A 55,935-nucleotide genomic window follows, 5' to 3' on the forward strand; every position below is an offset into this window, starting at 1 on the left:
TCAACGAAGAAGCCCCGGAGACATCTCCGGGGCTTCTTTTTTGTCAGCGATCGTGTTTGTCAGCGATCGTGCGCCTCAGGTGCGGGTGCGCATCCGCATCATGAAGCTGTCGTAGCTCAATTCAGCGACCTGATTCCAGGCCAGCGATTCGTTACGGAAGGCCGCCAGGCTCGTATACATCTTGTTGAAGTGCGGGTTGCTCTTGGACAGATCCGCGTAGATGCCGTTGGCGGCATTGTAGCAGGCTTCGAGCACTTCCTGCGGGAACGGCCGCAGGATGGCACCCGCCGCCAGCAACCGCTTCAGCGCCGGCGGATTGACATAGTCGTATTTGCCGGTGACCCAGGTGAACGTATCGTAGGAAGCGGTCTCGATCGCGGCCTGATAGTGCTTCGGCAGCGCGTTGAACTTCTCGAGGTTCATGATGTTGTGGCCCTGGCCGGTGCCTTCCCACCAACCCGGATAGTAGTAGTACTTCGCGACCTTCACGAAGCCGAGCTTCTCGTCGTCGTAGGGGCCGACCCATTCGGCCGCGTCGATGGTGCCCTTTTCCAGCGCCGGATAGATGTCGCCGCCCGCGATCTGCTGCGGCACGCCGCCAACCTTGGCGATGATGGTGCCCGCGAACCCGCCGACGCGGAATTTCAGGCCCCTGAAATCATCCATCGACTTGATCTCTTTTCGGAACCAGCCGCCCATCTGGGCGCCAGTGCTTCCCGTCGGCACGCCTACGCAGCCATATTCCTTCAGCAGGTCGTTGAGCATGTCCATGCCGCCGCCGAAACGCAGCCAGGAAATATGCGAGCGCGTGTTGAGGCCGAACGGCAGCGACGTGCCGAAGGTGAAGGCCGGGTTCTTGCCCCAATAGTAATAGAGCGCGGTGTTGCCCATCTCGACGGTGCCGTTCGAAACGGCGTCGAGCACCTGCAGGCCGGGTACGATTTCGCCGGCGGCGAACGCCTGGATCTGGAATTTGTTGTCGGTGATTTCAGCGACGCGCTTGGCGAAATATTCGCAGCCGCCATACAGCGTATCGAGCGCCTTCGGCCAGCTCGCCGTGTATCGCCACTTTATCTCCGGGTTCGATTGCGCAATCGCAGGCGCTGCAACCGCACTCGCGGCAAGGCCGACGCCGCCCACTTTCAAGAAATCACGACGCTTCATTTGCTTCCCCTCTATGTTTTTGCCGATACCGACCAAGGGACAACGATCTGGTGTCGTCTTCTCTGGTTTGCCGATGGCCGGTGCTGGACTGTTGTTTAGGAATGTGGGCCCTGAAACCAAGGCTCTTGGTTTTTCGAATGCAATCAATTTCCCGGCTTTATGGACCTGCAGGCAGGATGACGAATTGGTGATTGATAATCAAGGGTTCTGGTTCGGCCGCAGCTGCGAAGAGCTGCCTGAATATCGAGCGACTGAGGCGCTTCGTCCGACGAAAGGCTAAGACGCCGGCCGAGGAAGTGGATGCACGGAGGGGCAATCGGAAATGCCGCATTGCAGTAATTCCGCGGCGCAGGCGCGGCGCCCGCCATTTGACCTGAACATGCGTTGCGCAGGGTGGCGGAATCCCGCCTGCAGCCCGGCCACGAATACGCATCGCGATCATCGTCGCGCAGAGAATGCCGCTTCCATCGCCCGGCGCGTCTTGATGGTATCGCTGTTTTCGTCGACCTCGACATCGCTCCAGCGCACCACCGCGCCATGGGCGATGTCGCTCTTCAGCTTGACGCGATGGGCAAGTCCGATCGGCAGCGCACCGGCGGTGAGACTTTTCGATGCCGGCATCAACTTGCCCCACACCGTATAGCCGCCTTCGCCGTCGAGCATTTCGCCAGCGCGCAGATCGCGCTTGGCGACCGCTGCGACGTCGCCACGAAAATCATGCGGCTGCCCGGTCGGCTCGTTGCGCAGCGCGGCCGACAGGATCGAGATGTTCAGCTCGAGACCGATCAGATGATACGGCTTGTACATCGCCGCATACCGGCCCGAGGCGTCGGTCTTCAGCCCATACTGCTTGAAGCAATCGGCGGCATAATCGTTCGGCGCTTCCAGCACGACATAGACACCCCAGCGCAGATCGCGAAAGACAGGACGGCCGTCGCGCTCGAGCGACGACACGACCTCCGCAAGGCCGGCCTTCTCCAGCACGCCGCCCGCATCACGCGGCCGCATCACATGCGGCAGATCGTCGACGCCGCAGGGCGGAAACAGCAGGCCGTCCGACGGCACGTCGAGCCCGCAGGCGTTCGCGATCGCCGCCATTTCGATCGCGGATTTGGTGCCGTCCAGAAACGAGTTGAACATCTGCGGGTTCATGCCGGCCGATTGCGCTTCGCCGGCCGTCAGTCCGTAATGGCTCCAGACGCCATCCGGTGTCACGTCGTGATAGGCCGGCAGATATTTGGTGCCCTTGCCGGCGGCGACGACGCGAAAGCCCGTCGCGCGCGCCCAGTCCACCATCTCGGCGGTGAGCGCCGGCTGGTCGCCATAGGCCAGCGAATAGACCACGCCGGCCTTGCGTGCTTCCTCGGCTAGCAGCGGGCCGGCCAGCACGTCGGCCTCGACATTGACCATGACGACATGCTTGCCCGCCGCAATCGCCGCGCGGGCATGCCTGATGCCGACGGCGGGGTTGCCGGTCGCTTCCACCACGACGTCCATTGCGCCGCCGGCAATCGCGCGCGCAGCGTCATCGGTGAAAGCCGTTCGTGCGATTCGCTCTGCATCCCAGCCGACGGTGCGGCACGCTTCGCGGGCGCGATCGCGATCGAGGTCGACGATGACGGATACTTCGAGTCCTGGCGTATGCGGCACCTGCGACAGGAACATCGAGCCGAATTTTCCGGCGCCGATCAGCGCGACGCGAACCGGCTTGCCGGCCGCAAGGCGAGCGTTGAGGAGACGATGAAGGTTCATGGAAGGACTCCGATCGGGCCGTCATTCCGGGCTGCGCCACTTGGCGCAGACCCGGAATCCAGAGATGAAAGGCAAATCGAGATTCTCAGATGTGCAATAGCACATCATAGTTCGACGCTATCGCGTCGCCCCGGAATGACGGTGTGAAAACTACTCCGCCGCCTGGCGATGTGCTCGCGCCAGCCGCAGCAACGCATCGTCCTCCACCGTCTGGATCGGCGTAAAATCGCGGTGCGCGATGTATTCCGGCCGCGTCGGGGTGCGGATGTAGTTCGAAACCGCATTCAGCGTCAGGTAGACGATCTTGCGCGGATAGGGCGTGATGTTGCCGCTCGATCCGTGCACCAGATTGCCGTGAAACATCAGCATGCCGCCGGCCTTGCCGGTGGGGGCTACGATGCCGCCTTCCTTCACCAGCCGGGTGACGGTCGCCTCGTCGAGCGTCCACAGCGGATAGGAAGTGGTCTCCAGGTCGTGCGAGGCCTTGAGGTCGCCGGCGTGCTGGCTCTTCGGCACCAGCATCAAGGGGCCGTTGATCGGCATCACCTCGTCGAGGAAGATCGCGATGTTCATCGCGCGCGGCTCGGGCATGCCGTCGTCGCGCTTCCAGGTGCCGTAATCCTGGTGCCATTGCCAGACGTCTCCCGTGAAGGCGGCTTTGGCGTTGATCTTGAACTGATGCATGTAGACCTTCTCGCCGAAGATCTGCTCGATCGGCTCGATCATGCGGGGATGGGCGCCGAGCGCGCCGAAGGCTTCGTTATAGAGATGCGCGGCAAAGGCGGTGCGCGGCGCGCCGCTCTTCTCGCGCCAAACCTCGGGCCGGTCGGCGTCGTAGATGCTGACCGCCTCGCGCGCGAGATAATCCACTTCCTCCTGGCTGAACAGCTCCGGCAGAAACAGCCAGCCCTCGCGGTTGAAGAATTCGATCTGCTGCGGCGTCAGTTTCATGGCGTTTCCTCCTGTTGTTTTTTGACTGTCATTTCGGGGCGGTGCGAAGCACCGAACCCGGAATCTCGAGGTTCCGGGTTCACGCTTCGCGTGCCCCGGAACGACGGCGTTCAATCATGCGGCCCTATCAGTCGCCCTCAGTCTCTCCTCCGTCATCCGTCCGGCGGTCTGCGCATGCGCCAGCGCTGCGGCTTCCGCCGCCTTGGCGTTTCCCGCAAAGATTTGTGCGGCGATCGCCTCGTGCTCAGTCCAGGCGCTTTCGCGGTAATCGAGCTCGGCGAGCACGGTCGCCATCGAGCGGCGCATGTGCGGCCATTGCGGCGCGATCATTTCCTCGATCGCGGGATTGCCCGCGAGGCGATAGACCGCACTGTGAAAATCGACGTCGAGCGCGATCAACCGCGCCAGCGGCGTGTTCTTATCGATGGTCCGTCCCGCCTGAAGCGCGGTCTCGAGCTGCGCGCGTCCCAATGCATCGGACCTGGCCCGTCCGGCCGCAAGCCGCGCGGCCAGCGCGTCGATGGCGCCGCGTACCTCGTAGAGCTGGCGGATGCGCTCCGGGTCGAGCCGGGTGATCTCAAAGCCGCGGCGGCCGCTTTCGGCGACGAGCCCCTGCCGGTGCAGCAGATGCAGCGCGTGGGACACCGGCTGGCGCGAGACGCCGAGCTTTTCGGCCAACTCGTTCTGCCGGATGCGATGCCCAGGGGGCAGCGTACGATCGGTGATCGCCTCGAGAATCCGGGCATAGACCTGGTCGATCAGGTTCGGGAGCGGATCCAATGGGATCATGCCGGTCGTCCATTTTGGAATACGGAATTCCGAATTCAGAAGCTAGCGGCAGAGGCGGCCTCGGTCAAGACGCTTCAATCGGTGCTTCAATCGGGATGTTGCGGCGGCTACGCCGGGCTATGCTCCGGACTGGGGCGATCGGAGATCCGTGATGGGCAGCGATGCAACCGGCTTCACTGGCAATATTCCGCAACACTATGATCAAGGCCTCGGCCCGATCATCTTCGCCGAGTATGCCACTGATATCGCCCGGCGTGCCGCTGCTGGCAGTCCGGCGCGGGTGCTCGAAACCGCGGCCGGCACCGGCATTGTCACGCGGAAACTGCGCGACGCATTGCCTGACGGCGCGCAGCTGACCGCGACCGATTTCAATCCGCCGATGCTCGATATCGCCCGCACCAAGTTTCGGCCTGGCGAACAGGTCGGCTTCCAGCAAGCCGACGCGGTCGCGCTTCCCTTTGCCGATGCAAGCTTCGACGCCATCGTCTGTCAGTTCGGCGTGATGTTTTTTCCGGACAAGGCAAAATCCTTTTCCGAGGCCTATCGTGTGCTCGCCCCGGGCGGCCGCTATGTGCTCAGCGTCTGGGACTCCCATCGATACAATCCGTTCGGCCGCATCGCGCACGAGGTGGCGGGGCGCTTCTTCCCCGCCGATCCGCCGCAGTTCTACAGCGTGCCGTTCTCCTGCCACCAGATCGATCCGATCAAGGAGCTTCTGATCGCAGCCGGCTTCGACGACATCGGCATCGCCGTGATCAGACAGCAGCGCGAGCTCCCCGACACCGCGAACTTCGCGCGCGCGGCGGTCTATGGTAACCCGCTGATCGACCAGGTGCGGGCGCGAGGCGGTGTCGATCCGGAACGCATCGTCGAGGCGCTGACGCGGGAATTTCGCCGGGAATTCGGCGATGGTCCGGGCAGGATGCCGATTCAGGCGATCGTGTTCTCCGCGGCGAAGAAATGACCCCGCTTATGTGAGCGGGATTACGTCGAACTCGCCGATCTGTTCGGCGTCCGCCACGGCATCGATCGCCGATATCCGCTCGCCGCTGATGGTCAGGCGCACCACGATGCGCAATTGGCCGCCGAAGATAACGGCGAGCGCCAGAGATCCGTCGACCAGCGCCGGTTTGGCGGCCTGCGCGCGGCCCTTGAAGAACTCTGCAACCGCGGTGGCGCCGCGGATTTCCGCGAGCGAACCGAGCCGCTGCGCCGCCTGATCGGCGCGCACCACCACGTCGGGATCCAGCACCGCGAGCAGCCCTTCGAAATCGCCGTCGCGGGAGGCCTTGAGGAAAGCGTCGACGATGTTTTTTTGCCGGCCGAAATCAGCGTCGGGCGGTGGCTTGCCCTGCACACGGCGACGCGCGCGGCTGGCCAACTGCCGTGCCGCGGCAGGCGTGCGGCCGACGATCGGGGCGATCTCCTCGAAGGGGACGGCAAACATGTCATGCAGCACGAAGGCAAGCCGCTCGGCCGGCGCCAGGGTTTCCAGCACCACCAGCAGCGCGGCGCCGACGGAATCGGCCATTTCCACATCGCGCCCAAGCACATCGTCAGCGACAGGTTCCGGAACATGCGGCCCCATCGGCTCCTCGCGCCGCGATTTGCGCGAGCGTAGCAGGTCGAGGCAGACGCGGGCGACGACCGTGGTCAGCCAGCCGCCGAGGTTTTCGACCGCGCTCGTATCGGAACGGCTCAGCCGCAGCCAGGTCTCCTGCACGGCATCGTCGACCTCGCCGGTCGAGCCCAGCATGCGGTAGGCCACCGCCCGCAGGCGGGCCCGGTTGGCCTCGAACTGCTCAGCCAGAAATTTTTTCTCGTCCATTCGGTCACATTCCCATGTCGCGTTCCGTCATGGCTATGACGAACGAAACCGCGCCGATGTGACAGCAAATCGGCGCGGCGGCGTCAGAACGGAACAACTCATGGAGAGTAGAAATGATGCACGCCCGTATGAATCACCCGGTCATGGTCGTTCCCGACGCCATGAAGGCGCTGCAGGCGCTGGGCGAATTGACCAAGAACAGTCTGCCGGAAAAGCTGCTCGAGCTGGTGCATCTGCGCGCCAGCCAGATCAACGGCTGCAGCGTTTGCGTCGACATGCACCCAAAGCTCGCCAAGAAGGCTGGCGAGACCGATGAGCGCCTGTTCGCGGTGGCCGCCTGGCGAGATACGCCCTACTTCACCGAAAGTGAGCGTGCGGCGCTGGCGTTGACGGAGGCCCTGACCCGGATCTGCGACCGCGCCGACCCGGTGCCGGATAAGGTCTGGAGCGAGGCCGACAGGCATTTCGACGAGGCCGAGCTCGCGGCGCTCGTTCTGGCGATTGCCAATATCAATGTCTGGAACAGGCTCAACGTCGCCGTGCGCCAGCCGGCGGGCGTCTGGAAGGCGTAGCAGGGGGCAGCATCCCCAAATTAGGGTCAATTTTAACGCGCCGGAACGTGCTTAATTCAACGGCGCGCGCTAAACAGCAAGCCCGGCCCGATCTGGCCGGGCTTTCACTTTTGTTGCTTACATCCTGTTGATCATGGCCGTCATCTCAGACCAAACATCCGTGCTGCGCCCGACCATCCGGAAGCGAATTCTCGGTATTGCCATCGGGCTGATCTTCCTGATGGCGATCACGTCGGTGCTGTCGACCGTGATGACGCGAAAGATCGCCCATCAGCTCGACGAATTCAGCTCCAAATATGTCGAAGCTTACGGACATCTGGCGCGAATGCACATCCGTTCGCTGGAGCAGGCGCTCGCGCTGCGCCGAATGGTGATCGCCAAGATGCAGTCGCCGCCTGACGAGGCCGGCTTTATGGACCGCCAAAAGGCCTATGAGGCCATGGCGAAGGAAATCGAGCAGGAGGCGCAAGCCGCGCGAACGCTGATCAATGCGATCATCGACGATCCATCGACTGAATCCGATAACGCAAGGCTCGGCCGGATCGACGATCGGATCGAGAACGTCACCAGCGATCTCGGCCGCTATCTGGGCGAAGAGTACAAGCGGTTGCTGCCGCTGCTCGAAGCCCGGAATTTCGCGGAAGCCAGGGCCAGTCTGGCTCGCTCCGACACCTTGCGCGACGAGTTCAACAGGAAGGTCGACGAAATCGGCACCGACATGCTGACGCAAGTCCGTGCCGACGCCAGGATAACGATGCGCGATCAGCAGACAGCGATCGTCATTTCCGTCATCCTGACCGTGCTGGCATCCGTCCTGGGTCTGCTGTTTTCGTTCTTCGTCTCGACCGGTATTACCCGGCCGGTCCGGCGGCTCCTGGAAGGCACCCGCGCGGTCGAAGCCGGCCGCCTCGACGGCTCGATCGACGTCACCACGCGCGATGAAATCGGCCAGCTCACGACCGCCTTCAACAACATGGTCGAGCAATTGCGTCACAAGGAGCGGCTGCGCGAAACGTTCGGCCGCTATGTCGATCCGCGCGTCGTCGAAGGGTTGATCGCCCGGCAGTCGCAGACCGCGAGCGACGGCGAGCGGCGGGTGATGACGGTGCTGTTCTGCGACATGAAGGGCTTTACCAGCCTCAGCGAAGGCATGACGCCGCAGGGTCTCGTCAAGGTGATGAACCATTATCTGTCGACGATGTCGGGACCGATCCGCGGCCATCGCGGCATCATCGACAAATATATCGGCGACGCGATCATGGCCTATTGGGGACCTCCGTTTACCGAGCATGACGAACAGGCGCGGCTGGCCTGTCTTGCTGCGGTCGAAATGGCCGATCGTGGTACGGCGCTGCGCACCGAACTGCCCGAGCTGCTCGGCGTACGCACGGTGCCGAGCGATTGCGAGGTCCGCATCGGCATTGCGACCGGCGAGGTGCTGGTCGGCAGCATCGGCTCGGAATTCATGATGAGCTACACGGTGATGGGCGATGCGGTGAATCTGGCGTCACGGCTGGAGAACGCCAACAAGATCTACGGCAGCCACTCGCTCGCTTCGGAAGCAGCGATCATTGCGGCCGGCGATGCCGTGGAGTCGCGCGAGATCGACCGGTTGATTGTTGTTGGCCAGACCCATCCCGAAGCGGTATTCGAAATCATCGGCCGCGCGGGTGAGTTGACCGAGAAACAACTTGATCTGCTGGCGCGGTACGCCGAGGGGCTGGCCGCCTATCGCGCGCGCAGCTGGGATGAGGCGCGTCGGGCGTTTCAGGCGGCGCTCGAGGCGGTCCCCGGCGATGGGCCATCGATGGCGATGGCGCAACGCGTCGAGAATTTTCAGGCAAACCCGCCGCCCGCCGATTGGGACGGCTCCTGGCGGCTGGATCAGAAGTAGCGGCTGACGGCGGATTTATGCCGCGAGGAACTCCAGCACCACGTCGCAAAATTTCTGCGGCGCGTCCCTGCCGACATCGAGATAGGCCATGTCGTAGCCGTTGATGCTCAACGTCTGCATGTCGATCAATCCTCTGCGAGATAGGCGAGCACGATCTCGCAATATTTCTGCGGCGCCTGTTCGAACATCGGGTGCGTGGTGCCCGGGATCATCGCGGTGCGCGCGCCCTTCACGTTGGCCGACAGCGCATCCAGCGCCTGCCGCAGCGTGCCCTTGGTATTGGCGCCGCCGATGAACAGTGTCGGCGTCTTGATGGACTCCGCGTCCGCCTTGGAGAACGGCGGGCGCTGGTCACGCATCTGCCCGATCAGCGTCGTGGCGTTGTCGCGCAGAAGCTGTTTGGCTGTCGCCGGCAGGCGCTTCCAGGCGCCGGGGCCTTCCAGCGCATCCATGAAGAGCTGCAGCCCGCCGTCGATATCGCCCTTCGCAATCAACTCTGCAGAAGCCGCGATCCGCGTGGCGAGCGGCGAGGGGCCGGGCTTGCAGGCGGGATCGAGCGTGGCGTCGAGCTCGCCGCCGGGCTCGGCCAGGATCAGCTTGCGCAACAGGTCAGGCCGGCGCTGCGCGACGCGAAAGCAGATGTGGCCGCCGCGGGAATGGCCCATCAGGTCGACCGGCCGGGTATCGAGCTTCTCGATGAAGCCGATGACGTCGTCGACGTGTTGCGCGATCGAATAGGTGTCGCCGACGCCGTCCCAATGGTCGGGGAAGAAATGCCGCAACGACGGCGCGATCACGCGGTGCTTGCGGGTCAGGGGACCCAGCACCGACGACCAGATCCGGAAATCGCACAGCGAGCCGTGGACGCAGACCAGCGGCGGGCCACCGCCTACGCCTTGGCCGATATCGAGGTAGGCCATGTCATAGCCGTTGACGTTTATGGTTTGCATGGGATCTCGTGAGGGTGGGATGGGGACCAAGGGCCATTGAAGGGCGCTGGCGAGAACCCCAGATCAGCGGAAGTTGTTCATGCCGTCAAGTTCCCTCAGGTTTCGGGTGGATAGCAATAATCTCCAAGCCTAGATTTGGGCCCAAGAGGAAGCTGGTGGCATTGAACAGGAGACTATGGAGCCAGTCATGACCGGGCACCATTTTACGATATTCGACACCGCGATCGGCCGCTGCGGCATCGTGTGGGGCGAGCGCGGCATCACCTCTGTGCAATTGCCGATGGGCGATGAAAAGAAGACCCGCACCCGCCTGCAGCAACGCCATGGCGACCTCGTCGAGGCGCCGCCGCCCGCGAAGGTGCAGGCCGCGATCGACGGGATCGTCGAGCTGCTCGAGGGCAAGCCGAACGACCTCGCCGACGTCGTGCTCGACCTCGACGGCGTTCCCGAATTCAACCGCGGCGTCTACGACATCGCGCGCACGATCCCGCCGGGCAAGACCATGACCTATGGCGATATCGCCAGGAAACTCGGTGGCGTCGAGCTGTCGCGCGACGTCGGCCAGGCGCTAGGTCGCAATCCCTGTCCGATCGTGGTGCCGTGTCACCGCGTGCTGGCGGCGGGCAACAAGCCTGGCGGCTTCTCCGCCAATGGCGGGGTGGTAACGAAATTGAAGATGCTGACGATCGAAGGCGCGGTCGTGAACCACACGCCGAACCTGTTCGATTGAGGGCTTCGGTTCTGATTCAATCAGAACCGAAGCCTGGATTCTTGTTTGACGCGTTTTCTTCACGCGAACCGGTATCCACTTCGCTCGAAAACGCTATCTTACCGTCCCTTGAAGTTCGGCGTCCGCTTCTCGTTGAAGGCCAGCACGCCCTCGCGGCGGTCCTCGGTCGGGACCATGCGGTTGTAGGCCTCGATTTCCAATGCGAGGCCGTCCCGCAGCGACAATTGCAGGCCGCGATGGATCGACAGCTTTGCCTGGCGGACGGAGATCGGGGCATTGCGGGCGACGCGCGAGGCGGTCGCCAAGGCCGCCGGCAATAGTTCGGGTAGCGGAAAGACTTCGTTCACAAGACCCCAGGCCTGGGCTTCGGCCGCGGTGAACGGCTTGCCGGTCAGGATCAACTCCTTGGCGCGGCGCTCGCCGACGGCGCGTGGCAGGGTCTGTGTGCCGCCGCCGCCGGGCATGATGCCGAGCGTCACTTCGGTCAGGGCGAAACGAGCGCTATCAGCGGCGTAGAGGAAATCGCAACATCCCGCGATCTCGCAGCCGCCGCCATAGGCCGCGCCGTTGACGGCGCCGATGATCGGGACCGGGCAGTCGAGCAGCGCCCGCACCATCCGCTCGAAAATGACGTGCTGGCGCGTCCATGCCTCGTCGGTCATGCCGCGCCGTTCCTTCAGGTCGCCGCCGGCGCAGAACGCCTTGTCGCCGGCGCCAATCAGGACGATGCAGCGCAGGCTCTTCGGATCGAGCGCCGTATCCTCGAAATAGCGCACGAGGTCGCGGCCCATCTGGGTGTTGAGCGCGTTGGACGCGTCCGGCCGGTTGAGCCGGACAATCGTCACATGCTCGTCGACCGGCTCGACCGAAAGCGTCTCAAAACGGGGCGGGTTCGAACTCATATCGCCTCGCAGGAGAATCCGTTGCCAGCGCGTCGAATTTTTCCGACTGACGGCGAGGGGAAATGCGCGGTGCAGCACAGCGTATCGGTGTCGCAGTAGCGCTCCAGGAAGCCGCGCCGCGTCGCCGCCGACTGCGCCGGATCGACGTCGGGTTTGAAGGAGAGTTCGGGATAGCGTGCCTGCAGCGGCGAGTGCATCAGGTCGCCCGACACGACGGCCGCATCCCTTCCGCGGCCGAAAGCGAACGCGACATGCCCGGGCGTGTGGCCGGGCGTTGGCAGAACGCGCATGTGATCGCCGATTTCATGGCCGTTGCCAACGAACTCGGATCGCCCGGCTTCGACCACGGGCAGCACGCTGTCGGCGAAGGTGGGCACCGAAGCCTTCGCGTGTTGCTCGGTCCAATAATCGAATTCGGTCTTGCCGAACACGTAACGCGCGTTCGGGAACGTCGGCACCCAATAGCCGTTTTGCAGCCGCGTGTTCCAGCCGACGTGATCGGCATGCAGATGCGTGCACATCACGAAATCAATATCGTCGGCGGATAATCCCGCCACGGCCAGCGCGCGCATGTAGGTATCGTCGGTCTTCATATTCCACTTCGGAAATCTTGGCCGCGGCTTGTCGTTGCCGATGCAGCTATCGATCAGGATGGTGTGATGCGGCGTCTTGACGACATAGGACTGGAAGCACAGGATCAGCACGTCCTTGTCGTCGAGCGCGCCGGCCTTTTGCATCCACGCCCTGTTCTCCGCCAGCACTTCCGGCGTCAGGCCGGGCAGCATCTCCAGCGCCGGCAGGAAGGTGGTTTCCTGTTCGATGATGCGGTGGATGGTGAGGTCGCCGACGGTGAATTTGAGGCTCATGCTATTTCCCGCTTGATTAGCGCGTGTTGTTGTCGCGAACGGATGGAAGGATGTAGTTCGCCATCATGTCGAGCGCGCCGTCGCCCTGATACGGCCGAAAATAGAGGCCCGATGTCGTCATCACCACAAGGTCGCGGTCGGGCACGATGAAAATGCGCTGGCCGCCCGAGCCCATCGCCGCAATCCACTTCACTTCCTTCTCCTGCGCAATCGAACGTCCCATCCACCATTGCTGGCCATAGAAAAATAGACCACTGAAATAGCCGATCGCCTGAAAACGAGGCCGGACCGATTGCTCGATCCATTTGGCCGAGACGATCTGTTTTCCACCCCAGGCGCCGCGAGTGAGCACGAGCTGGCCGATCTTGGCGGCGTCGCGCGGCCGGAGACGGAGGCCGACGGCGGAGGCGATCTTCCCGTTCATTGGATAATTCTTCCACTCGAGATCGGTAATCCCAATGGCTCGAACAGAATCTCTCGCGCGAACGCTTCCAGCGGCTTGCCTGAAACGCGTTCGAGGATGTTGCCGAGCAGATCGGTCCCGCCGCCGTTATAGGTCCACAACGAGTCCGGCGGTTTTGCGATCGGCTTTGACAGGATATAGCGAATCGGGTCGCTCTCGCTGCCCAAATGCGGTTCGTCATTACTGGGATCGTTCCAGGCGCGGTTCTCGTCCCATTGCATGCCTGAGGACATTGTCAGCAAATGGCGCAACGTAACCTGGTCCCAGCCCGGCGATTTGACCGCGGCATATTCCGGAAAGAATTTGATGACGGGCTCGTCCGCGCTGGCGATCAGCTTGCGATCGATTGCGATGCCCACGAGTAGCGAGATCACGCTCTTGGACGCCGACCGCATGTCGTGCTTGGTCGTCGCATCATAGTCGTACTGTCCCGCAACGTCCCAGCGCTCGTCGGGACCGGAAAAATACTGCTCGAATACCAGCTTGCCGTGGCGCACGACGACCACAGCGTGAACGTTGGCCTGAATTTCCTTCAGGCGCGCAGCGATGGTGCACAGGCGCGGACCATCGAGGCCGACGCTTTCCGGCGTTGCGGTGGGCCAGCCGTCGCCGATGGAGGCTGGGCTGCCGCAGGCGAGGTTCCGCTGGCCGGTGGAGAATGCCTGTAGCTGGGCGGATGCGCCGGATGCGGCGAGCATGAAAACGCCAGCGAAGCCGAGGTGCCGCAATTTTTTGCCAACCTCGCGCATGCTGCCGTCTCCGTTGCTGTGGTTACGCCGGCGGCGGCACCGAGATTTTCACTGACGGCCGTTCCAGCATCTTCTGGTGGAAGGCGTCCAGCTTCGGATAGGCCTTGCGCCAGCCGCAATCGGCAAAGCGGAAATCCGCATATCCGAGCACGCAGACAAGGCCGATCTGGACGATGTTGAACGGTCCGGACAACACGTCGGGCTTGTTCTCGAACCGCGCCATGCCGGCCCAGGCTCGCTTCCAGTGGTCGTCGGACCACGCCTGCCAGCGCAGCGGCTCCGGCCGCACCATGCCTTCGTAGCGGCACAGCAGCATGGAATCGAGCATGCCTTGCAGCAGCGAATGATCGCTCTTGACCTTCCATCGGTCGGGACCGGAGGCAGGGATCAGCTTGCCGCCACCGGCGAGTTCATCGAGGTATTCGACGATGACATAGGAATCGAGGATGACATCGCCATTGTCAAGGATCAGCACCGGCAGCTTCTTCAGCGGCGTGATCTTCGAATATTCCTCGTTGGGCTGACCCGGCGCGACGGTGGCGGGGGTGAACTCGATCTTGTCGATCAGGCCGGTCTCGATCGCGGCGATGCGCACTTTTCGGGCGAACGGCGAGGCGGGGGAGAAGGTGAGTTTCATTTTTATTATTCCCTTGGGTTGTTTCCTCCGTCATGCCCGGGCTTGTCCCGGGCATCCACGTTCTTGCTGTCGATAGAAGGACGTGGATGGCCGGGACAAGCCCGGCCATGACGAGCTAGTGCGAAGATCGCCCAACGCCTCACGCCGCGATGATTTCCTGGCGCTGCTCGCCGAGGCCTTCGATGCCGAGCGTGACAACGTCGCCGACGTTGAGGAAGGTCGGCGGCTTCATGCCGAGACCGACGCCGGGCGGGGTGCCTGTCGTGACGATGTCGCCGGGCAACAGCGTCATGAACTGCGAGACATAGGAAATGCACTTCGCCATCGAGAAGATCATGGTCGAGGTGTTGCCGGTCTGGCGGCGCTGGCCGTTGACGTCGAGCCACATGCCGAGCTTCTGCACGTCAGGGATTTCGTCCTTGGTCGCGAGCCACGGGCCAACCGGGCCGAAGGTGTCGTGCGACTTGCCCTTGGTCCACTGACCGCCGCGCTCCTGCTGGAAATTGCGCTCGGAGACGTCGTTGCAGACGCAATAGCCGGCGACGTGGTTGAGCGCGTCGGCTTCCGAGACATACTTGGCGCGGGCGCCGATGATGGCGGCGATCTCGACTTCCCAGTCAAGCTTGGTGGAGCCGCGCGGCTTTTCGACCGCGTCGTTCGGACCCGACAGCGAGGTGTTGGCTTTGATGAAGAAGATCGGCTCGGTCGGGATCGGCGATCCCGTCTCCTTGGCGTGGTCGCTGTAGTTCAGGCCGATGGCGACGAATTTCGAGATGCCGGTGACCGGCGCGCCGAAGCGCTGTTTGCCGTCGACGGCGGGAAGTTTTGAGGGATCCAGCGCGGCGAGCTTGGCGAGCCCGGCCGGCGAATAGGCCTCGCCGTCGAGATCCCTGACCTGCGCCGAAAGATCGCGCAACTGGCCGGATTTATCGATCAGGCCGGGCTTTTCCGCACCCTTGGCGCCGTAACGTACAAGCTTCATTTTATCGCTCCCTGCGGGGGTTTCTTGGGATTTGTCGGGGAATTTCTGCCCTTCAGACGCTTCTTGGAACAGCGGGCGCGGAAATTCAACTGCCTAAAGCGCAGGGGAGGGTGGGCAAAGGCGCCCTTGCGCTGTTGCCCGCCATCTATCACCAGGCGCAATGTCGAAGCGTGGGCACGCCGACCCTCGGGCGCGCGTTCGCGCGAGCCGGTGGCTTTGCCTACCTACAGCGCCGCGAACCGGAAGGCGTCGCCATTGCGCTTGATATGGCCGGCACTGAAGTGTCCGCCGATCACCAGCGTCGGCGTGTCGGCGAAGCGCGAGAACAGCTCGCGACGGGTCACCACGGACTGGGCGGGATCGGAATCGGCCGTGGACGACCAGTCGAGATGAGCCATTTGGCAGGGATGGTGGGCAACGTCCCCTGTCAGCAGGGCTTCCTCGCCGTCCGACCTGATGTGGACACTCAGATGGCCGGGGCTGTGGCCGGGGGTCGGGATCAGGGTAATCTCGTCCGCAAGCCTGGCGTCGCTGGCGATGAGATCGGCCTTGTCGGCCTCCGCAATCGGCTTCACGGAATCGTTGAATACGGCGATCCTGTCCGGCGCGTCGCTGTGGTCGCGCCAGTGCTCGTATTCGGTCTTGCCGAACACGTAGCGCGCATTGGCGAAAGTCGGCACCCATTTGCCGTCGACCAGCCTCGTATTCCAGCCGACATGATCGACATGCAGATGCGTGCACAGCACGGTGTCGATGCTATCAGGGGCGAAGCCTGCCGCCGTTAACTTGTCGAGGAACGGATCCTTCCGGTTGTTCCAGGTCGGCACGTTGCGGCCCTGCTTGTCGTTGCCGAGCCCGGTGTCGACGATGATCCGGCGCGTGGGCGTCTCGACTAGGAACGAATGGATCGACATTTTCAGCCGGCCTTCCCCGGTTGCAGAATGCGGGATGAGCCACGGCAGTTTCTGTATTTCCTCGTTGGTCGCGAGCGGAAGGATGAAGCGGGTGCTGCCGACCGTCTCCATTTCGACGGCCTTCGTGATCCTGACCCTGCCCACGGTCCAGTGCATCCGGCGCTTCCTTATTGATGTTGGCCGCGAAGATGCTGGTTTCGGCGGCCGGGCGCAATGGATCATCTGGCGCGATGGAACGTTATAGCGATGTCACATGAGGAGCGCGCGATGCCGGAACTGGCGATTTCGACGGAAAAAGTCGGGTTTTTGATCGACAAGGCCCGGCAATTCGACATGAAAGAGGCGGTGTCCGATCCGGATTCCGGATCGAACGCTTCCGATGACGACGTGATCGACGTGCTGCAGGATAATGGGCAGGATCCGGTCTTCCGCGAGATCACCGGCTTCATCAACGCGCTTTCCGAAGACGAGCGGGTCGACCTCGTTGCCTTGATGCGGCTGGGTCGCGGCGACGCCAGCATCGAAGAATGGGGAGATCTGCGCGCGGAAGCCGCCGGCCAGCGCGAGCGCCACACTGCTCGCTATCTGCTGGGCGAGCCGATGCTGGGCGACCTGCTGGCGCAAGGGCTCGACGAGTTCGGCCTTACATGGACTGAGGAGCGAACCACCGCCGATTCCGCTAGCGTCAGCCAGCGGGACGAAGACGAGCGCAATCCACGATGACGGTACCGAGCTTGTCGCCTTTCTCCACCGCAAGATGCGCTTGCGCGGTGTCCGAGAGCGCAAACTGCGCCGCGACGTTGTGAATGCGCGGGCCCGCCGCCAGCCACTTTGAAATGTCCGCTTGCGCCGCCGCCAATAGCGGCCGCGGCAGCGCGAACAACACCAGCGCGCGCAGCGCGATGCATTTTTCCATCAGTTCGCGCATCGGCACGACGGGCGTGCGGTTGCCGTTGGTGGCGTAGACCGCGATCGTCGAATTCATGCCCATCAGTTTCAGCGTGGTCTCGATATTGCCGCCGAAATCGACATCGACGACGCGGTCGACGCCCGCTGCCCGGTGAAGGCCATCGCTTTGGCGACGACGTCCTCGGTCCTGTAGTTGACGACGAGATCGGCGCCGGCAAGCCGGGCCTGCTCGGCTTTGGCCGCCGAACTGACGGTCGCGATCACCTTGGCGCCGCCCCATTTGGCGAGTTGCACGGCATAGTGACCGACGGCGCCCGCGCCGCCGGTGACGAGTACCGTCTGTCCCACGATCGGGCCATCGCAGAACAGGCAGGTCCACGCGGTCATGCCGGGAATGCCGAGGGTAGCGCCTTCCGCAAACGAAAGATTGTCCGGCAGCGGCGTCACCAACTGTTCGGCGAGCGCAATATATTCAGCCGCCGTGCCGAACGCGCGGCCATTGCGCTGGCCGTTGAACAGCCAGACGCGTTGGCCGGCCTTGAGCCGCGTGACGCCGTCGCCGACCTGGTCGATGATCCCCGCGCCGTCGCTGTTCGGAATGACGCGCGGATATTCCATCGGCCGATAGCCGCCGCCGCGGCGGCCGACATCGGCCGGATTGACGCCGGACGCCTCAAGGCGCACCCGGACTTCGCCCGGGCCGGCCATCGGAGTCGGCATCTCGCCATAGGTCAGCACCTCGGGCGCGGGGCCCGCTCGCTCGTACCCAACTGCCTTCATAGCGTGCCCGGAAACGCGCCGCCGTCGAGCAGGATGTTCTGCCCGGTGATGTAGCCGGCCTTGGCGCCGCACAGGAACGCACAGGCATAGCCGAACTCATCGGGCTCGCCGAACCGTCCGGCCGGATTTTGCTTGGCGCGCTCGGCAAACACCTGGTCCGCCGTGATGCCGCGCTTCTCGGCTTCCGCCTTGCCCACACCGCGGAGGCGGTCGGTGTCGAACGGTCCCGGCAGCAGCGCATTGATGGTGACGTTGCTGATCACGGTCTTGCGCGACAGCCCGGCGACGAAGCCGGTGAGGCCGGCACGCGCGCCGTTGGAAAGGCCGAGAATATCGATCGGCGCCTTCACCGCGGCGGAGGTGATGTTGACGATGCGGCCGAATTTCCGCGCCATCATGCCGTCGACCGTCGCCTTGATCAGTTCGATCGGCGTCAGCATGTTGGCGTCGATCGCCTTGATCCAATCGTCGCGGGTCCAGTTCCGGAAATCGCCGGGCGGCGGGCCGCCGGCATTGTTGATCAGGATATCCGGATCGGGACAGGCTTTCAGCGCGGCCTCGCGCCCGGCCGGCGTGGTGATGTCGCCGGCGACTTCCGTGACGGTGACGGTCGGATAGGCTTTGCGGATTTCGTCGGCGGTCTTTTTCAGTGCCTCGGCGCCGCGCGCAGTCAGCGTGACATGCACGCCTTCATTGGCCAGCGCCATGGCGCAGGCGCGGCCCAGGCCCTTGCTCGATGCGCAGACGATGGCGCGGCGGCCTTTGATCCCAAGATCCACTGTTTCTCTCCCGTTAGGTCAGGTGATTTTCTGAAAGTCGGATGGGACCACTCTAGCCAAGTCGAGCGGCCCTGATAAGAGAGCGGCTACCGCCGAAACGCATATCAGGGAGACCGCGCCGATTACACGCCGATTATATGTGCCGGTCTTTCTTCAGGCGGTCGATCGCAGCCACGAGATCCGGCGGAAGGGACTTGACGCCCAATTGCCCGGCGGCCGATAGCATAGGCCGCAACCGCGAACCGGTCATGAACGCCGGCTGCAGGTTTGTCGGCACAAGCTGGTCGAAAATCAGTACAACCGTGATCGCGATCAGGCCGACGCGCACTGCGCCAAGGGCGGCGCCGCCAAGGCGGTCTCCGATGCCGGTTTGCGGTCCAATGATGTCGTCGAGAGCCAAGCAGGTCAGCTTTCCGAGCACCATACCGATGACCAGAAAAGCTCCGAAGAACAGCGGCGAATTCTGCGCAAACGGCAAGGCATGCTGGCCGTCGAGCTGCGGCGATACCAGCGGCACCAGCCCTATCGCAATCGGCATCGCGGCGATATAGGCCAAAATCGCAATTGCGCTGCGCAATAGCCCGGTATTGAAACCGATGACCACGGCAATAATCAGTCCGAGATAGACGACGGTATCGAAACTGTTCATGGGGAAAACTCCACCCGGTTTCGATACCGATGCTTCGTCAATGAATCGGCGCCGCGATTGCTAAAATCGTCTGTATCAACCAAAGCGTGCCTGAACTCCGACGTCAGTCCGTAGCCCCGTTGGCTCCTCGCAATGACGGGTGCAAAAAATCAATTCGCCCGCAGCTCCGCTTTGATCATGTCGGCGGCCTTTTCGCCGATCATGATGGTCGGCGCATTGGTGTTGCCGCCGATCAGCGTCGGCATGATGCACGCATCGACTACGCGCAATCCTTCGACACCATACACTTTGAGCTTCGGATCGACCACGGCCATCGGATCGTTCACACCCATCATGCAGGTGCCGACCGGGTGATAGACGGTGTCGACACGGGCGCGCAGGAGGTCGCGGATGTCGTCATCGCTATGCACGCCTGCCGTGAACATCTCCTTCTTCTGCAACGCGCGCAGCGCCGGCGTCTCCATCAGCCGCCGCGTGGTCTTGAAGCCCGCAACCATGGTTTCCAGATCATCCGCCTCGCCGAAGAAGTTCGGGTCGATCACCGGCGCTGCGAACGCATCGGCACTTCCAAGCGAAACGCTGCCGCGGCTCTTCGGCCGCAGCAGGCAGACATGGCAGGTAAAGCCGGTGCCGCGATGGCGCTTGCGGCCGTGATCGTCGGCGAGCGCCATGCCGAAATGAAGCTGGATATCGGGGATGTCGAGATCGGGCCGGGTTTTCAGGAAGCCGCCGCATTCGGCGAAATTGGACGTCATCGGTCCGGTGCGTTCGCGGCGATACTGGCCGATGGCCCGCAACAGCCGCGGCAGGGCTTTAAGCGAAATGCCGTTGAAGTTGGGATTGTCGGACATGTAGCCGAACACGAAATCCGGATGGTCCTGCAGGTTCTGTCCGACGCCGGGCAGATGATGCACGGTGGCGATGCCGTGCTTGCCGAGCGCTGCGCAGTCGCCGATGCCCGAGAGCAAAAGCAACTGCGGGGTCTGGAACGCGCCGGAGGACACGATCACCTCGCGCCGCGCGCGAATTTGTTTGAGCTCCTTGCCCTGCCGGTATTCGACCCCGACCGCGCGCTTGCCTTCGAAGAGGATGCGGGTGGCGTGGGCATGCGTCTCGACGCGCAGATTGGCGCGGTTTGCCATGTGTGGGTGGATATAGGCGCGCGCGGCGCTGCAACGCTCGCCGTTCTTCTGCGTCAGTTGATAGATGCCGAGGCCCTCGTGCTCGTCGGCGTTGAAATCCTCGCGCAGGCGGAACTGCGCTTCCTGGGCGGCCTGCAGGAAGATCTGCTGCACCGGATTTCCGGTGCGCGACTTGTTGACGGCGAGCGGGCCGCCCTTGCCGTGATACTCGCCGTCGAAATCGGAATTGTCTTCGGCCCGCTTGAAGTAGGGCAGCACGTCGGCGAACGACCAGCCGGCATTGCCGAGCGAGGCCCATTGATCGTAGTCGGCGCGGTGGCCGCGGATATAGACCATCGCGTTGATGGCCGAAGAGCCGCCGAGCCCCTTGCCGCGCGGCTGATAGCCGATGCGCCCGTTGAGACCCTTCTGCGGCACGGTGTTGAAGGCCCAGTTGTTGACGTTGCCGGCGACCATCAGCACCAGCGCAAAGGGTGTCGTCACCACCCAATTGTCGTTCCTGCCACCGGCATCCAGCAGCGCCACCGAAATGTTCGGATCCTCCGACAGCCGCCCGGCCACCGTGCAGCCGCCGGAGCCGCCGCCCACCACCACGAAGTCGAATGTATCAGTCACGCGCATCCCCCCGATTTTTTGTTCTGGCGGGGCCTGCCTGGCCACGCTTTTGGGGGCCAAAACTCCGCTTTTGCGACGTTTAAGGCAAGGGTGGTTCCATGAGGCGGTTTTGGCCTCTCAAACCCTCGTTTTTGCTGTCATAAAATCCTCAAAAGCGGGACCTTGCCCCTTTCCAAAGCAGGGCGACGTTGATACATACCCCTCGCGCCCGATGGCTTCGGCCCGGGTCGCCTTCTCAGGAAGCCTCGGGACGGGATCGATCGGCGCCATCTGGCGTTCGCCGGGATCGTTTCGGCACCGGCTTTTCGAAGGCGTGCAACGGTTTAACGCGGGGTGGAGCAGCCCGGTAGCTCGTCAGGCTCATAACCTGAAGGTCATAGGTTCAAATCCTATCCCCGCAACCAAGAGTCGATTAAGCCCTTGAAATCATCGTGGTTTCGAGGGCTTATTTTTTTCTAGTGCTGCTTGAACCCGCAACCAATTGATCTGCGACGTTGCCACGTTCTGGTGTGCTGGATCGCATTTTGGCGTCGCGCGAACTTTGCGCGCTTCGGCTTGATTGGAAACTACTGCGTTATCAGATCATGCCAAGTTTGCGACATGGGTAGCGCGGTTCAACCCGGCTGGATGCATTACTTATTTAGATAGTTGTCGCACGTCGATCAGAGCCGGCTCCGGAAATCTGCACAGTGCGATAAGTGGAGTTTCTGCCTGACGGCGGGCAAGATTGTCCCGCGAATCAGGAGAGACGATGACGAGACGAGCGCGCCGGAACCACACACCGGCTTTCAAGGCGAAAGTGGCGCTGGCCGCGGTGAAGGGCGATCGAACACTGGCTCAATTGGCGGAGCAGTTCGACGTGCATCCCAATCAGATCACGTCGTGGAAAGCCCAGCTTGAGGGCGGGGCCGCCGATGTGTTCGGTCCAGGGGGCGGCAACGCCATGGCGCTACCGGCCGTCGATGTGAAGTCGCTGCATGCCAAGATCGGGGAGCTGACGCTGGAGAACGATTTTTTAGAAGGAGCGCTCACCAAGGCGGGATTGCTGAGCGCAAAACGATGATCGACCGTGAGCACGATCTTTCGATCACCAGGCAGGCGGAAGTTTTGAAGATCAGCCGTGGCAGTGTCTATTACCTGCCGCGTCCGGTGTCGCCCGACGACCTCGCGATCATGCTGCGGCTCGACCGGCTGCATCTGGAGTTTCCTTTCGCCGGTTCGCGGATGTTGAGAGGCCTGCTGGCTGCCGAGGGGTGCAAGATCGGCCGCCGGCATGTCAAGACGCTCATGCGGAAGATGGGGATAGAGGCGCTCTATCGCCGTCCGCGCACCACCAAGCCCGAACCTGGTCACAAGATCTATCCGTATCTGCTGCGGGGCATGGAGATCACGCGCCCGAACCAGGTCTGGGCAATGGACATAACGTATATCCCGATGGCGCGTGGCTTCGTGTATCTCACCGTCGTGCTGGACTGGGCGACCCGCCGGGTTCTGTCGTGGCGGCTGTCGATCACGATGGAGGCGGCATTCTGCGTCGAGACGCTGCATGACGCCATGGCTCGCCACGGCAAGCCGGAGATCTTCAACACGGATCAGGGCTCGCAGTTCACCGGCTCGGCCTTCACCGGCGCGCTCGCCAGCAACGGTATCGCCATCAGCATGGACGGCAAAGGAGCATGGCGGGACAACGTGTTCGTCGAGCGGCTGTGGCGCAGCGTCAAATACGAGGAGGTTTACTTGCGGGCCTACGATAGCGTGTCCGACGCCCGCGCCTCGATCGGCCGATACCTCGACTTCTACAATGGCCGGCGTCCACATTCGAGCCTTGACGGCAGTACACCGGATCAAGCCTACTTCAACTCGCTGCCGCTCCGCACGGCAGCCTAACCCCGGCAGAGGCTCCACTTATCGACGCGGAGATTCTGTTCAGACAATCGGGACCAGCTCAATCGTGCGTGCTGTCGCCTGGACCGTGATTTCGAAGTGGTCCGTCTGCACGATATCTACGATGTTGCGCGGTCTATGCGCGACGACGTTGATTCCGGTGCGACGCCGTAGGCTGTCGTAGAGCAGCCCCGCACCACCTGACGCGCGAATATGCTCGCCAAGCTCCTGCGAAGCATCATAACGCTCGCTCGCATACACATCGGGCCGTGCTGGTTGCTGCCCTGTGATGTCGAGATAATCCCCTAGCAGCGTAGCGGTGTATGCCCTGTAGGTCCGGCTCATCGTGGCCGCGTTGCGAGCAGCCGCTTCGCGCCGCAGGTGGTGACCGACCTCGGCAGCCGCCGTGCGAATATCATCGGTCGCATACCAGGCGCCAAGCTCCGGTCCGTTGAATCTCATTCCGCCGGGAGCGACGTGGAGAAAGGCAGCCATGACGATGCTGGAGTTGGGGGCGCCATATACCCATTCGCTCTGCGGTAGCCGATCGATACGTTCGGCCACGAGACGGTCGTTCGTCCAACCGACGAGCTCCATCACCGCTGAAAGATCGGCCGCCGTCGCGACCGTATCGAACAGCCCGATGGGAGGAAATTGTGAGGGGATCAGGCGATGGGCAGGCCGCGGCGAGGGTGCGAAAGCGTCCGTCACCGGAAGACGATCTCCGTGTCGTCGTAAGGCGTGAAGGCCTCGTCTATCGTGTTCGGCTGCATGTAGAGGCCGCCACGCGCGCCGTCGAGGAAACGACGCACCGAGAGCAACCCATCTTGAGAGCCATTAGTGATGAGGTCGAGCGGCGGATGTCCACCGAAGACGACCTCGTTATGTGGACTTCGCAGCCAGTCAACGCCGAGCCGTTCCTGGGCAAAGAGGATCCCCAGCGCTTGATGGATACCGAATACCGCTGAAATGCGCGTGAGAACGTCCACATCAAGGGTGAAAGCGCCGTGCTCACGCGCCTGCTTGCACCAGTTATGGTAAGTGGACCGGGATGGATACCCGAGGACCAGCAGGCGCTGCTCTTCCGTCAATCCCCACAGATCCGCAATGGCGAGAAAGGTCCGCAAAGCTGGGGCGCTGAGCCGCCTTCGGTTGGCGGGAGCAAATCGCGAGTTATCAAGACGCTGAGGGCCTTTTGCTGCCCCAGTTGGGGTCGGCTTGCGCTTCAACATAGACTGCTCCTTTGTCAAATTTGGATATAGTCCAAATCTGGACAAATGGCAACCCCCTTTTACCAGTTCCAGCACCCAGACTACGGATCTGAGGTCAGGAGTTCGAATCTCTTCGGGCGCGCCAAATCGGATACGCTATCGCCGCCGAAACCCGCCGTTCTCCCGATGCAAGCCGTCGAGTTGCATCCGCTGTCGCGCGTCTCACAATCGCAAATGAATTACGATGACGAAGAATAAGTGCACTGGCACCGTAATTCCGAAGCCCCGCGACGCGATGGTCTTCGGGAATCGCACGAACGGATTGCGAAATTGGTGGCATCTGATGCCCGCTGGCAACCAAGCTCTTCATTCGGGACGCTTGGCGAATTCCTCGCCGGCAATTTGCACCGCCTGTTGCACGACGGGATAGCCGCTATAGGGAGCGAGGTTGAGAAGGGTTTCGAGCACCTCCTTACGGCTCGCGCCCGCATTGAGTGCCGCATTGATGTGGACACGCAGCGGGGCTTCCGCAGTCTTGGTCGCGACCGCAGCCAGGGCCGCGCAGGCCGTCAGCTCGCGGGTCTTGGGATCGATGCCTGGTCTTGAGAAAACGTCGCCATACGAGTGCTCGACGATCATCCGACCGATATCCGGTGCAATGTCGTCGAAGCTACGGATGACCGCTTCACCGGATGCTCCGGAGGTCTGTGCAAGTGTCGCGAGCCCGCGCTCCCGGCGCAGCTCCCGGCTCTCGGACAACTGCGCCGCCGCAGATGGCGCCGTGATCGCTGTAGCGCCACGGTCTGCCGAAAAGGCCCGTTGGGCGAGACCGAAGGCGTTGAGTGCGGTAGGAAATCCGGCATAGACGCTGAGCTGCATCAGCGCCTCGGCAATCTCTACGGGCGACAGGCCCTGCTTGAGGGCGGCTTTGAGATGGAAATCGAGAGCTTCATCGCGGTTGCCGGTCGCCGCCAGCATCGAGATGATGGCGAGGTGCTTGGCCTTCGGTTCCAGCCCCTCGCGCGACAAGGCTTCGCCGAAGGCGAATTCAATCGACCAGCGTGCGAGGTCCGGCGAGACCGCCTCAAGAGGCCGCAGATAGCCTTCGCCGTTAACCGCCAAGAGGACTTCGAGGCCGCGCCGGTATCGCTGCGTTCCGTCGTCGCTTGCCGGTGGCGCGGCCTCGAAGGCGATGCGTCGCTCCTGGAAGATCTCGCGCGCCAGGACGATCGAGTCGATGGCGGAGGGGAAGCCGAGGATCGCCACGGATACGAACAGCAACTCCACCAAATCCTGCGGCTTCCCTCCGGCGTTGAGGAAACCCGTCATATGAAACTTGAGCCGCGGCTGGACGCTGCCCAACGCCATCAAACAAGAGACGGTGCAAATCTGCCGCAGCGGCAAATCCAGTCCCGGACGGGAGAGAATATCGCCATAAGGGTATTCGACCGTAAACCGCGCCAAGTCCGGCGACGCCTCTGCAAGGCGTTTGATCGGCAAGTCAAAACCCTCGCCGCCGATCTGCTGGAGAACCTCCATGCCGCGTTCGAAACGCTCGTCGTTCGCTTCTTGAGTCATGGTCTGTTGGATGCTCCCTAATTAAGCGCTTCATGAAGAGGTTTCGGGCGTTTCATGACTTCGGCCATGCGACGCGATAAATATTGCCGCTGCCCCATGTCCCGACCAGAAGATCGCCATTGGCGGCCCGGCCCAATGCGACGGCGCTGCCTGATTGGCCATCGACGACGACGCTCGACTGGCCGTCGAAGCTGACGCGGCGCACTACGCTCGCGCCGTTGTCGATGACCAGCACCGCATCATCTCCATCGGCGAGGATGCCGACGCCGGGGCGGTTGAAGCTCTGACCGAGTTCCTGGACCATGCCATCGGACAGGATGCGGGTGACACGGCCTCCATATTGCGAGGAGACGATGCTGCCGTCGGGCATCTCGACCACGCCGACTGGCAGCGAGAGTCCACGCGCCACCACGGTGCGGTTGCCTGTTTTTGTGTCCAAAGCAACGATCTCACCAGATGAGCGATTGGCGACCAGCAGCCGGCCGTCGCGTGCGAAGGCGATTCCGGTCGGGGTTGCGAGGCCGTCCGCGACCGTCTTGCGCTTCCCGTCCGGCCCGACGCGCACGATGATATCGCCAGAATAGGATGACACGAACACGGCGCCCGTCGCGTCGGTCGCAATGCCTGCCGGCGACACGATGTTGTCGAGGAAGACCGAGCGCCTGCCATCCGCCTGCACCCGCTCGACCGTTCCACCGCTCCAGTTCGACACCAATAGGCTCGTACCGCCGTAAGCATGAATGCCGACCGGCGCGCTAAACCCCTGAAGGAACGGTCCGATAGCGTACGCGCCTGCGGCGCTCATGAGGACAGTGGCGATTGCGACTGTGCCGAGCGCAATTTTCCGGAATGTATCGGCGTTACGTCCGAGCATGGCTGCCACCTCCTGCTTCGCGGCGTTTCGAATGGGACGATGAAGCTGATTCATCGCTGAACGATTGCGATAAATCCAATTCATTATCAATATCGCCGTCATGAAGGCAGTTCATCTTGCCAATATCGATCTGAATCTGCTGGTGGTGTTCGACGCCCTGGTTGCAGAAGGTCATGCCACGCGCGCTGCCGAGCGGATCGGGCTGACTCAGCCGGCCGTCAGCCACGCACTCAACCGGCTGCGTGCTTTGTTCGGCGATCCACTCTTCGTCCGCTCGCCGCGTGGCATGGTGCCGACTTCGCTGGCCCAGGATATCGCTCCGAGCGTGCGGTCTATCCTCGAACAGGTGGAAGGCGTATTGCGTGGCGGGCGTGCCTTCGACCCGGCCGCGAGCACACGGCAGTTCGTCCTCGGTCTCTCGGACTATGCCGCCTTCGTGCTTCTGCCTCGCCTGACCGTACGCCTCGACCAGGAGGCGCCGGGCGTGTCGCTCGTCGTCCGCAATACGAGCCGGAGCGTCGGCCTGCCGATGCTGGAGGATGGCACGGTCGAACTGATCGCCGGGAACTTTCCGGAGCCGCCGACACACATGCGGGAGGAACTGCTCTACGAAGAAGACTTCATCTGCGCCGGCCGCCGCGACCACCCCGATCTCGGTGAACCGCTCGATCTCGACCGCTATTTGGCCCTTCGACACCTTCAGGTCTCGACGAAGGGCAATCCGAGCGGCTACGTCGACGCCGTGCTGGCCGAAAAGGGGCTCAAGCGAAATGTGGCCGTGACCGTCGGACACTTCCTGATGGCCCCGATGCTGGTGGACGCCTCCGATCTCGTTGCGACGGAACCACGCCGCCTCTTCACGCCGCTTGCCGGCCGCCTACCGCTCCGGCTCTTCTCGCCGCCGATCGACATTCCTCTGTTCCGGGTGGTGCAGACATGGCACGCAAGGCACGATGCTGATCCGGGGCATCAATGGCTGCGACGCATTCTCCGGGAAATCGGTCAACAGGCATGAGTCACTAGTCTACGGGCGCGCGGACCCCGCAAGGACTCCGCTTAAGGGAGGGCTATGGCGTAGACATAGTTCTCATCATCGCCTGGGATGGCGCGCCATTCTACGCCGGAGCACGCTGCGTTGGCCGAGCGGCTTCGGTCTTGCGCTAAATCCACGCCAGGGCACGCCGTGAAGGCGCCGCAGTTACTTGCGCCGACTACCGGTATCCGGTACTATCCCCCTGTGCAATACGAACAATGGCAAAAGCGCTGAGAACCTTCGCAAGCACGGCGTAGACTTCGCGGACGCCATTGCTGCCCTCGAAGACCCGAACCGTCTGGAAGAAATCGACACACGGTTCGAGTAGGGCGAGGAGCGGATTCAGGCCATCGGAATGGCTCACAGCGACGTCTTATTCGTCATCGTGACGCTGCGCGATGAGGACATCTGCAGAATCATATCGGCCCGGAAGGCTACACGACATGAGCAAGACCGGTACTACGCGGGTAACCGTGAAGCCTGGTGAACCGCTGCCGCGGGGCGATACCGATTGGGCGCGTCTCGATGCCATGACTGATGAAGAGGTCGTGGCCGCAGCGCTGTCTGATCCGGATGCGCAACCTCTCACTCCCGAGCAACTGGCAGGGATGCGCCGAGTGTCACGCGTCAAGGTGCTGCGGCAGCGTCTCGGAATGACTCAGGTGGAATTTTCTGAAGCGTTCCACCTGCCCATTACGACTTTGCGCGATTGGGAGCAGCAACGAAGCACACCCGATGCGCCGGCGCGCGCGTTGTTGTTGGCAATTGAACGCGATCCCGAACTCATGCGGCGATTGCTCGCGGATAGGGCAGCGTAGTATCGGCAGATTCGACGAAGTGCAGCGCGCTTAATCATAGCGTCACGGCAAAGCAATAATGCCCATCTTCATCGGCCGTGGCGCGCCAAATCGGATACGCTATCGCCGCCGAAACCCGCCGTTCTCCCGATGCAAGCCGTCGAGTTGCATCCGCTGTTGCATCCGCTGTCGCGCGTCTCACAATCGCAAATGAATTACGATGACGAATAAGTGCACTGGCACCGCAATTCAAACAGGTTCGTCATCGAGGGGAGGCGTCGTGCAGGCTGGTTTCGAAAGCATCACCGCGAATGACCTGATCGAGGGCCTGCCTTCGCGGGTGCACGAAGTCTACGCCAGGTTCGCACAGGAAACGCCTGAACACCCGGCGTTCGTCGAAGTCGGACCTTCGTGGAGCTACAGGCAGTTCTCGGAGGCCGTTGAGGCCGCTGCCCATGATCTGCGCGCGCTGCAGGTCAGGCCCGGCGATCGGGTGGTGGTTGCCAGCGAGAACAGCGTTGCGCCAGGCGCGATCAAGCGGCCGAGCGAAATCCTGATCCTCGACGCGTTGCCCGCGGCGTCGACCGGCCTGAAAAAACAAGCTGCGGGAAATCGCGAACGAGAGCAGAATTGGTCCGGCGACCGCCGCCGGCTGAGGCATCGTCAGCCGCCGCAAAGGCCGGGCAGCAGCGAACAGGAGAGAAGCAGTGGCCAAGAGAAATGCGACCGCGGCGATCATCGGTGCGGGAGACTTTATCGGCGCCGAGATCGCCAAGAAATTCGCCGCCGAGGGTTTTATGATCTTCGCCGGGCGCCGCAACGGCGACAAGCTCGCCCCGCTGGTAAACGAAATTCAGGCCAGCGGCGGCAAGATCTTTGCGCGTTCGCTCGATGCCCGCAAGGAGGAGGAGATCACGGCGTTCCTTGGCGATGCCGACAAGGAAGCGCCGCTCGAGGTCTGCATCTTCAATGTCGGCGCCAACGTTAATTTCCCGATCCTCGATACCACCGAGCGGGTGTTCCGCAAGGTCTGGGAAATGGCCTGCTACTCGGGCTTCCTGGCCGGCCGCGAGGCCGCGCGCCTGATGCTGCCGCGCGGCCAGGGCAACATCTTCTTCACCGGCGCCACCGCCAGCCTGCGGGGCGGACGCGGCTATGCGGCCTTTGCCAGCGCCAAGTTCGGGCTGCGCGCGGTGGCGCAAGCCATGGCGCGCGAGCTCTGGCCGCAGAACATCCATGTCGGCCACCTGATCATCGATTCCGGCGTCGACACCGAATGGGTTCGCCAAAGGCGGATCGAGGCGCTCGGCCCGGACGCGCTGAAAGATCCCGACGCCCTCATGCCGCCTGCGTCGGTCGCGGACGCCTACTGGCGGCTCTACGAGCAGCCGCGCAGCGCCTGGACGTTCGAAATGGAGATCCGGCCTTTCAAGGAGACGTGGTGATCCGCGGCCGCTTCAGGTCGCGTATGTGAGGAAACAGGGGAGCCATGATAACTACATCACTTCCATCAACGAGCGTGGCGGCGTCAACGGCCGCAAGATCAATTACATCAGTTACGACGACGCCTAAGCTCGCCGAAGACCGTTGAGCAGACCAGGAAGCTGGTCGAGAGCGACGAGGTCGCGTTCCTGTTTGGTCAGCGCTGGACTGGAACTTCGTGGGAGCAGTTCGGCGACGTGCTGAGCGCGGACTGAGCGGCGAAGTTCCCACGCCGGAACCCGTGAGTCGATTTTTCAGCGCGCGAACACGCGCTGAAAAAAATCGTCGGCCACTACGTACAAACCCGCATCGATCTTAAGCTGAACGTTAATCCCTCGCGCTATCCGTCGAAAGAAGGCGGGGGGCGTGGCGGTGGCAAATATTTTCGACGTACAAGGCTTCGGCGCGTTGTCCGAATGGAATGGGCAATTCTCCAGCGCCTCGGGCAAACTGGCATTTCAAAAGATTGCGTCACTGGGATCGAACTCGATCGAGCTCACGGCCCGGATCTGGACACAAACCGGAACGTCCAACTCAGTCTTTGCCGAACCAACCAAGACCGAGAGCGACGCCAGCCTGCTGTCCGGCTTTCAGGCCGCGCATGACGCGGGCCTGTCGGTGCTCTTCAAGGCGGCGCTTTCGACGCTGAATGGAACCAGGGTATCCAGCTTGGCGCCGGCGGATGTCGCCAGCTTCTTCGCTTCCTACAAGGCCGAAATCGTCCATCTCGCCACCGTCGCACAGGCCGGCGGCGTCGAGATGTTTGCGATCGGAAACGAGATGAGCAGCCTGTCCGGCGAGCAATATCGCAGTTACTGGATCGATCTCATCGCGGCGGTCCGCGAGGTCTATCACGGCGAACTGACTTATGCGGCAGCAACAGACGAAGCCCTCCATGTCAGTTTTTGGGATCAGCTCGACACGATCGGCGTCAACACCTATCCGCCGTTGACGGCCAGCTACGCGCCGACGGTGCAGGACCTGGTCGACGCCTGGACCTCCGTTCCGGTCAATCCCTATTACGCAGCCGCCTTCGACCACAAATCGCCGGTCGACTTTCTCCATTCGCTTGCGACGACATACGACAAGCCGCTGCTGATGACGGAGGTCGGCTATCGCAGCATCGACGGCACCGCCATCGCGCCGGGCTCGTGGACGAGCAATGGCACACCCGACGTGATGGAGCAGGCGGACGCCTACAACGCCTTCTTCCAGGTCTGGTCCGCCCATGGCGGCAGTTGGCTGAAAGGCGTCGAACTCTGGCAATGGGATCTCAACAACCAGTATTCGAGCACGGGCTATTCCGTGATGGGAAAGCCGGCCGAGACAATCGTCTCGCAGTACTTTAACGGCAACGGTTTCGTATCCGGCCTCACCGCGTCGGGATCACCGGTCGCCGACATCATCGATCTCGGCCGCGGTAACGACGTCATCAACGCCGGCCTGGGCGACGACATCATTCGCGGCGGCGCCGGGGATGACGTCATTGTCGGCGGGCCCGCTGGCGCCAATCGATTGACCGTCACGACCGTTACCTTGGTGGGCTACGGCTCGGTGGTTGGGAACGTCGGCGCCCAGGCGCAGATCCTGGTCAACGGCAAGCCGGTATCCGGCTTGCTGGAATTCAAGCCGGCGGTGGATCCTGCGGGTTACCAGACTTTTACGGTCAGCTTCGAGAACCCCGACGCGATCACCAGCATCGACATCTCGCTGGCAAACGCCACGCCGGGACGCGCGCTGCACATCAAGGATTTTCTCATCAACGGCGTTGCCGTCACCCCCGCCGACGCCACCAATGCGAGTTCGCCCGGCTCGTTCGACCTTTACGTCCGCAACATCCATGTCGACGCGTCCAGTCACCAGGACTGGTTCCTTGGCGCGTCGACGGACAACGATGTGATGGATGGCGGCGCGGGCGATGATCTCCTCGCAGGCGGCGCTGGCAACGACGACATCGACGGTGGCGATGGAAGCGATGCGGCGGTATTCGCGGGCAGTGCCCGTGACTACGACATCACTATCGTCGGCGATCGGATCGTGGTGAGCGACCGGATCGCCAACCGCGACGGCAGTGATCATCTCGTGAACGTCGAGTTTCTCCAGTTCGCCGACGGCACCGTCGAAGCCGGCAATCTGCTCGCCAGTCTGTCGGGTCGTTCCAGCGATGCGCTTCAGGTGCTTGCGACCGACGGCGCCGGAAACATCGCCAGCCAGACGGTTCGCCATGCCGACGGCTCGCGCGACGTCTACATATCCGGTATCGCCGGCAAGGATTATGCGTCCGAGCATGACGTCATCAGCGCGAACGGCCATACGGTTCTTGTCGAACGCTTCTTTTCCGACGGCGAGCTTGCTTTTCGGCAAACCGTCAATGGCGATAGCTCGGTCGATAGCGCCTCCAACGATGCAGACGGTCATCTCCTCAATTTCCTGAGGCGCTTTGCCGACGGTTCGTTCGATCAGTTCACCTACGATGCGTCGGGATCGCAGACCGGCGAAACGATCCGGCATGCCGACGGCTCGCGCGACACCTATAGCTATGGCATCGCCGGCAAGGCGTACGCTTCACAGCACGTGGTCAGCGATCCTTCCGGCCACAGCGTGCTGATCGAGCAGTTCCATGCCGACGGCACGCTGGCCCTGAAGCAGACGGTCGACGCCAGCGGCGTCCGCACACTCGTTCAGTATGACCAATCCGGGCACATCGCCCAACAGACGGTCACGCAGGTGGATGGCTCCTACGTCCAGTCCAGTTACGCGGCGGATGGCGCCTTGACCGGCGAAACAGCGCGGCACGCCGACGGGTCCCGCGATATCTACAGCTACGGCATCGTTGGTAAGGACTATTCCTCGCAACACGTGGTCAACGATCCCGCAGGGCATAGCGTGCTGATCGAACGCTTTCATTCCGACGGAACGTTGGCGCTGAAGCAGACGGTCGATGTCGACGGGGCCAGGACGCTCGACAAGTATGACCAGGCCGGTCACCTCGTGCAGGAGACGGTGACACAAGGGAACGGGTCCTATCTTCAATCCAGCTACGCGCCAGACGGCGCCCTGATCTCCCAAACGACCCGCCATGCTGACGGCAGCCGGGACGTCGATACTTTTGGCATCGCGGGCCAGGCCTATTCGGCACGCCACGACGTTTTCGATGCGGCAGGGCACAGGCTTGCGACCACCTTCGACAACCATGATGGCTCGCATACCATGACGGCCTATGCGTCCGGCGTCACGCTGACCTCAACGGCCGCAAGCGACATCATGAACAGCGCGGGCGGCGACACGTTTGTCTTCAAGGAGGCGGCCGGACACGACGTGATCCACGGTTTCAACGCCGGGGTTTCCGCGGGTCACGACGTCATCCAGATCGACTCGACGATCGCTGCCGACATCGCGCATCTTTCCATCCATGTCGTCGGACACGACACGGTCATTGATCTCGGTCATGATGCATCCATCACGCTGACCGGCGTGACGTCCCTGACCGCGGGTCATCTGCTCTTCATCTGATGACGTGGGCGCGCCGGCTCACTCCCGTTCGGGACCGACGGTTACGACCATGACACCGTCGATCTTGATCAGGAACGTCATGGTAGGCTGGCCGGATGCCGGAGCGCGTTCGACCGCATGCCGGAACGCTGCGATCTCCTCTTGCGTTGCTGCCCGAAGGGAAAGCGTTGAATTCGGCGCGCAGACCGGGACGCCGTCCGATGTGAACGCGGCCAGATCGGCCCGCAGGTCTGCGTCGCCATAGATTTCCTGCGCGGCTGCAAGGCCGTGTGCTTCAAAGGCAAGCGTCGGCTTCCGGTCGATGTCGAGGACAAAAACCTGAAGCGAACCGGCTCCGTCCGCCGGCTCCGATGGTTCGCGGGCTGACACGCCAAACAACTCCTCGATTGCTCAAGTGGCAAGCCGCGCCGACAGATCAAGATTTTCGCGGTGTCGGGAATTGTCAAATCCGCAATCGTTGCGTCATGAATGCCGGGTTACTCCGGCTGAGGCTGATGTCGCCCGGTTGGCGGCGCCAGGCAGGCCGGGCTGGAAAGCGCTTCGAGAAATCCTGAAATTTTGTGCGAAACAACAGGGCGGGTTCATGCGTTGCGTTCCCGCAAGCCCTCCCGGTGGCGTCGGGCTGCAGCTTCCTGCGACATCCAGATTGTGACCATCCGAATTGTTCCCGGTCCCGCATTGTTGCGCTGTCAGTGCATTCGAAATAGCATCGATCGCGATCAGGCCCGGGCGGGGCAGAAGAAATGACATACGAGGCCCTCTTTGCAGCTTTCTGCCGTCGATCGCTCGGTAGCGAATACGGAACCAACGCACTGGAAAAAGCGTCTTTGCTGCCCCCGCTGTTCGTCGGCGCTGCGGAACGCGTGGTCACAGCCGTCCTGTTCCAACCGTGCCTGCGATTATAGCAAAGCCGGGTTTCCCATGGTCGGTGCGCAACCGGTGCTGATCGATTTTGCGGTCAGCATCTTTGAGCGTGGAACGTACGATGCCGAGAACGGCTCCGTGCTGCAGCGGGACGTCAGCCGCCGTTCCATCGGGTCGCGGCTGCATCGCATTACCTTCGGGGGTAATCCGGTTGCGGTTTCCAACAGCACGAAATTCGTCGATCTGCTGAAGCAGGAGTCGCGGCGGCCTGTCGTGCTCGTGGTCGGCGGCGGGACGATCGGTTTGGGCGCAGACGAACTTTACCAGGATGACTCCATCGAGCTCGTCGGCACCGACGTCTACGCGTCGCCGCACACCGTGCTGGTAGCCGATGCGCACAAATTGCCGTTCGAAGATGGCGTGTTCGACGGTGTCTGGGTGCAGGCGGTGCTGGAACACGTGCTGGAGCCCGCCACCGTCGTTGCCGAACTGCATCGCGTGCTCCGGCGCGAGGGTCTGGTCTATGCAGAGACGCCGTTCATGCAGCAGGTGCATGAGCGGGCCTACGATTTCTCGCGCTTCACGCAGAGTGGTCACCGCTGGCTGTTCAGGCGGTTTTCCGAGATCAGCGCCGGGCCGGTCGGCGGCGCCGGCGTGGCGCTGGCATGGTCGATCCGCTATTTCTCGCGTGCGCTCGGCGCGGGCAACAAGCTGTCACGCCTGATCGTGCTGCCGTTCTTCTGGATCAGGTATCTCGATGCCTTCGGTCGCGGCCGGGCTGCGGCGGATGCCGCCAGCGGCTTCTTCTTTCTCGGGCGCAGGGCCGAGCAGGCGATGGATCCGCACGCCATGCCGGAATACTACAACCGGCAAAAATAAGGTTTCGGTAGGCAGCGCGCGGGCCTTACGAAAGGCCCTTGATTTTCTTGCACGGCGTCGACGAGGTCGACGACATCCGTGCGACGTCGGCCACGGAGCGGATGGAAAGCTTTTCCTTAGCCGTGATGAAGCGCAACACGCCGTGCGGATGGGCGTCGCAGAACTGCGCAAGCGTGGCGGCCGTTGCCGAAACGCTGTCCTGTTTGGGAATCACGGCGATGCCGCCATCCCTCACGATGTACGCGTCCTTCACGTTGGGCATGGCTGACGTCGCGATGCAGATCTTGAACAGGTCGTTGTAGGCCTGGGGCGTCAGGGTCAGGTCACCGCCGGGAGTTGCCAGCAGATACTCACGGCTCTTGCGGCAGTTCTCGTTGTCCGCCCGCGCCGCACCGGTCGCCAGCGCCAACAGCATCGCGGTCGCGAGCAATAGCCTCATGCCGTTATTCCGATGCTGCGGTCCGCGGATGTCCGCTTGCCCGAATAGGCCAGGCCATAGGTTGTCGCCGCACAGCGTTCCCATGAAAGGGCGCGGGCATGGGCGGATGCGCCAGCCGCGAGGATGGCGCGCAGGCCGCGATCTGCGGCCATCTCCGCGATCGCCTGCGATATGCTCTCCACCGATGGCGGGACGAGAATTCCGGTTTCGTCGGCGAGCACGGCGTCAGGCACCCCGCCGATATCGGTCGCAATGCTCGGCAGGCCGGCGGCTCCGGCCTCGAGATAGACCAGTCCAAATCCCTCCACCCGGCCACTCGTGTCCGGCAATCCCGTCAGGCAGAAGAAATCCGAGGCCGCGTAGAGATCGCGGATTGCCTCGTTCGTCTGCGGGCCGAGGAACCGAATGTCGCAGGCTACCTGACTGGCGGCCTTCCGCAACTCGCCGACATAATCGGCTTCGCCGTCGGGGCCGATCACGAGCCACGTGATGCGCTGGCGCAGATTGTCCGGAAGCTGGGACAATGCGGCGAGCGTCAGATGATGTCCCTTGCGGCGCGTGATCCGCGCGACCGTCGCCATCACCAGCCGGTCTTCCGGCAGGCGATGGGCCAGGCGAATCTCTCGTCGTTTTCGTTGCGCGCCGAACCAGAATTCCGATACGCCGAGATTGATCGCGCTGATCCTGGCGGGATCGACGGCGAAGCGTTCGCGGAACAGCGTCTCGGTGAAGCGGCTGTTGGCGACGACCTCCGTGCGCGGCCCGAACACGCCGGCGCCGCGGATCGCCATGCGCTTCAGCGGCGTCTGCGTTTCGTTGATCTCGGTGCCATGCACCGTCATCAATACGCGCGCCGGCGTTCGCCATCTGGAGAGCGCGAGCGGAATGAAGAACGGCCAGTCGGCGGCATGGACCACATCGTATCGATCGCTGCGGACGCCGCGTCGCGTCAGCATGATCTTGCGCGGAAGGCCGCGCATCGAGTGGAGGCCGCCGCGAAACCGAACGACTTCGAAGGGCAGCGACCGGTCGTCGTGGGTCGGCCGCGCGTAGTCGGGCGCCACCACGGTGACTTTTGCGCCAAGCCGGCTGGCGGCTGCCGCGATTTCGCGGGCGTAGGTCCCGATGCCTCCCATCGCGGGAGCGAACTCGCTGGTCAACAGGAGGATGTTCAACCCGGCGCCCTCAATAGGTCGGCGCCGCGGCGGCAAGTCCGCGCGCATCCTGGATTTCCTGATGATAGCGGAACACCCGCGCGAGCTGGGTGCCCGGTGTGAACGCCCTGATGGACTCGGCGATGTGCACCGGATTCATCGCGCCCGCTTCGATGGCCGTCCGGATATCGACGAACCGTTGCGCGAGCGCCTCAGTCATGTCGTCGCGGCTGCCGCCCCGCGCCACGAGATAGCCGCTGACGCCGGCGTGGATCACGGGTTCGAGCTGTGGCAGGTGCATGGCGACGACGGGCCGGCCCACCGCCAGGGTTTCCAGCACGCAACGCGGCATGCCTTCGAACTCGGAGGTCAGGATGCCGGCATGTGCGCTCGCCAGCGTCTCCGCCATGCCGGCGGCATCCTTGAAGCCGTGGCGCACGGTGATGTCTTCGATGGCGGCGAATTCCTCGAACCGGTGCGGGTCGCTGGTGCCGATGTAGTGAAATCTCACATCGCCGTTCAATCGCTGCCGCAGGCGATCGATGGTGCGAAACATCAGCGGCGGATCCTTGAACTCATCGAGCCGGCCCGCGAACACGATCTGGAACGGCGAGGAGTTCAGCGGCCAGAGCTGCGGCTTGAAGATATCAGTGTTGACCCATGTCCAGAGCGTGTCGATCTTGTCCTTGCGGCGCGGATAGGTCTGCTGCAGCCGCTCGGTGATGAACGGATTGACGCAAAGGAACTTCTCGCTCATGGCGACGGCGAACCGCTCACCGGTATTGTGGACGAAGGCGTATTTCCGCAGCAGCGAATCCATCTGCAGTTTCGGCGCGCCCTCGCCGTGAAGCATCTGCACGAAGGGAAGCCGCAGGATTGCCGGCAGCCACGAAAATTCGACCCGCCGCAAATCGACCGAGCACCGCCTGGCGCGGATCAGTTTTGCGATCGGGCCGAAGTGGCGGAGCAGCGCCATGAAGAATTGCCCGGTGAGCGAGGTGCGGATACTGCGGGCCGCTTCGCGCGCCTGCTGATCCGAATAGTGCAGGATGGGCAGGAAGTCGAAGCCGCGGCCGCGGAACGTCAGCCGGTGCAACCGTCCGAGCTCCAGCTCGCCTGTGGAGTCGACGCCGATGAAGAGGATGTCGGTATCAACAGGATGGAAGGTAATGAAGTCGCGGATGTATGTTTCGAGGCCGCCGACCTTTTCACCGCGCGGATCGAACGGATGGATCAGGCAGATCTGGTAACGCGGCTTGATCCGGTTGGCATTTCGCGCCCGCAGCGCCAGGGTCAATGTTGAAGTCATGCGGCTTTCCTCATGCGTGCCTGGACGATTTGCGGAATGGTTCGCGCAACGAGACGCGGAACAACACTCATGCATCTGACATAGCGGGGACCGAGCCGCCGTGGCTCGCGCAGCATGCGCCACGCCCACTCCATGCCGGTTCTGCGCGCGATGGACGGCGCGCGGCTCTGCGTGCCGGCGATGAAATCAAGCGCGGCCCCGATGCATAACACGCCGGTTCCGTTCAATTCGTCGAGGCATCGCGCCGCGAACAGTTCCTGCCGTGGCGCGCCGAGTGCGACGAAGCAGAGCCTGGCGCCCGAGTCGCGAATGCGCTCGATCGCGATATCGGCTTCGCTGGAATAGGGATCGAACCCCGGTCCCGGCGCAAGACATCCCGCGATCTGCAATCCCCTGAAGCGTTCCGACAAACGGCGCGCCGTCACGTTCAGCGTGAGATCGTTCGCGCCCAACAGAAAGACCGAGAGGCCTTTCTTTCGCGCTTCCGCGCAGACCGGTTCGACGAGATCGGCGCCGGTCGTCCGCTCGATTCGCGTTCCCATGAGACGGCTCAGCACGACGATCGGGAACCCGTCGGCTGTGACAAATCGGGCGCGGCGATAGGCGGCGCGAAAGTTCGCGTGTTGCTGCAACTGGACAACGTGATCGAGATTGAGTGTGCAGACACTGAAGTTGTCGCCATGTTGCGCGGCCGACACGATCGACGAGACCGCCGCCGGAAGCGATGGAACATTGATGGCGATTCCGTCGACGGTGAGACTCGGCTGCAACGATATTGGCGGTTCCGACATGTCGATCCCCTGATGATGATTTGATCGAGACGCATTCACGCTGGACTATCGACATGCCTGTCGCTTCGCGACGGGAACTGTGTGTCGAAAATTGTCTCAACCGGCATCGTCACGAAATCGAACCAATGCGACGCAACGATGGCGATGTCGCGATGCGAAGGGCGAGACATGGTGACGAATCATTCACGTGATGGAGATCAGCTATGCAGCAGTGGTCGAGGCGAAATGCGCTCGCTCTTATCGCAGGAGCGAGTGTTGCGTCTTACGAGAAGCAAGTATTCGCCGCACAGCCCACGCAGAGTCTCGGCGCCATTGCGGCTCGTAACGGGATCGTGTTCGGCGCGGCGGCAGGTCCTGTCATCGACAAGGATCAAGCCTATCGCGAGCTCTATCAGACGCAGACGCGCATCGTCACGACTGATATTGCGATGAAGATGGGAACCATCGCGCCGCAGCCGGGTCCGAAGCGGTTCGAGAGCGCGGACCGTCTGCTGCAATTCTGTGCAGCCAACAACATTCCGATGCGCGGCCATTGCCTGATCTGGAACGAATGGGTTCCGCAATGGGTCAGGAACATGAGCGCCACTGAGCGCGAAAAATTCTTCGATTCCTATATCGAGGAAGTAGCTGCCCGTTATGTCGGCAAGCTGCATTCCTGGGATGTCGTCAACGAGCCGTTCTGGCCCGGGCACAAGGCGCCCGGTGGTTACCGGCTCGGTCCATGGTACGACACGTTCGGCACGGGATACGTCCGCCGCGCCTTTGAGCGCGTTGCGATGGTCGATCGGAAGACCAAACTGGTTCTCAACGAGGCGCAGAGCGAGCGCGACGATGAGGTCGGCCTCACGGTGCGCAAGGGATTGCTGCAATTGGTTGACGAATTGAAGCATGCCGGCGTGCCGCTGCATGCCGTCGGCCTGCAAAGTCACCTGCAGCCTCGTTACCCGCACGACCCCGGACGCTTCTCTGAGTTCCTTCACGCGCTCGCCGAACGTGGCGTCGATATTTATCTGACCGAGTTCGACGTGCGCGATGATACGTTTCCGGATGACGTCGCGGCACGCGATGCGATGATCGCCGAGACGGCTGAGAAGTACCTGAACAACGCGCTGCGCGTTTCGGCGGTCAAGGTGGTGATCGCGTGGGAACTCGCCGACAACTACTCGTTCTATACCGATGCGGCGAAGAAGAAGGATCCGCTCGCGCAGCGGCTGCCTCGGCCCTTGCCGTTCGATTCATCGATGCAGAAGAAGCCGCTCTGGTTCGCGATGGCGCGTGCGTTCGAGAATACCCGGAAGTCGTAGGCGGCAATCGTATTGAATGCGCTCATGCCTCCGAATGTTGGGGGCTCGGGCGGAGTATCCGCAGCAGCGTTGGCGCGTAGAGCAGGGCGAGCGCTCCGAAATAGACGGCGACGCCTGCCGCGACATGTGCCGCCAACACGGCAGGGGTGCGGGCTTCCGGGAAAATCCGCAGCAACGCCGCCATCGCAATCGTGGCGAAAGCGATGCGCACGAGATGGCCGACCGGAAGGCGCAGGCCAAACCGGGTAAAGCCGATCGAGAAACTGACGCTTGCCGCGGCCAGCGCCGCCAGCACGGTGGCGCCGGCGACGCCGGCTAACCCCCAGCGCGGCAAGAACAAAGCGCTCAGCACCACGGTCGTCGACGCGTCGATCGCGGCAATGGCCATCATCCAGCGTGTACGGTTTTGCAGGAGAAACACCTGATCGCCGAAATGGGCGCGCAGGTTGCGGATCGCGCCGGCGAGCGTGGAGAGCGGCAGGACCGCGAGCGTCACCGCCTGGAACGGCACTGCGATCAGCAGATGCACGATCTCCGTCCTCAGCATGAAGATGCCGGCGAGGCTCGGCGCCAGGATGGCGACCAACAGTGCGCTGTTGGCGGCAAGCTGGCGCATGCCGGCCTGGCTGCCCTCCTGTTCCATGCTCTTGACCGCAAGCGGGAACGCGGCGGCCGTTACCAGCATGGCCGCGACGGCCGCGGCGCGTTGGCCGAGGCCGTAACCCACCGCGAACAGTCCGGCCGCGGCCACGCCCGACATCTGGTTGACGATGAAGCGCGACGCATTGAGGCCGACCCAGCCGAGCGCGCCGCCGACGATCAGCGGAATGCCGTAGCGCAGCGCGTGGCCGACGATCTCCCGGTCGATCGGCCAAAGGCGATAGCCACTGCGAAGTGCGGGCAGCACGATCAGCGCCGCGGTCAGTTGCGCCGCGGCGTATCCCGCCAGCGGCCACTCCGCCGATTGGCCGAACAATCTGATCAACACTAGGCCGGCGATAAATCCCACCGACGGCCCGAATACCTGCTGGATCGTGTAGACCCGGATCTGCTGCTGCGCGCGGGCGCGCTCGCCGATATAGAGGTTGAGGGACCGGGTCGTCACATAGGCGACGGCGGCAAGGAGAAGGCCAGCTCTCGCGTCGGGCGCGATGACCAGAAGCAGGATGCCGACGACGGCCGCGCTTTGCAACGCAATGGATGCCAGCAGGACCGCGTTTTCGGTGCGATAGAAGCGCGGTGCGTCGTTGGCGTCCTGGTAGCGTCCGAGGAAGCGCAGCGCATATTGCGACCACCAGGCGAGAAAGCCGATCTGCAGCAATTCATGCGTGGCGGTGATCAGCGTGATCACGCCGAGCGTGTGTTCGTCGATGACATGCGTCCAAACGATCATCGCCAGAAGCTGGAACAGCGGTCCGACGAATTGCGCGGGCAGATAGAGCAGCGTGTGTTTCAGGAGCATCTGTTCAGGCCCCCAGCCAGCGGCAGAGTCGGGCGGAGGCGAACTGCCGGACGGCCAGCAGCACGGCAGCGCTGAGGAGGACGGCCAAGCCGCCGCAAACGGCAAAGCCGGCGACAGCGCCGAGCTGATGCAGCGTGGTGTGATCGCGCAACGCCATGACGATGAAGATGTGCCAGAGATAGATGAAGTAGCTGCCAGATCCGATACAGCCAAGCAGCGGCGAGCTCGGCTGGAGAGCGAACAGTGCAACGCAGAACAGCGCTGCATAAAGAAAGAAGGCGATCGAATCGTAGGTGGCGGCGTCGCCAAGACCGAGAATGCGCACGGCGGCATAGAGCGCGTAGGTCGCCAGCATGGCGCCGAGCAGCGTACGGCGCACGCTGTGGTCGCTTAAGTCTGCGAACATCGCGGTCAGCGCGCCGAGCGCGACAAAGGAGAACCAGAACGGAATATCGCGCATGCGGACTTCGTCGAGCAATGCGTCCGAAGCGCCGAGCCGCGACATGGCAGGATCGAGATAGCTGCCGGCAAGCAGGCCGCAGCCGATCGAGAGAGCAAGGAGAAGGGCGATCCGCTTTTCTGCGCCGGGTTTCCCGGCGCCGCTAACCGCAAAGACGAGCCACAGACCGAGCGTGCAGCAGATATAGACGAAGACGTAATAGTAGACGAAGACGTATCCGAGTCCGAACCGCGCCAGCGTCGTGCCGATGCGATGATCCATCGCCGGATTATGCAGCGCCATGTAGATGTAGGCGGCGGCGAACGCGATCGCATAGGGGATTAGGGCCGCTTTCAATCGCTTCGCGAGCGGCACGCGGCCGGAAAGCGCTGTCAGATATCCTGATACGAACAGGAAGACCGGCACGCAGGGCCGCAGCGCTGCGTCGAGGGATTTTGCCCAGATAGCATCGAGCGGCTGCGGCAGCGAATGGATTCCGATCACCATCAGGATGGCGATGCCGCGCATGGCGTCGACGACGCCGTCGCGGCTTTTGGCCGGCGCCTGCACGACGCTCCGGGATCGCTGGTTTGCCGGTATGCGCTCCACCACCGTCATCATGTGCTCTCCTGCCGCGAGATCGCGGGAGACGGTGCGGGCCTGCTGGCGCGGCGATCGTAAGCCTCGGTCAGATAGCGCCGCAGCGGCGTTTCGAACGTGCGCAGCGAGATGACGCTGGCGAATGCCATCGCTGCCGGTATGCGCTCCACCACCGTCATCATGTGCTCTCCTGCCGCGAGATCGCGGGAGACGGTGCGGGCCTGCTGGCGCGGCGATCGTAAGCCTCGGTCAGATAGCGCCGCAGCGGCGTTTCGAACGTGCGCAGCGAGATGACGCTGGCGAATGCCAGGATGACGATCGCTACCGGCGCCAGTATCAGCCGTTCATGCGGCGACAGGGAAAGCAGTCGCGATCCGAAGGTGATGATGACGGTGGCAACCGGAATATGCAGCATGTAACAGGAATAGGTCAGCGGCGACCAGCGATCGAAGCGGAGCCGCGACAGCAGCGTTTCACGCCCCGCGCAGTCCGCCTGAACAGCAAGTATTGCGACGGCATAGATCGCGAGCACGGCGGTCATCGTCGGTAGCCACGAGCCGAGCACGATAAACGCCACGAGCGATGCAGCCAGAGCGCCGGGAATCACTGGCCAGCGCGCGATCCGGTCGCGAAACAGATAGCAGGCCATGCCGAGATTGAAGGCGGGCAGCGCCCTGAAGGCGCCGCCGTGGTTGATCCAGTCGGCCCACGGCGTCGTTCCTGCGGCCCATGCCCAAAGGGAATTGGCGACCGCGGTGAGGGCCACGAGCGCAATGACCGCCTCCTTGCGGCGTTGCGCGATCAGCGCGACGGCCGGGAAAAGCAGATAGCAGAACATCTCCGCCGACAGCGACCAGCTCGGAAAGTTGAACGTCAGGCGCTCGCCTATGAATGCGTGAAGCAGCAGGAATTGTGCGGGCAGGTCGGAGAGCGGATAACGGGCCGGGTTGTCGGTCTGGGCAGCGCCGAAATGAAGCGCGCCGGCAAGCGCCATATAGAAGGCAAGCGTGGCGAGATGCAGCGGATAGATGCGGGCGAGTCGACGCCAGAGGAAGCGGCCGATCGATGCGGCATTGTTGACGCGACCGAAATATTGCCGGGCAATGACAAAGCCGGAGACGACAAAGAACAGATCCACGAACAGATTGAAATGCCGGGTGTGCGCGATCATGAAATGGCCGATCGGCACTTCCTTGAAGTAATCGGAATAGTGAAGGACCACGACAGCGCTGGCTGCAACGATCCGCAACCCGTCCTGATGCCGTGTGGCGCTGGTGTCATGCAAGGCTGCGGTACTCCGGACCCGATTTTCCTGGAACGGGCTTGTCAGTTGGCAAGCCGGGCGATCAGGCTGATGACCGTTTCGCGGTCGCCGCGCGCCAGATCGTTCCAGCGCGCCAGATTGCGCACCGCCAGCGCCACATACCGGGCGCGCCAGTCATCGTTCCCCAGCGCGGCCGCGATCCGCGCGGCCGCACAAGAAGGATCGGCGGTATCGATGTGGATGCCGGACTCGCCGAGCACTTCGCGGAAGATGGCGGCATCCGGCGCGATAATCGGCAGGCCGGCGTATTGCGCCTCCAGCAGCGGCAATCCCAGGCCTTCGTCATGGGAGGTGCAGATGAACAGGTCGGCGGCGTCAAGCAACTGGTTGACTCGCTCGGCGGACTGATATCCGTGCAGCGTAACGCCCGGTTGGCTCTCAAGCGCTTGCCAGTCGTCACCCCATCCCGGTCGTCCGACGATGTCCAGCGTCGCTTCCGGAAATCCCTGCATGCGCAACGCATCGAGGATTTTCGCCGCCGCTCGAAAATTCTTGCGCGGCTCCACCGTGCCCAGCGCGATCAGCCGAAGCGGTCGGGGCTGCGCGCTGCGTTCCCCGCGTTGTCCGGGGTCGAGACCAAACACGTTGCGGACCGAAGGCCGATAGAGCGTCACTTCCGCGTCTGGCCGGCAATGCGCGGCAAGTTTACGCCTTGTATCGCCGGAATTTGCAAGAAAGCGCGGGTAGTGGCGCAAGGCGAGCTTGAACGGGCCGGCCATGTAAAGTCGGGCTCGCATGTTGAGTTCGGCGCGCCGCGTGATCAGAAAATCATCATGGATATAGGGCAGCACCCGCGATGCGAACGGCCGCAGCAGCGGGCTGGGCGGAAAGCCGGGGCATAGCAGGATGGAGGACGAAGCGGCGAGCCGCATCGGCAACCCCAGGGTCTGCGTCGTCACCATCTGGCGAACACCCTGGGCCCTCACCGGCACGACATCGAGCGGTGCAAGCGCTGACTCGGAGAACAGCTCCAGCGTGATGCGTTCAAGGCCGGTGACGTGACGTCCGAGATGGGTGTTGTCGACATAGATGGTCATGCGAAGAGTATCCAGATTTATGCCGGAACGGACCGGTAGGTGACGTGCGGACGAGTTTGCGAGGGCGCGGTGACGCGATGCCGCTCACGCGGCAGCAGCATCGAGATGAGGATCGCGAACTGCGCGAACTGAATGTTCTTCGACGACAAGCTCACTGAACTCGCCGCGATGATGACGATCAGCAGCACGATGGCCCATGCCGCCGGGTGTGCGCGGCGCAGCAATTCGACGAAGAAGCAGACCAGTCCGATCGTCAGCAGGATGGTATGGATGAGGCCGAACTGAACGACGGATGAAATCCAGAAGTTTTCGATGCCGTAGTTGAGGCCGAGCTGCGACTGCAGCGCGTTCGCCCGGACCGGGTTGGGGCCAAGGATCAGTTCATTCCAATCGAAATGCGAGAGCAGGCTGAAGGTGGCGTAGCGCGCCAGCGTGCTGCCCTTGTCGGAGGAGAAGCGCAGCAGCATCTTGTCGAAAATGCCGAGGTCGAGCGCGGCGAATATGATGGCGCCGGCGGCAAACAGCACGCAGATGGCGAGGATGGCCGCCGGAAGCGGCATTCGCTTTCCGCGCATCAGGTGGAGCGCTTCGAAGCCGCCGATCAGACCGATGACCGCCAGCACCGTGACCAGCGAGGTTCGGCCGCCGAACGCCATCAGCGATGCCAGGCAGAACGCGATCAGCGGCAGCCGCACGAGAATCGGCGGACAGATCGCCGGACGAAGCACCAGCGCCAGGACGTAAGCGCCCACGATGCCGGATGCCGTCAGCGGATGGCCGAGCAGCGCCGCGGAGCGCCATTCTCCCATCACCACGACGTCGCCGAGCGTCAGCGGGATCAGCCGATGGCCGGAGAAATACTCATAATATCCGAGCACGACGTTCAGCAGGATCGTCAGGTGAATGGCCCAGACCAGCGGACGCCGTTGCGCAGTCGATAATTGCCACATCACCATCGCGATCAGGATCGGCAGCAGAAATGTGTCGATGATGACCGTGAAGGGACGTTCGAGCACGATCACCTGGACCAGCAGAAACAGCCAGCACAGCAGGTACGCCAGCAGCAGCTTCGATTCGGAAAACATCCGGTTGATCTCGCCGACCGGGCCGCGGCTGCGGATCAACAGCAGGGAGAATGCGAGCAGTGTGAAATAGGTGGCGGGATGCAGCTTCTCGTAAAAATTTCCGCCCGCGGTCAAATAGTGGATTTTCCAGTTGGTCAGGACGGAGGACGAGAGCGTGAAGGTTGCAATGACGGCCAGCAGCATCAAGCCGGTCGCGATCCGTTCGATGTACGCATCGGCACTCGTGGCGCGCCCAGGTGTATGTGCAGGCCGCACCGCGTCCAATACAAGGGGGCGGCGGCGCATCTGTGCGACGCCTGCCGATCCGTTCAACGGTCCACGCGCTCTCACCGCGCCGCTCCGGCATGAAGGCTCGCGGCGCCGTACGGCTTGAGATAGGCCGAGCTGCGGTAATAGTCATAGAACTGCAGGCGGCTGAGATCGACGCGGGTCAACACCGTGCCCATGACCCGGTCGCGGACCGGGGACAGCAGATCCATGGCATGGGACACCACTTCGCCGGGCGTCTGGTCCCAGGCCATCGCCAGAATGATGCGATCGGCCAGTTCGGCGAGCGCGCGGCCATCGACCAGCGGCACCAGCGGCGGCGAGTCGATCACGATCAGTTCATAGCGGTGACGGAAATGATCGAGAACGTCGACGATCCGGTCGGAGAACATCAGCTCCGTGATGTATTCGACCTCCTTGATCCTGGTCGACGGCAGAATCGAAAGCCCGGTGCTGGGATCCACCAGAATGGTGTGTTCCGGCGCGGTCTGGCCGATTGCGACTTCCAGCAGGCCGGCGTCGGCGCGCGGGCATAGCGAGCGCGTCACTTGCGGATTGCGGAGGTCGCCATCGATGAGGAGCGTCCGGATGCCGAGCATGGCCAGCGATTGCGCAAGATTGATCGAGAGCGTGGTCTTGCCCTCGCTGTCGAGCGCGGAGGTGACTTGCACGACCTTCACTGGCTGCGAGCGCATCGTCCGTTGCAGCGCAAGGCGAACGGCCCGGATCGCTTCGGCGAAGAACGTGCCGGGTTCGTCGATCGCGTAGCGCGTCAAAGGCGGCTGCAACGGCGCCGGCAGCAACTTCGTGTTCTTCGGATCGTAGCGGCCGAGTTCGTTGCGTCCGCGCCGGGCGAGACGGGCCAACTCGCGCGCGCCGACCAGCGGGACCGCGGCAAGCGCCGGTACGCCCGAAATGGCTTCGGCCTGTTCGAGCGTCTTGATGCGGCCGTCGAGATAGTCGGCGAGAAACGCCAGCACGCTGCCTGCGCCGAGACCGAGCATCAGCGCAAGACCAAGGATCAGCATCGTCTTGGGAGAGGACGGCCTGATCGGAATGCTGGCCTTGGTGACGATCCGGGAATCCGGCATCTCCAGGCTCTCTTGCGCCGTCGTTTCCTTGGAGCGCGCCAGATAGGATTCATACTGCGTGCGATTGGCCTCGGCCTCGCGCTGCAGTTCGCGCAGGCGCACCTGCGCCTGGCCTGAGGAGGTGGACACGCCCTGGAGCTGGTCGAGACTTTGCTGCAGCGACGCCTCGCGGGAGCGTGCCACGTCGTAATCGTGCTTGGTGCTCTCCAGTATTCGCCGGATTTCCTCGTTGATCAGTTTTTGGGTATCGCGCCGCTGCGCCCGCACATTGGCGACGAGCGGATGACGCGCGCCGTATTTGCTCGCCAAATCGGCTTCGTTCTTGGCGATGTCGGCATATTGGGTACGCAATTTCGTGATCATTTCCGAGGAAATCGCCGCGTTGATGCCGCCGGGATCGCCACCTGACTTCGCGATATCCTGCACCTGCTCGTATTTCGCCCGCGCTTCCGCCGTTTGCGCGCGCCCGGCGATCAGCTTGCTGTTGAGGTCGGTGATCTGCTGGTCGTTGAGCGTAACGCCCTGGGAAACCGTCAGATTGTTGGCGGAACGAAAGTCCTCGACTGCCTTTTCGGAAGCGACCACTCTGGACTTCAAGTCATCGATCTGGCCATTGAGCCAGGTCGCCGCAATGCGCGTGGCGTCGTATTTGGCGCGAACCTGCTCGTCGAAATAGGCGTCCGCAATCGCGTTGGCGATGGTTGCGGCTTTCTGCGGCGATTCCGAACTGATGGCGATGTCGACGAGGAAGGTGGTGCCCTGCCGCGTGACCTTCATTCGCTTCTGAAGGATTTCGACCGATCGCGCTTTGGCGGCGTCTTCCGGGCTGGCTCCGTCGCTCGGGCCGCTGCTGGCGAACAGCCGCTTGATCGGATCGAGTAGGCTGGGTTTTGGTGTGAATTCCTCGTCCTCCGTCAGCTTCAGCTTGCCGACGACGCGCGTCAGGATCGCGACCGACTGGATCAGCAGCGTCTGGCTTTCGATGGTGGCGTCATCCGTGCCGAAGTTCGACAGCACGGATTGGTTGGTCTCTACGACGCTGGCGCGGCGCGGGTCGACCAGCACGGTCGACGTCGCCGTATATAGAGTGGTGGCGAACAACAAATAGGTCAGCGCCAGCCCGAGCAGGGTGGCGGCCGGCAGTACCACCATCCTGTAGCGGCGGCGCAGGATGCGGCCCATCTCGCGCAGATCGACGGTCGGATACTGCCAGCCTTCCGCGGGGCGGCTGACAGGCTCGTCGGGGATCACATAGGGCAGGTCAGAATTGCGCTGTAACATTCATGCCTACCAAGTGTTTGTCGAAGGTGAAGGCGGGGAGGTCGCTGTCACGCTTGGTGTAGCGGTAGTAGGCGGATACGGCCGCGAAGCGATTGACGAGATATTTGACGCGGGTGTCCGATGTCAGCACGTTATCCCTGCGGAGCTGGCCGAAGAACTTGTCGTTCTCGTAGCCGCCGGCGAGCGAGACGATGATGTTGCGCCGCAGTTCGTAATCGAGGCCGAGTTGAACGGCGTTGGCGAGCACGCCGGTGGCGCTGGTGTCGGAGGTTTGCGTGACGATCTGCTCGGCATTGAAATGCACGTCGAGCAGGCGTGTGGGACGCCATGTCAGCCGCGCGCGGTAGGAAGGACCCTCGATGTTGCCGATCGACGGATCGTCGAAACGCTGCTGGACATAGCCGGCGCCGAATTCGCCGGTGATCAGGTTGCCCAGCCCGACCGTGATTCCGGACAGCGCGCGATACCCCTGCGAGTCCAGCGTGTGGCCCGGCGTTCCCTTGATGTCGCGCTGATTGCCTTCCACGCCGCCGAACCAGCCGAGGGTGGACGAGATCGCATAGTCGATCCGGCTGTGGAGTGCGTAGATCTGCCCGTCGCGGGCATCCTGGTTGATGACGGTGCCGTCCTGTGCGCGCGTCGATCCGTAGTCGTAGGAATCGGTTCGGAAGCCGACCGATGTGGTCAGCCGGTTGAACTCCTTGCGCAGCGTGAGGTCGCCGGACATCAGATTGTACGGCGTCGGCGATATGGCGTTGCCGGGCGAACTGACCGTGCCGACGCCTTCGTTCAGATGCGCGATCTGAAAATTGCCCAGCAGCATCGTATCGTTCGTGATGTCCAGCCAGCCGTTGCCCTTCAGGCTGGCGTTGGTCTGGTTCAGGCTCGAAAACTGGCTATACGCCGTCGACTGCGCATCCAGCTTCAGGTCGAGACCGTGCCGCCCCCATAACGAGTGCGCGCGCAGGGTCGGCTCGATCACCGCCGCGATATCGGAGCGCTGGGCGGTGCCCGAAGCAAAGACGTTGCTGTCGTAAAAGCTGCCGGCGGTCAGCGACGGGTTGAACATCCAGGAACCCGAGCGAATGCCGACGGGTTCATAGCCAGGCTGTTGCCGCTGCTTCACCGGCATGTCCTCGGGCGGAATCTCTTCGCGGTTGTCCGGATCGGTCCTGTCAGGCAGCGTTGACGGTTCGAAGATTTTTTGTGCGTTCCAGGGCGAAGCGAATTCTCCGTTGGTCCACGGAATGGCCTGCGCATTCGCTGACGATCCAAGACCCAAAAGGATTGCAGCTGCCGGAGCCGGCAAGAGGCTGAAGCGGCCTCTGCCGGGCACGCGTATGGAACGGAATCGCTCTGCGCTTCCTTCCGATGCATTCAGCCATGCAAGTGCCAACTCGGATCCCATCACCCATCCCTTGCGGGAACGCGAAGGCGGCGAACACTTGACAGGCGAAGCCCATCGCTCAGAAAATGATCGTCGACTGCGCATTAGAAAGGCATGCCTCATACTCGGTACGCGGGCGCAAGGTTTTTGAGTTGTGAGATTGAAGTGATGCGCTCGCTTGCAACGCGCCTTGCCGGAAAAAGTTTTCCTCGCGCCGCAAAATATTTTGCATCGCAAAATGCTGTGACGACAACGCAACACAACGTCGTCATCCGCACGCGAGCGGCATGCACCTCATCTGGTTCCGCGACGCTAGAAGTAGCGTTCCGGAATCCGAATGTTGTCGCCCGGATAAACCGGAACAGGAGCATCGAGAGGCAGGATCTCTTCTGCGCCGGCGCCTGAGCGGCGCAGAAAGACCTTGTTCTCGTTGGCGCGATACGTGAATCCGCCGGCGCTTGCGACCGCGTCCAGGACCGTCAGCCCATTGCGATACGGGTATTCACCGCTCTTCTTGACTTCGCCAAGAATGTAATACGGGCGATACTGCGCGATCTCGACGTTCACGCGCGGATCGCGCACGATTCCCTTTGCAAGCGCGGATGCGATCGATTTCTCGAGCTGCCGCGTCGTGGCGCCCGCAGCCTTTATATGGCCGGCGAGTGGAATCGAGACCTGACCGCCGTTGTCGATTTCATACTCGCCCGTGATGTCAGATTCGCCGTAGACCTTCAGCCTGATCCGGTCGTTCGGGCCGAGAATGTAACGCTCCGCAGACGCTGCGGATGGCGGCGTCTGTGCTGAAGCGTGAAACGAAAGACCGGCACTGATGCCGGTAATCGCAAGGACGACGAAAAGAAGAAAGCGAAGCGTCGGGCCGGCGCTGAACGACCGTTGCTGCATGGCTGCATCTCCGTGAATGCATGTACAGCCGCTGATCATAAATAAGCAAACACGGCAAAAGAATGTGATGCAGGAGTTCCATCTGCCCAAGATGGGCGCACGCGGTCACAAGTCATTGCATGCGTGTTACAAGATATGCGTGTCACAGGAAAAGGATCGTTGATCCTTCGATCGCAATGCAGGTCAAGGTTCCTGTTCGCCAGGCGCAAGTATCGATATTGATTCGGTTAGAGCGAATGTCTGGATGTGGCACCGGCGTATGACCGTGCACGACGAACCGTTCGTGGTTCCGCGTGCAGTCGAGGAACTCATCACGGATCCAGATCAGATCATTGGCGTCCTGATGCTCGATCGGAACGCCCGGACGAATGCCCGCATGCACGAACAGGAAATCGCCGCAACTGAACCGGTTGCGCAGGCATTGCATGACCAATTCGTGTGCACGCGGGAACACGTCGAGAAAGCGGCGATGCACATCGCTTGCCGTTTCGGTTCCGTCGTGCAGCTCGACACCATAGGACGCAAGTGTCTGCATGCCGCCCAGTTGCTGCCAGTATTGCAGGATGGCCGGGTCCTGCAGAAAACCTTCCATCACAGCTTCGTGGTTGCCGCGCAGGCACACCGCGCCATTGGCGACGAGCCGCACCGCGAGCAGATCGAGCACCGCTCTCGAGTGCGGTCCGCGATCAATATAGTCGCCGAGATAGACTTCGACCGCATGCGCGATCGGCCTGCGCCGTATGTCGTCGTCGATGCGAGCAATTATTTCGCTCAGCAAATCGGCGCGGCCGTGGATGTCACCGACCGCGTAGATGCGTGTATCCGCGGGCGCTGAAGCGGAAATGGAGCGCGATGGTGCCGCAGATGCTCGGTTCATGATCTGCGATGTCGATCATGGAACCGGGTGACGGTCAATCCATCACGCAACACAGCAAGGTGAAGTGTCTAGAAAAAGAGCAGGCGAATCAGGATGACGATCGCAATCCATGCGATCGCGTTCCCGATGATGATTCGGTTCCTGAGACAGCGGTCAGGCAGCAACCTGTCATGTTGCACCAGCGCGCGGCTGTGCAGACGTTCGGCCATCATGGGCGCCTCCCCGGAATTGTTCCGCGAAGTGGACGGCTCGCGAATCGCGGCCGTCTTTGTTTCCTCCGAAGCCTGACGGGCCATCGGCCAATGCGTGCGCCTCAATCACAGGCTCTTGCAAAGTCTCGCGTAAGGCTGTGGCGGATCGCTTCGGCTTTCGATGAACAGGCTCGTTCAAGACAACGACGTGACAGCGATTTGTTGCCACTGCCGTGACGCTGCGTTCGTTCAATTGAAATGTCGAGAATCGGACAGGCGATTTTGTTCCGCGATTTTCGATTATGCATAGCAGCATCGAATCACGCGCAACCCATTAACCCGGCAAATCGAAACTAAGCGCTTCCGAACAAACCAGAATATCGCGTCGCACAAATCACGGTAAAGATTCCGTTGCGGCGCTGCGTGCGAGATTTTCGCTTTCGCGCCAAATTTCGCTCAAGATTGTGGAAAGTCTTACCGACCTGCGAGCGTTTGCGCTCGCGGCGAGTGCCGACGTTCGCCGCTGCGAAATCGTCACGCGCCGTGCCGAGCATTCGAATGTGCTCGATCATAGTCCGGTTCCAGCAGAGAGGAGAGTCATGGCCTCGATCGTGACAGCCAACTTCGATCGGAACAACGTCACGCCGATCCGGAGAGAGCGAACCCAGATATCGGTCCGTCCTGTCGAGTTTGCCGGCGGCAGTACGCGTGGCGCGTACCGAGGCCGCCGGCGTTCGCGCCGTGTCGCGCGGACTGAACCGTCGTCGTCGATCGCAAAGCGCATTTTCGATATCGCCGCGGCAAGCGGCGCATTGCTGTTTTTCGCGCCTCTCCTGATCGCGATTGCGGTCGCGATCAAGGTGACGTCGCCGGGTCCGGTGCTGTTCTTTCAATACCGCTACGGCTATCGAAACCGTCGCTTCAAGATCTACAAGTTCCGTACCATGCGCAACGATGCCGGCGACGTGCGCGGCGTAAGGCAGACCATCCAGGGTGACGCACGCGTGACGCCGGTGGGCCGAATTCTGCGCAGAACCAGCCTCGATGAAATCCCGCAACTGTTCAACGTGATCAAGGGCGATATGTCGCTGGTCGGGCCGCGGCCGCATGTGCCGGGGATGCTGGCCGTGGACCTGCCTTACGAAGACCTCGTGCCATACTATTTTCAGCGCCACACGGCGCGGCCGGGCATCACCGGGCTCGCGCAGGTCAACGGCTGCAGGGGAAGCACGGCCGAGTTCGGGCCAGCTATTTCGCGGATCGATTACGACCTCCATTACATCGAGAAGTGGTCGTTGCGCATGGACGTCATGATCATCATCCGCACCATCCGCAAGGAATTCCTGTCGGGAAGCGGATTTTGACCAGCCGCAACGTCAAAACATCGCAACAAAAATCGAAGGACCATGCAATGGCGATGATCGAGCCGCGCGGCCGTATCGTACCCGTTCTCCTGTCGGGCGGCGCCGGCTCGCGGCTATGGCCGCTGTCGCGCGAGACCTATCCCAAGCAACTGCTCTCGCTGCTCGGCGAAAACACCTTGCTGCAGCAAACGGCGTTGCGGGTCGACGATCGCTCGCTGTTTACCGAGCCGATGGTGATCGCCAACGCCGAGCACCGATTTGCGATCGGCGAGCAGTTGCGCGCGGTCGGCGTCGATCGTCCCACCATCGTGCTCGAACCGTTCGGAAGAAATACCGCGCCTGCGGTTGCGGTCGCAGCGCTGCTCGCCAGCGAAAGCGATCCCGACGCGGTGATACTGGCGATGCCGGTCGATCACTGGGTGCGCGATCATGCGGCGTTTCGCGCCGCCATATCGACGGGCGTCACGGCAGCGCGCTACGGCCGATTTGTCCTGTTCGGCGTTCGGCCTTCGTCGGCGGCGACCGGGTTCGGCTATATTCACATGGGCGACGAGCTGGAAGCGGTCTCCCCTATCCGCAACGTTGCCGGCTTCGTCGAGAAGCCGGATCTGGTGACGGTCGAGCGCCTGCTGGCCTGCGACGAGCATGTCTGGAACAGCGGGATATTTCTGCTGCCGGCGCGCCAGTTCATCGACGAATTGGCGCACCGGGCGCCGGAGGTTCTCGCCGCCTGCCGCAAGGCGCTGACGGGCGCGACCCGCGACCTCGATTTTCTCCGCCTTGAGGAGCGCGCGTTCGAGGCCTGCCCGACCATCTCGATGGACTACGCGATCATGGAGAAGACCCACAATGCCGTGGTCGTTCCCGCCACCTTTGACTGGAGCGATGTCGGAAGCTGGTCGGCGTTGTGGTCGATGGCGGAAAAGGATCCGTCGGGCAATGTGGTGATTGGCGATGCGGTGATGGAAGACACTTCCGGCTGTTATGTCCGTGGCGACGGACAATTGGTCGCAGCCCTCGGGGTCGAGGATCTCGTCATCGCGACGTCGCCTGATGTGGTTCTGGTGACCAGCCGCAAGCGCGACCAGGATGTCGGAAAGCTGGTCGAGCGCCTGAAGGCAAACGGCCATCGCTCGGCAACCCAGACCCACAGCGTGCATCGCCCGTGGGGCTACTATCAATCGATTCACGCGGGCGATCGGTTCCAGGTCAAGCGCATCACCGTCAATCCCGGCGCCAAGCTGTCGCTGCAGAAGCATTATCACCGCGCCGAACACTGGGTCGTGGTGAACGGCACCGCGATCGTCACGCGCGACGACGAGGAAATCCTGCTGCGAGAGAACGAGTCGATCTTCGTGCCGTTGGGATGCATGCATCGCCTGGAGAACCCCGGCAAGGTTCCGCTCAATCTGATCGAAGTCCAGTCGGGCGCCTATCTCGGGGAAGACGACATCGTTCGCGTGCAGGATATCTATGACCGCGTCTGAGGCGGCGGGGTGAGGGGCAGCATCCGAATCGAGAGCGACGCAACGCCGCGGCGAAGGCGATGCGTGCCACACGAAGGGAGGCGGCAATGAACGCAAAACAACAGGTCAAGGAGCTGGTGAAGGACGCGTTTCCCTCGATATGGCTGCAATGGCATTTCATGAAGCGCCCGAAGACGGCGGAGCGGGAACTGTCCTATCTCGACAAAGTAATTCCCGATGACGCGGTGACGGTGGACGTCGGAGCCAATTGCGGCCTGTACACGCGGCGGCTGGCGCGCCTCTCCCGGCAGGTTCATGCCTTCGAGCCTTCGCAGCAGATGGCGAGGCTGCTGCGCCGAACCTCGGCGCGGAATGTGAGCGTCCACGAGATCGCGCTGTCGGATCATGACGGCGATGCCGAGCTGTTCATCCCGCAAGGCGATGACGGCCTGGTCTATGGGCTTGCCTCGCTGGAGGTGCGAACCGATTCATCGGCCAGAACAGTCTCTGCCCATGTGCCGATCGCGCGCCTCGACGCGGTCATCGACCAGGACGTGGCGTTCGTGAAGATCGACGTCGAAGGCCACGAGCTGAATGTCCTGAACGGCGCCGTCGAACTCCTGGAGCGTTGCCAGCCGGTATTTCTGGTGGAGGCGGAAGATCGCCACCGCGCCGAGGCGACGCGCTCGGTGTTCGAATTCTTCCGGGATAAATCCTATCGCGGGTTCTTCCTGAAGGACAACGACGTGATCGGCGTGGAGCAGTTCGATTCCCGCTGGCTTCAGGATGCCGGCGCGCTGCGGCCGGACGGCGGCCGCAAGGACGGACGGGTCTACGTCAACAACTTCTTCTTCTTTCCCCGTCATCTCGACGGTGAATCGATATTGAGCAGCTAGCTCGTCGCCTCACCACCATCTTTTGTCGGCGCGGCCACGGCCGCGCGCGGCGTCTCACACAGGAACCGTAATGCATATCGCAATGATTGGCGCCGGCTATGTCGGGCTGGTGTCAGGGGCGTGCTTTTCCGATTTT

At 62.6% G+C, this 55,935-nt stretch carries 56 protein-coding genes, 1 tRNA gene and 2 pseudogenes (1 of these 59 only partly in view); 20 read left to right on the forward strand and 39 right to left on the reverse strand.

All coding sequences use genetic code 11. The features are described from left to right. Nucleotides 1-75 precede the first annotated feature (75 nt). From V1293_RS28795 to V1293_RS28810, 4 genes are all read right to left on the reverse strand, one after another. Nucleotides 76-1,164 carry a TRAP transporter substrate-binding protein gene (locus tag V1293_RS28795; protein WP_334514212.1) on the reverse strand — a complete coding sequence of 363 codons (1,089 nt, stop codon included), beginning with the start codon at nt 1,162-1,164 and terminating at the stop codon, nt 76-78. Between the two features lie 438 nt (nt 1,165-1,602). After that, nucleotides 1,603-2,916 (reverse strand): NAD(P)H-dependent oxidoreductase, encoded by a 1,314-nt coding sequence (locus V1293_RS28800; RefSeq protein ID WP_334514213.1) that lies wholly within the window; start codon nt 2,914-2,916, stop codon nt 1,603-1,605. A gap of 150 nt (nt 2,917-3,066) precedes the next feature. After that, nucleotides 3,067-3,867 carry a phytanoyl-CoA dioxygenase family protein gene (locus tag V1293_RS28805; protein WP_334514215.1) on the reverse strand — a complete coding sequence of 267 codons (801 nt, stop codon included), beginning with the start codon at nt 3,865-3,867 and terminating at the stop codon, nt 3,067-3,069. 114 nt (nt 3,868-3,981) lie between these two features. Continuing rightward, complete coding sequence (locus V1293_RS28810; RefSeq protein WP_334514216.1) at nt 3,982-4,656, reverse strand: GntR family transcriptional regulator; 675 nt, start codon at nt 4,654-4,656, stop codon at nt 3,982-3,984. 151 nt (nt 4,657-4,807) lie between these two features. Here V1293_RS28810 and V1293_RS28815 point away from each other — a divergent pair, with 151 nt between their 5' ends. After that, nucleotides 4,808-5,620, forward strand: coding sequence for a class I SAM-dependent methyltransferase (locus tag V1293_RS28815; RefSeq protein WP_334514218.1), 813 nt, complete (start codon nt 4,808-4,810; stop codon nt 5,618-5,620). Nucleotides 5,621-5,626: 6 nt separating this feature from the next. Here V1293_RS28815 and V1293_RS28820 read toward each other — a convergent pair whose 3' ends face one another. Beyond that, nucleotides 5,627-6,484 (reverse strand): sigma-70 family RNA polymerase sigma factor, encoded by an 858-nt coding sequence (locus V1293_RS28820; protein WP_334514219.1) that lies wholly within the window; start codon nt 6,482-6,484, stop codon nt 5,627-5,629. 116 nt (nt 6,485-6,600) lie between these two features. On the opposite strand from V1293_RS28820, the gene V1293_RS28825 reads away from it, so the two are divergent. Together V1293_RS28825 and V1293_RS28830 are read left to right on the forward strand one after the other, a co-directional pair. After that, complete coding sequence (locus V1293_RS28825) at nt 6,601-7,056, forward strand: carboxymuconolactone decarboxylase family protein (protein ID WP_334516961.1); 456 nt, start codon at nt 6,601-6,603, stop codon at nt 7,054-7,056. A 133-nt stretch (nt 7,057-7,189) separates the two neighbouring features. Then, the gene (locus V1293_RS28830) at nt 7,190-8,950 is read left to right on the forward strand and encodes an adenylate/guanylate cyclase domain-containing protein (RefSeq protein WP_334514221.1); all 1,761 of its coding nucleotides are present in this window, start codon (nt 7,190-7,192) and stop codon (nt 8,948-8,950) included. 125 nt (nt 8,951-9,075) lie between these two features. On the opposite strand, the gene V1293_RS28835 is transcribed toward V1293_RS28830, so the two are convergent. Next, nucleotides 9,076-9,900: an alpha/beta fold hydrolase gene (locus tag V1293_RS28835; RefSeq protein ID WP_334514223.1), complete on the reverse strand. Its 825-nt coding sequence runs from the start codon at nt 9,898-9,900 to the stop codon at nt 9,076-9,078. Between the two features lie 187 nt (nt 9,901-10,087). Between V1293_RS28835 and V1293_RS28840 the strand changes: the two genes are divergently transcribed. Next, nucleotides 10,088-10,630, forward strand: coding sequence for a methylated-DNA--[protein]-cysteine S-methyltransferase (locus V1293_RS28840; RefSeq protein WP_334514224.1), 543 nt, complete (start codon nt 10,088-10,090; stop codon nt 10,628-10,630). Between the two features lie 98 nt (nt 10,631-10,728). Here the strand turns inward: V1293_RS28840 and V1293_RS28845 are convergent, their stop codons facing one another. From V1293_RS28845 to V1293_RS28875, 7 genes are all read right to left on the reverse strand, one after another. Further along, nucleotides 10,729-11,532: an enoyl-CoA hydratase/isomerase family protein gene (locus V1293_RS28845; RefSeq protein ID WP_334514225.1), complete on the reverse strand. Its 804-nt coding sequence runs from the start codon at nt 11,530-11,532 to the stop codon at nt 10,729-10,731. Beyond that, on the reverse strand, nt 11,529-12,398 hold the full coding sequence (locus V1293_RS28850) for an MBL fold metallo-hydrolase (protein WP_334514227.1): 870 nt from the start codon (nt 12,396-12,398) through the stop codon (nt 11,529-11,531). Before V1293_RS28850 ends, V1293_RS28845 begins: the two co-directional genes overlap by 4 nt. 16 nt (nt 12,399-12,414) lie before the next feature. Further along, nucleotides 12,415-12,822, reverse strand: a complete 408-nt coding sequence (locus tag V1293_RS28855; protein WP_334514229.1) for a hypothetical protein — start codon at nt 12,820-12,822, stop codon at nt 12,415-12,417. Beyond that, entirely contained in the window at nt 12,819-13,610 is a 792-nt protein-coding gene (locus V1293_RS28860) for a serine hydrolase domain-containing protein (protein ID WP_334514231.1), read from the reverse strand. The genes V1293_RS28855 and V1293_RS28860 overlap by 4 nt, the downstream gene beginning before the upstream one ends. A 22-nt stretch (nt 13,611-13,632) precedes the next feature. Further along, complete coding sequence (locus V1293_RS28865) at nt 13,633-14,247, reverse strand: glutathione S-transferase family protein (protein WP_334514233.1); 615 nt, start codon at nt 14,245-14,247, stop codon at nt 13,633-13,635. Between the two features lie 139 nt (nt 14,248-14,386). Next, a complete protein-coding gene (locus V1293_RS28870) occupies nt 14,387-15,229 on the reverse strand; it encodes a fumarylacetoacetate hydrolase family protein (protein WP_334514235.1) in 843 nt (280 codons plus the stop codon). Nucleotides 15,230-15,453: 224 nt separating this feature from the next. Then, on the reverse strand, nt 15,454-16,299 hold the full coding sequence (locus tag V1293_RS28875; protein WP_334514236.1) for an MBL fold metallo-hydrolase: 846 nt from the start codon (nt 16,297-16,299) through the stop codon (nt 15,454-15,456). A 111-nt stretch (nt 16,300-16,410) separates the two neighbouring features. Between V1293_RS28875 and V1293_RS28880 the strand changes: the two genes are divergently transcribed. After that, complete coding sequence (locus tag V1293_RS28880) at nt 16,411-16,866, forward strand: DUF3775 domain-containing protein (RefSeq protein ID WP_334514238.1); 456 nt, start codon at nt 16,411-16,413, stop codon at nt 16,864-16,866. Here the strand turns inward: V1293_RS28880 and V1293_RS28885 are convergent. From V1293_RS28885 to V1293_RS28905, 5 genes are all read right to left on the reverse strand, one after another. Further along, complete coding sequence (locus tag V1293_RS28885) at nt 16,829-17,128, reverse strand: hypothetical protein (protein ID WP_334514239.1); 300 nt, start codon at nt 17,126-17,128, stop codon at nt 16,829-16,831. The two genes, V1293_RS28880 and V1293_RS28885, sit on opposite strands and share 38 nt — an antisense overlap. An 11-nt stretch (nt 17,129-17,139) precedes the next feature. Next, entirely contained in the window at nt 17,140-17,832 is a 693-nt protein-coding gene (locus tag V1293_RS28890; protein ID WP_334514241.1) for an NADPH:quinone reductase, read from the reverse strand. Next, nucleotides 17,829-18,611: an SDR family oxidoreductase gene (locus tag V1293_RS28895; protein ID WP_334514243.1), complete on the reverse strand. Its 783-nt coding sequence runs from the start codon at nt 18,609-18,611 to the stop codon at nt 17,829-17,831. The genes V1293_RS28890 and V1293_RS28895 overlap by 4 nt, the downstream gene beginning before the upstream one ends. 133 nt (nt 18,612-18,744) lie before the next feature. Then, the gene (locus tag V1293_RS28900) at nt 18,745-19,260 is read right to left on the reverse strand and encodes a CvpA family protein (RefSeq protein ID WP_334514245.1); all 516 of its coding nucleotides are present in this window, start codon (nt 19,258-19,260) and stop codon (nt 18,745-18,747) included. A gap of 149 nt (nt 19,261-19,409) precedes the next feature. Then, nucleotides 19,410-21,017 (reverse strand): GMC family oxidoreductase, encoded by a 1,608-nt coding sequence (locus tag V1293_RS28905; protein ID WP_334514247.1) that lies wholly within the window; start codon nt 21,015-21,017, stop codon nt 19,410-19,412. Nucleotides 21,018-21,344: 327 nt separating this feature from the next. On the opposite strand from V1293_RS28905, the gene V1293_RS28910 reads away from it, so the two are divergent. Further along, a tRNA-Met gene (locus V1293_RS28910) sits at nt 21,345-21,421 on the forward strand. A 347-nt stretch (nt 21,422-21,768) separates the two neighbouring features. After that, nucleotides 21,769-22,904, forward strand: a protein-coding gene (locus V1293_RS28915; protein WP_334506457.1) for an IS3 family transposase whose coding sequence is annotated in 2 segments (ribosomal slippage) — nt 21,769-22,027 and nt 22,027-22,904 — 1,137 coding nt in all. Because the reading frame shifts where the segments join, the coding sequence is not laid out codon by codon here. 39 nt (nt 22,905-22,943) lie between these two features. Here the strand turns inward: V1293_RS28915 and V1293_RS28920 are convergent. The 4 genes from V1293_RS28920 to V1293_RS28935 all read right to left on the reverse strand — a co-directional run bounded on the left by V1293_RS28920 (nt 22,944) and on the right by V1293_RS28935 (nt 26,666). Beyond that, entirely contained in the window at nt 22,944-23,612 is a 669-nt protein-coding gene (locus tag V1293_RS28920) for an RES family NAD+ phosphorylase (RefSeq protein ID WP_334514250.1), read from the reverse strand. Continuing rightward, the gene (locus V1293_RS28925) at nt 23,609-24,133 is read right to left on the reverse strand and encodes an MbcA/ParS/Xre antitoxin family protein (RefSeq protein ID WP_334514252.1); all 525 of its coding nucleotides are present in this window, start codon (nt 24,131-24,133) and stop codon (nt 23,609-23,611) included. The genes V1293_RS28920 and V1293_RS28925 overlap by 4 nt, the downstream gene beginning before the upstream one ends. A gap of 345 nt (nt 24,134-24,478) precedes the next feature. Then, nucleotides 24,479-25,690 carry a carboxymuconolactone decarboxylase family protein gene (locus V1293_RS28930; RefSeq protein WP_334514254.1) on the reverse strand — a complete coding sequence of 404 codons (1,212 nt, stop codon included), beginning with the start codon at nt 25,688-25,690 and terminating at the stop codon, nt 24,479-24,481. A gap of 52 nt (nt 25,691-25,742) precedes the next feature. Continuing rightward, nucleotides 25,743-26,666, reverse strand: a complete 924-nt coding sequence (locus tag V1293_RS28935) for a Vgb family protein (protein WP_334514255.1) — start codon at nt 26,664-26,666, stop codon at nt 25,743-25,745. Here V1293_RS28935 and V1293_RS28940 point away from each other — a divergent pair. The 7 genes and pseudogenes from V1293_RS28940 (at nt 26,665) to V1293_RS28965 (ending at nt 33,389) form a co-directional block, all read left to right on the forward strand. Next, entirely contained in the window at nt 26,665-27,579 is a 915-nt protein-coding gene (locus V1293_RS28940) for a LysR family transcriptional regulator (protein WP_334514258.1), read from the forward strand. The two genes, V1293_RS28935 and V1293_RS28940, sit on opposite strands and share 2 nt — an antisense overlap. A 373-nt stretch (nt 27,580-27,952) precedes the next feature. Continuing rightward, nucleotides 27,953-28,084: a hypothetical protein gene (locus V1293_RS36250; RefSeq protein ID WP_442894299.1), complete on the forward strand. Its 132-nt coding sequence runs from the start codon at nt 27,953-27,955 to the stop codon at nt 28,082-28,084. After that, nucleotides 28,041-28,415 carry a helix-turn-helix domain-containing protein gene (locus V1293_RS28945; RefSeq protein ID WP_334514260.1) on the forward strand — a complete coding sequence of 125 codons (375 nt, stop codon included), beginning with the start codon at nt 28,041-28,043 and terminating at the stop codon, nt 28,413-28,415. Before V1293_RS36250 ends, V1293_RS28945 begins: the two co-directional genes overlap by 44 nt. A 199-nt stretch (nt 28,416-28,614) precedes the next feature. After that, a pseudogene (locus tag V1293_RS28950) lies at nt 28,615-28,854 on the forward strand (hypothetical protein); the annotation flags it as partial. 247 nt (nt 28,855-29,101) lie between these two features. Beyond that, entirely contained in the window at nt 29,102-29,839 is a 738-nt protein-coding gene (locus tag V1293_RS28955; RefSeq protein ID WP_334514261.1) for an SDR family NAD(P)-dependent oxidoreductase, read from the forward strand. A 52-nt stretch (nt 29,840-29,891) separates the two neighbouring features. Next, a pseudogene (locus V1293_RS28960) lies at nt 29,892-30,034 on the forward strand (ABC transporter substrate-binding protein); the annotation flags it as partial. Nucleotides 30,035-30,248: 214 nt separating this feature from the next. Further along, nucleotides 30,249-33,389 carry a glycoside hydrolase family 113 gene (locus tag V1293_RS28965; protein WP_334514263.1) on the forward strand — a complete coding sequence of 1,047 codons (3,141 nt, stop codon included), beginning with the start codon at nt 30,249-30,251 and terminating at the stop codon, nt 33,387-33,389. 18 nt (nt 33,390-33,407) lie between these two features. On the opposite strand, the gene V1293_RS28970 is transcribed toward V1293_RS28965, so the two are convergent. Then, nucleotides 33,408-33,758, reverse strand: a complete 351-nt coding sequence (locus V1293_RS28970; protein ID WP_334514264.1) for a hypothetical protein — start codon at nt 33,756-33,758, stop codon at nt 33,408-33,410. Between the two features lie 552 nt (nt 33,759-34,310). Between V1293_RS28970 and V1293_RS28975 the strand changes: the two genes are divergently transcribed. Next, the gene (locus tag V1293_RS28975) at nt 34,311-35,132 is read left to right on the forward strand and encodes a class I SAM-dependent methyltransferase (protein WP_334514266.1); all 822 of its coding nucleotides are present in this window, start codon (nt 34,311-34,313) and stop codon (nt 35,130-35,132) included. Nucleotides 35,133-35,157: 25 nt separating this feature from the next. Here the strand turns inward: V1293_RS28975 and V1293_RS28980 are convergent, their stop codons facing one another. The 4 genes from V1293_RS28980 to V1293_RS28995 are packed head-to-tail and all read right to left on the reverse strand — an operon-like array spanning nt 35,158 to nt 38,825. Then, a complete protein-coding gene (locus V1293_RS28980) occupies nt 35,158-35,571 on the reverse strand; it encodes a hypothetical protein (RefSeq protein ID WP_334514267.1) in 414 nt (137 codons plus the stop codon). Continuing rightward, on the reverse strand, nt 35,568-36,794 hold the full coding sequence (locus tag V1293_RS28985; protein ID WP_334514269.1) for a glycosyltransferase family 4 protein: 1,227 nt from the start codon (nt 36,792-36,794) through the stop codon (nt 35,568-35,570). Before V1293_RS28985 ends, V1293_RS28980 begins: the two co-directional genes overlap by 4 nt. Then, nucleotides 36,757-38,034 carry a glycosyltransferase gene (locus V1293_RS28990; RefSeq protein ID WP_334514271.1) on the reverse strand — a complete coding sequence of 426 codons (1,278 nt, stop codon included), beginning with the start codon at nt 38,032-38,034 and terminating at the stop codon, nt 36,757-36,759. Before V1293_RS28990 ends, V1293_RS28985 begins: the two co-directional genes overlap by 38 nt. Then, nucleotides 38,031-38,825 carry a WecB/TagA/CpsF family glycosyltransferase gene (locus V1293_RS28995; protein ID WP_334514273.1) on the reverse strand — a complete coding sequence of 265 codons (795 nt, stop codon included), beginning with the start codon at nt 38,823-38,825 and terminating at the stop codon, nt 38,031-38,033. The genes V1293_RS28990 and V1293_RS28995 overlap by 4 nt, the downstream gene beginning before the upstream one ends. A 203-nt stretch (nt 38,826-39,028) precedes the next feature. Between V1293_RS28995 and V1293_RS29000 the strand changes: the two genes are divergently transcribed. Next, nucleotides 39,029-40,129 carry an endo-1,4-beta-xylanase gene (locus V1293_RS29000; RefSeq protein ID WP_334514275.1) on the forward strand — a complete coding sequence of 367 codons (1,101 nt, stop codon included), beginning with the start codon at nt 39,029-39,031 and terminating at the stop codon, nt 40,127-40,129. Between the two features lie 22 nt (nt 40,130-40,151). On the opposite strand, the gene V1293_RS29005 is transcribed toward V1293_RS29000, so the two are convergent. The 12 genes from V1293_RS29005 to V1293_RS29060 all read right to left on the reverse strand — a co-directional run bounded on the left by V1293_RS29005 (nt 40,152) and on the right by V1293_RS29060 (nt 52,645). Continuing rightward, entirely contained in the window at nt 40,152-41,591 is a 1,440-nt protein-coding gene (locus V1293_RS29005; RefSeq protein WP_334514277.1) for a lipopolysaccharide biosynthesis protein, read from the reverse strand. 4 nt (nt 41,592-41,595) lie between these two features. Beyond that, entirely contained in the window at nt 41,596-42,651 is a 1,056-nt protein-coding gene (locus tag V1293_RS29010; protein ID WP_334514279.1) for an acyltransferase, read from the reverse strand. Then, complete coding sequence (locus tag V1293_RS29015; RefSeq protein ID WP_334514281.1) at nt 42,648-42,812, reverse strand: hypothetical protein; 165 nt, start codon at nt 42,810-42,812, stop codon at nt 42,648-42,650. The genes V1293_RS29010 and V1293_RS29015 overlap by 4 nt, the downstream gene beginning before the upstream one ends. Beyond that, nucleotides 42,809-43,915, reverse strand: coding sequence for an acyltransferase family protein (locus tag V1293_RS29020; RefSeq protein WP_334514283.1), 1,107 nt, complete (start codon nt 43,913-43,915; stop codon nt 42,809-42,811). The genes V1293_RS29015 and V1293_RS29020 overlap by 4 nt, the downstream gene beginning before the upstream one ends. A 41-nt stretch (nt 43,916-43,956) precedes the next feature. Continuing rightward, nucleotides 43,957-44,991 (reverse strand): glycosyltransferase, encoded by a 1,035-nt coding sequence (locus V1293_RS29025; RefSeq protein ID WP_334514285.1) that lies wholly within the window; start codon nt 44,989-44,991, stop codon nt 43,957-43,959. A gap of 17 nt (nt 44,992-45,008) precedes the next feature. Then, nucleotides 45,009-46,361, reverse strand: coding sequence for a VpsF family polysaccharide biosynthesis protein (locus V1293_RS29030; RefSeq protein WP_334514287.1), 1,353 nt, complete (start codon nt 46,359-46,361; stop codon nt 45,009-45,011). A gap of 41 nt (nt 46,362-46,402) precedes the next feature. Continuing rightward, on the reverse strand, nt 46,403-48,715 hold the full coding sequence (locus V1293_RS29035) for an AAA family ATPase (RefSeq protein ID WP_334514289.1): 2,313 nt from the start codon (nt 48,713-48,715) through the stop codon (nt 46,403-46,405). Next, the gene (locus V1293_RS29040) at nt 48,696-49,847 is read right to left on the reverse strand and encodes an outer membrane beta-barrel protein (protein ID WP_442894380.1); all 1,152 of its coding nucleotides are present in this window, start codon (nt 49,845-49,847) and stop codon (nt 48,696-48,698) included. The genes V1293_RS29035 and V1293_RS29040 overlap by 20 nt, the downstream gene beginning before the upstream one ends. Nucleotides 49,848-50,414: 567 nt before the next feature. Continuing rightward, nucleotides 50,415-51,095, reverse strand: a complete 681-nt coding sequence (locus V1293_RS29045) for a polysaccharide biosynthesis/export family protein (protein WP_334514294.1) — start codon at nt 51,093-51,095, stop codon at nt 50,415-50,417. Nucleotides 51,096-51,147: 52 nt separating this feature from the next. After that, complete coding sequence (locus V1293_RS29050; RefSeq protein WP_334514296.1) at nt 51,148-51,882, reverse strand: metallophosphoesterase family protein; 735 nt, start codon at nt 51,880-51,882, stop codon at nt 51,148-51,150. 68 nt (nt 51,883-51,950) lie between these two features. Further along, entirely contained in the window at nt 51,951-52,094 is a 144-nt protein-coding gene (locus V1293_RS29055; RefSeq protein WP_334514298.1) for a hypothetical protein, read from the reverse strand. A 332-nt stretch (nt 52,095-52,426) separates the two neighbouring features. After that, nucleotides 52,427-52,645 (reverse strand): hypothetical protein, encoded by a 219-nt coding sequence (locus V1293_RS29060; RefSeq protein WP_334514300.1) that lies wholly within the window; start codon nt 52,643-52,645, stop codon nt 52,427-52,429. Nucleotides 52,646-52,672: 27 nt separating this feature from the next. Here V1293_RS29060 and V1293_RS29065 point away from each other — a divergent pair, with 27 nt between their 5' ends. From V1293_RS29065 to V1293_RS29080, 4 genes are all read left to right on the forward strand, one after another. Continuing rightward, complete coding sequence (locus tag V1293_RS29065) at nt 52,673-53,437, forward strand: sugar transferase (RefSeq protein WP_334514301.1); 765 nt, start codon at nt 52,673-52,675, stop codon at nt 53,435-53,437. Nucleotides 53,438-53,490: 53 nt separating this feature from the next. Then, nucleotides 53,491-54,924, forward strand: coding sequence for a mannose-1-phosphate guanylyltransferase/mannose-6-phosphate isomerase (locus tag V1293_RS29070; RefSeq protein ID WP_334516962.1), 1,434 nt, complete (start codon nt 53,491-53,493; stop codon nt 54,922-54,924). 86 nt (nt 54,925-55,010) lie between these two features. Continuing rightward, nucleotides 55,011-55,799 carry an FkbM family methyltransferase gene (locus tag V1293_RS29075; RefSeq protein WP_334514303.1) on the forward strand — a complete coding sequence of 263 codons (789 nt, stop codon included), beginning with the start codon at nt 55,011-55,013 and terminating at the stop codon, nt 55,797-55,799. Nucleotides 55,800-55,869: 70 nt separating this feature from the next. Then, nucleotides 55,870-55,935 carry the 5' portion of a UDP-glucose dehydrogenase family protein gene (locus tag V1293_RS29080; protein WP_334514304.1) on the forward strand. It continues 1,254 nt past the right edge of the window, so the window shows 66 of its 1,320 coding nt (coding positions 1-66); the start codon lies at nt 55,870-55,872; its stop codon lies off the right edge, out of view.

It is taken from the genome of Bradyrhizobium sp. AZCC 1693, assembly GCF_036924745.1.
GTDB lineage: Bacteria > Pseudomonadota > Alphaproteobacteria > Rhizobiales > Xanthobacteraceae > Bradyrhizobium.

Bases quoted from the DNA above. Each gene is read 5' to 3' on its own strand.
- V1293_RS28795 (WP_334514212.1), bottom strand. From the start codon at position 1,164: ATGAAGCGTCGTGATTTCTTGAAAGTGGGCGGCGTCGGCCTTGCCGCG.
- V1293_RS28800 (WP_334514213.1), bottom strand. From the start codon at position 2,916: ATGAACCTTCATCGTCTCCTCAACGCTCGCCTTGCGGCCGGCAAGCCG.
- V1293_RS28805 (WP_334514215.1), bottom strand. From the start codon at position 3,867: ATGAAACTGACGCCGCAGCAGATCGAATTCTTCAACCGCGAGGGCTGG.
- V1293_RS28810 (WP_334514216.1), bottom strand. From the start codon at position 4,656: ATGATCCCATTGGATCCGCTCCCGAACCTGATCGACCAGGTCTATGCC.
- V1293_RS28815 (WP_334514218.1), top strand. From the start codon at position 4,808: ATGGGCAGCGATGCAACCGGCTTCACTGGCAATATTCCGCAACACTAT.
- V1293_RS28820 (WP_334514219.1), bottom strand. From the start codon at position 6,484: ATGGACGAGAAAAAATTTCTGGCTGAGCAGTTCGAGGCCAACCGGGCC.
- V1293_RS28825 (WP_334516961.1), top strand. From the start codon at position 6,601: ATGCACGCCCGTATGAATCACCCGGTCATGGTCGTTCCCGACGCCATG.
- V1293_RS28830 (WP_334514221.1), top strand. From the start codon at position 7,190: ATGGCCGTCATCTCAGACCAAACATCCGTGCTGCGCCCGACCATCCGG.
- V1293_RS28835 (WP_334514223.1), bottom strand. From the start codon at position 9,900: ATGCAAACCATAAACGTCAACGGCTATGACATGGCCTACCTCGATATC.
- V1293_RS28840 (WP_334514224.1), top strand. From the start codon at position 10,088: ATGACCGGGCACCATTTTACGATATTCGACACCGCGATCGGCCGCTGC.
- V1293_RS28845 (WP_334514225.1), bottom strand. From the start codon at position 11,532: ATGAGTTCGAACCCGCCCCGTTTTGAGACGCTTTCGGTCGAGCCGGTC.
- V1293_RS28850 (WP_334514227.1), bottom strand. From the start codon at position 12,398: ATGAGCCTCAAATTCACCGTCGGCGACCTCACCATCCACCGCATCATC.
- V1293_RS28855 (WP_334514229.1), bottom strand. From the start codon at position 12,822: ATGAACGGGAAGATCGCCTCCGCCGTCGGCCTCCGTCTCCGGCCGCGC.
- V1293_RS28860 (WP_334514231.1), bottom strand. From the start codon at position 13,610: ATGCGCGAGGTTGGCAAAAAATTGCGGCACCTCGGCTTCGCTGGCGTT.
- V1293_RS28865 (WP_334514233.1), bottom strand. From the start codon at position 14,247: ATGAAACTCACCTTCTCCCCCGCCTCGCCGTTCGCCCGAAAAGTGCGC.
- V1293_RS28870 (WP_334514235.1), bottom strand. From the start codon at position 15,229: ATGAAGCTTGTACGTTACGGCGCCAAGGGTGCGGAAAAGCCCGGCCTG.
- V1293_RS28875 (WP_334514236.1), bottom strand. From the start codon at position 16,299: ATGCACTGGACCGTGGGCAGGGTCAGGATCACGAAGGCCGTCGAAATG.
- V1293_RS28880 (WP_334514238.1), top strand. From the start codon at position 16,411: ATGCCGGAACTGGCGATTTCGACGGAAAAAGTCGGGTTTTTGATCGAC.
- V1293_RS28885 (WP_334514239.1), bottom strand. From the start codon at position 17,128: ATGAATTCGACGATCGCGGTCTACGCCACCAACGGCAACCGCACGCCC.
- V1293_RS28890 (WP_334514241.1), bottom strand. From the start codon at position 17,832: ATGAAGGCAGTTGGGTACGAGCGAGCGGGCCCCGCGCCCGAGGTGCTG.
- V1293_RS28900 (WP_334514245.1), bottom strand. From the start codon at position 19,260: ATGAACAGTTTCGATACCGTCGTCTATCTCGGACTGATTATTGCCGTG.
- V1293_RS28925 (WP_334514252.1), bottom strand. From the start codon at position 24,133: ATGTTGAAGCGCAAGCCGACCCCAACTGGGGCAGCAAAAGGCCCTCAG.
- V1293_RS28930 (WP_334514254.1), bottom strand. From the start codon at position 25,690: ATGACTCAAGAAGCGAACGACGAGCGTTTCGAACGCGGCATGGAGGTT.
- V1293_RS28940 (WP_334514258.1), top strand. From the start codon at position 26,665: ATGAAGGCAGTTCATCTTGCCAATATCGATCTGAATCTGCTGGTGGTG.
- V1293_RS28935 (WP_334514255.1), bottom strand. From the start codon at position 26,666: ATGACGGCGATATTGATAATGAATTGGATTTATCGCAATCGTTCAGCG.
- V1293_RS36250 (WP_442894299.1), top strand. From the start codon at position 27,953: ATGGCTCACAGCGACGTCTTATTCGTCATCGTGACGCTGCGCGATGAG.
- V1293_RS28945 (WP_334514260.1), top strand. From the start codon at position 28,041: ATGAGCAAGACCGGTACTACGCGGGTAACCGTGAAGCCTGGTGAACCG.
- V1293_RS28975 (WP_334514266.1), top strand. From the start codon at position 34,311: ATGGTCGGTGCGCAACCGGTGCTGATCGATTTTGCGGTCAGCATCTTT.
- V1293_RS28980 (WP_334514267.1), bottom strand. From the start codon at position 35,571: ATGAGGCTATTGCTCGCGACCGCGATGCTGTTGGCGCTGGCGACCGGT.
- V1293_RS28985 (WP_334514269.1), bottom strand. From the start codon at position 36,794: ATGCGCGCGGACTTGCCGCCGCGGCGCCGACCTATTGAGGGCGCCGGG.
- V1293_RS28990 (WP_334514271.1), bottom strand. From the start codon at position 38,034: ATGACTTCAACATTGACCCTGGCGCTGCGGGCGCGAAATGCCAACCGG.
- V1293_RS28995 (WP_334514273.1), bottom strand. From the start codon at position 38,825: ATGTCGGAACCGCCAATATCGTTGCAGCCGAGTCTCACCGTCGACGGA.
- V1293_RS29000 (WP_334514275.1), top strand. From the start codon at position 39,029: ATGCAGCAGTGGTCGAGGCGAAATGCGCTCGCTCTTATCGCAGGAGCG.
- V1293_RS29005 (WP_334514277.1), bottom strand. From the start codon at position 41,591: ATGCTCCTGAAACACACGCTGCTCTATCTGCCCGCGCAATTCGTCGGA.
- V1293_RS29010 (WP_334514279.1), bottom strand. From the start codon at position 42,651: ATGATGACGGTGGTGGAGCGCATACCGGCAAACCAGCGATCCCGGAGC.
- V1293_RS29015 (WP_334514281.1), bottom strand. From the start codon at position 42,812: ATGATGACGGTGGTGGAGCGCATACCGGCAGCGATGGCATTCGCCAGC.
- V1293_RS29025 (WP_334514285.1), bottom strand. From the start codon at position 44,991: ATGACCATCTATGTCGACAACACCCATCTCGGACGTCACGTCACCGGC.
- V1293_RS29030 (WP_334514287.1), bottom strand. From the start codon at position 46,361: ATGCGCCGCCGCCCCCTTGTATTGGACGCGGTGCGGCCTGCACATACA.
- V1293_RS29035 (WP_334514289.1), bottom strand. From the start codon at position 48,715: ATGTTACAGCGCAATTCTGACCTGCCCTATGTGATCCCCGACGAGCCT.
- V1293_RS29040 (WP_442894380.1), bottom strand. From the start codon at position 49,847: ATGCCGGTGAAGCAGCGGCAACAGCCTGGCTATGAACCCGTCGGCATT.
- V1293_RS29050 (WP_334514296.1), bottom strand. From the start codon at position 51,882: ATGAACCGAGCATCTGCGGCACCATCGCGCTCCATTTCCGCTTCAGCG.
- V1293_RS29055 (WP_334514298.1), bottom strand. From the start codon at position 52,094: ATGATGGCCGAACGTCTGCACAGCCGCGCGCTGGTGCAACATGACAGG.
- V1293_RS29060 (WP_334514300.1), bottom strand. From the start codon at position 52,645: ATGATCGAGCACATTCGAATGCTCGGCACGGCGCGTGACGATTTCGCA.
- V1293_RS29065 (WP_334514301.1), top strand. From the start codon at position 52,673: ATGGCCTCGATCGTGACAGCCAACTTCGATCGGAACAACGTCACGCCG.
- V1293_RS29070 (WP_334516962.1), top strand. From the start codon at position 53,491: ATGATCGAGCCGCGCGGCCGTATCGTACCCGTTCTCCTGTCGGGCGGC.
- V1293_RS29075 (WP_334514303.1), top strand. From the start codon at position 55,011: ATGAACGCAAAACAACAGGTCAAGGAGCTGGTGAAGGACGCGTTTCCC.